Origin of the sequence: Paenibacillus sp. YIM B09110 (genome assembly GCF_037167145.1) — a bacterium.
GTDB lineage: Bacteria > Bacillota > Bacilli > Paenibacillales > Paenibacillaceae > Pristimantibacillus.
The window spans coordinates 1-44,802 of record NZ_JBANSP010000040.1; the positions used below are offsets into that span (position 1 = coordinate 1).

A 44,802-nucleotide genomic window follows, 5' to 3' on the forward strand; every position below is an offset into this window, starting at 1 on the left:
AGGCGTTCATTCGGAGCTTTAGTCCCCACGGGACAGCTCCGAATGAACGCCTTCTTTATTAGATTAACCTTTGACAGCGCCGGCAACGACGCCTTTGACGATGTACTTCTGCAAGAAGATGAACACAATGATCGAAGGCAGCACAGCCATGACCATAGCCGTCATCGCATATTGCCAGTCGGACGTGTATTGGCCGACGAACGTGTACGCGGCAAGCGTCAGCGTCTTCGTATCCGGCGAGCCGTTCACCATAAGGAGCGGCAGCAGGAAGTCGTTCCAGATCCACATCACGTCGATGATGATGATCGTCGTCGTTACCGACTTCAGCAGCGGGAAGATGACGCTGAAGAAGAGGCGGAAGCCCGAAGCGCCGTCGATCGTCGCGCTCTCGTCGATTTCTTTTGGAATACCCTTCACGAAGCCGTGGTAGATGAATACGGCCAGCGGTGCGCCGAAGCCCCAGTAGAGAACGCCGAGTCCCCATGTGCTTTCGGATAAGTTAAGGTCCTTGGCAAGCTGCAATACCGTCAACATGATCGATTGGAACGGGATCAACATCGGCATAATGACCAGCAAGTAGAGCAGTGCGCTTGTGCGCGATTTCGTACGAGCAAGCTTATAAGCAGCGATCGAGGAGACGAGTACGATACCGGCCAGTCCGACGCCTGTAATGATGAAGTTGTTCAGGAACAGCTTCGGATAGTCGATGAACGACCACACGTACGAGTAGTTCTCGAAGACAAGCTTCTTCGGCAGCGCAACGACGTCGGTCATAACCTCGCCGAAGCTTTTCAAGGAGTTGTTGATGGCTAAGAATAGCGGGTACAGGAAGACGAGCGATAGAAGGACCATGACGATCTCGAGTACGATCCGTCCCGCTTTTCCTTGGCGGCTGCGTTTCATTAGGCTTCAACCTCCCTGCGTTTGAAGATCGTTAATTGAATGATAGTGACAAGCAGGACGGCAACGAACAGGATAAGCGCTTTGGCCGTGCCGTAGCCGTATAGATTGTTCTGGAACGTGTCGCGATAGATATCATAAGCGATACTGTAAGTCGTACCGCCAGGTCCGCCGCCGGTCAGCGACAGAATAACGTCGAACACTTTGATGGAATTCGTTAATGCCATGAACACCGAGATCGTGATCGAAGGTGCAAGCAATGGCAGCGTAATGCTGAAAAATTGTCTTACCGGTCCAGCTCCGTCAACCGTTGCCGCTTCCTTCAGATCATCCGGTACGGATTGAAGTCCCGCGATATAGATAACGAGATAGAAGCCGATCGACTGCCATACCGAGACGAGCAGGATGGAAACGAACGCAAGACCGGGCTCGCCGAGCCAGCTTAGGTTGAAGACGCCCCAGCCTGTACTGTTGTAAAGCGATTCGAAGCCTTGCATGAAAATGAACTTCCAGATGAAGCCGACGATAACGAGGCTAAGAATGTACGGAATGAAGAAGGCCGCTCTCAGCCAGGTGGATGACTTCAGCTTCATGTCGAGTATAACGGCCAGCAGAATCGCCAGCACGTTGACGATGATAATATACAGCACCGCATACTTGATCGTGAACCAAGCGGAGCTGGTGAAGTTCGCGTCGCCCGTAAAAATTTGCTTGAAGTTATCCAGTCCGACGAACGTCGGGTGTTTGGATATGCCGTTCCATTTCGTTAGCGAGTAACGAATGGTCATAGCGAATGGAATATAAAATGCGATAGCGATACAGATCAATACGGGCAATGTGAAAATGCCGAACTCAAGCTTCTCGCTCCATTTTCTGCCTAGAGATTTGAACATGAGTACACCTCTTTCGTCGCCGTTTATGTAGGCCTGAAATAGTCAAAGCCTATACAAAACAATCTTTTATTGTATGATTAGGAGCAGATATTGGGCGGATGCGCCATTTGCGCTTGGCTAAGTACGATTATAAAGCAGCGCTTTGGGCGTCAAAATGGATTTATGAAAACAGTTAGGGGTAAAAAGGTGAACAGGTAAGCGAAAGCGGACATTGATGTCGAAAAGGAGGGATGAGCCTTGTTCAATCGGGCATCCAAGACATTTTCCAATCTGATCGAGCTTGTGACTCGAAGGCTTGTGAACAAGCTTATTGTGCTATTTACGACCATTATTATACTCGTCGTCGGCTCGCTCACTTTCATCTCGTATCAGATGCTTCAGAAGGAGTCGGTTGCGAACAGCATTGCGAGTACGTCGAACAACTTGCTGCTCGTGAATCAGAATCTAGAGGATTATTTGAACGGGATTAAGCAATTGTCGCTGCCGCAAATCAACTATGACGAGCTGTCTTATGCCATTATGCACGAGTCCGAGGAGTACGCATCCCGCATGTTTGTGGAGGAGTACCTGCGGAATTTGTATTTTTCGCGCAAAGATCTCGAGGCGATCTACCTGTATGTAGTGGAACAGGACAAGTATTATGCCGTTACGAAGGAAAATTACAATGTCACGGTGCGGACGGCAACCGATCCGAATATTGCGCAGCTCCCGTGGTTTCGGGAAACGATGGACAATCCGAACAATCACGCCTATCAATCATTTGAGCTGGCAGGCGCGAAGCCCGGGTATCCGGTGGATACGTCAAACAGCTTCATGGCGTATCATCGGGTTCTTCGTTCGATTGCGTCGAGGGAACCGCTCGCGGTGCTGTCGTTCTATGTCAATCCATCGATGAAGGATGACATTATAGAAGATATTCCGTTCAGCGAGGGGCAGCATCTTATGTTCCTTAGCCCGGATGATCATGTTCCGTTCGCTATGGACGATCCGTCCTTCTACGGCCTTATGAAGCAGGACGGAGCATTCGAGCGGCTGGCAGATGGGAAGTCGGGGCGGTTCACATGGTCAGAGGGAGATCAAAAATATTTGGTCGTCTACAATACGAGCGAGCAGGATGGATGGCAGCTGGTAAAGCCGATCCCTTATCGCCAAATCTATGCGACAGCAACAACGACGCGTAACTTAAACTTCCTGATCGGCTTCCTGTTCCTGCTGCTCGCGGTCATCCTAGTGACGTTTTTCTCGAGTGCGATTACGCGGCCGCTGAAGAAACTGTCTTATCAGATGAGCCGGTTCAGTCATGGTGACTTTGAGGCGGAGACAGAGGTTGTCGGCAAGGACGAGCTCGCTTATTTATCCCGTCATTTCAACCAAATGGTACGGCGAACGAACGAGCTTATTAACGAGCGGTACAAGATGAAGTTGGTGGAGAAAAACGCGATTTTGAAGGCGCTGGAGGCGGAAATCAATCCGCATTTTCTATATAACGCGCTGCAGGCCATCTCGACCAAGGCGCTTAAAAGCGAGAGGTTCGACATCGCGGATATGATTGATGCGCTGGCGCTTACGCTGAGGTATGCAATCAGCGGCAAGGATATCGTGCGTGCGCGCGAAGAGCTTCAGCATATCGAGCGGTACATGGCACTGCAGAAGGCGCGGTTTGGGAGCAGGCTGCAGGTCGTTTACGACTGGGACGACTCCCTTATGGAACTGGAGATTCCGAAGCTGTCGATCCAGACGTTAGTCGAAAATGCGATCAAGCATGCGCTCGAGAAGGTGTCCAGCACCGTTACGATCAGCATCGGGGCGAGGGCAGACGCCGAGAACTTGGTCATATCGGTCCATGACGACGGACCGGGCTTCACGCCCGAGCGGCTGGAGCAGGTGCGGGAGTCATTCCGCAAGGAATGGGAAGAGAGGCAGGGCGATAATGCGGGCGACAGCATTGGCCTCGTTAATCTGCATACGAGGCTGAAGCTGCTCTATGGCGAAGAAGCCGAGCTGCGAATCGTGACGGAGGATAACGCAGGTACGGAAATGCAAATGTTATTACCGCGGGGAGGCGGCAGCTATGTATAGAGTGTTGATTGTTGACGATGAGGAGCCGCTGCGCGAGGCGATTCGGATTTTGGGCGATTGGAAGGGGCTTGAGGTGAGCGAGGTGCTCGAGGCGTCCGACGGGCTTAAGGCGCTGGAGCTGCTTGAGGCTGGCAGAATCGATCTCGTTATGGTCGATATGAAGATGCCGGAGATGAACGGGATGGAGTTTCTGCAAGTCGTGGAACGCGACTACCCGAACCTGCTAACGATTGTCATTAGCGGTTATAACGACTTTGAATACACGAGACAAGCCATCCATTCCAAGGTTGTAGACTATTTGCTCAAACCGATTAACAGGCAAGACTTGAACCAAGCCTTGCGCAAGTCGGTCGATCTTCTGGAAGCGAAGCGCAAGCGAGAGAGTGAATTCATCAACCGCAACATTACTCTAAATATGTCGTTGCCGAAGCTCAAGGAGAAAGTGTATCTCTCGATCATCGAGCGCAGCTTCAAGAGCCAGTCGAATGAAGCGTTTCTGCCGCTTATCGGCGCGGATGATATCAACAACCGATTCGCGGCTATTGTGATGCGCGTGTTGGATATGGAGCGGGTACGGAGCAGAAGGTTCCATAACGATACCGATCTGCTTCACTTCGCCGTCTCTAACGTGCTTAACGAAATTGCGGGCGACCGCTTCCAGTCATTCAGCTTCGCCAATCCGAAGCAGGAGCGTGAGCTCCTTGCCGTTCTAACGATGAACGGCGGATATCGCGAGGATATTGCCTACCATTCCCTCCATCAGATGAAGAAGGTAGCTTCTGCCTTGCAGGAGCTGTTCGGCATTACCGTAGTCATCGGGGTAGGAGAGTCTTGCTCCAACGCGCTTGATATTGCTTCCTCCTATGAGGGGGCGAAGGCCGCGATTAACGGCATGGATCTGCTGCGTCTGAAAGGTGCAATGGTCATGCCGGCTGCCGCTTCGCCGAAAGACGGTGGAATGCGCGAGCGTGACAAAGAGCGTGAGCGGGACAGCTCATCAGTGTCGATTACGAGCCGGATGGCCGTTATTCGAGCGGCTCTGGAGGCTGGAAACCAGCAGCATGCGAGATCGATCTTAGGCGAGCTTACGAAGCGGTGGAAGTCGGCGGAGCGGTTCACGATCGGCGATTCGGATCGCGTTATGGCCGAATATGTCATTTTGCTCAACGATATGGCCTTGGAGCTTGGAGTAAAGGAGGAGCAGCTTCCGATTGGCGAGGAGCATCCGCTGAGATCGATGGGGCTATCGTCCGATTATGATTCGTTCGAATCGTACGAGAGGCTGCTGCTCGGCATTCTCGATTATTACAGCGAGCTGATACGCAAGGCGGAGAGTGCCAATGGGCCGTTCGATGTCGCCGACATAAAGGCTTATATCGACGATCATTACTTCGAGGATATAAAAATTTCGATGTTCGCGGAGAAATATTTTTTAAGTCGGGAATACTTAATGAAGCTGTTCAAAGGGCAGTTCAGCTACGGCATTCACGAGTATGTTCAGAAGGTGCGAATGGACAAGGCAAAGGAGCTGCTAGGCGACTCGGCATTAAAGATTCAGGATATTTCCGAGATGCTGGGCTACAAGGACAAAAACTATTTCAGCAAGGCATTCCGGAACTATTACAGTCAATCGCCTTCGGAATTTCGTTCGGCGCAGCAGGACGATTAAGCGAAGCAGGCGCAGGTGGCAAAAAGTGAACCGCGGGCAAACTACACTTTTTTACCCTTAACTATTCACTTATGTACATTCTTATCCTATTGCGATTTCTTTACAATAGGCTACGAAGACCACAACAAATGAGGGAAATGGGGGCAACACCATGTTGAAAAGATTTCTCGCGCTGTCGGTCAGTCTCGTACTGGTCGTCGGAATATTAGCCGCTTGCGGCGGCAAAAACAATGAAACAAACAACGGCACGAACGCCGGAAACGGCGAAGAGGGCGGTTCAGACAAAGCAGTAACGATTAATATGTTCACGGCATCGCCGGAATACACGGATGCATTCAACGCTTACATTGCAGAATACAAAAAAGTGAAGCCGAATGTAACGATCAACCTTGAAATTATGCAAGCTGACTATAACACGGTATTGAAGTCTAAGATTGCGGCTGGCAGCACGCCTGACGTATTCCAGACAACAGCCGGCGGCGACATCGATACGTTCGCCGAATACAGCGCCGACCTGACGAACGAGCCGCTTGCGGCTGCCATGACGGACGCTGTGAAGATCAACATGAGCTCCTCCGATGGTAAAGTGCTCGGATTGCCGGTTAAAGGCAACCTCATGATGATGATCTACAACAAGAAGCTGCTTGCTGATGCAGGTATCACAGAAGTGCCGAAAACAACGGCTCAAATGGATGACGCTATCGCGAAGCTTGAAGCAAAAGGCATTACGCCGTTCGCCAACGCTTACAAAGAGTGGTGGGTATGGAAGCATATTTTCCAAAACTTCGTGAACGCGGCTGCTGAAGACGCAGGCACGACTCCGAAGGAATTGGTTGCTAAATTCATCGCCGGCGAAACGACGTTCAAGGATCATCCTGTACTGTACGACAACTTCTTCAACTTCATTGATACGACTGTTGCGCATGGCACGAACAAGCCGCTTGAACGCGACAGCAACGCCGAAGTGAGCGACTTTGCAACGGGCAAAGCAGCATTCATGACGGGCAAAGGCGCATGGGACGAAGAAGCGATTAAGAAAATCAGCCCGGACATCGAGATCGGCATCGTAGGTTACCCGGTCAGCGACAAGGCTGAACAAAACCAACTGATTACAGGCGCTGACCAAGCGCTTCGCATCAACAAAGATTCCAAAGTAGCGAAAGAAACAATCGAATTCTTCAACTGGCTGTATACATCCGACTACGGCAAACAATGGTTCTCGAACGTAGCGAAAGTCATTCCGCCGATCAAGGACGCTCCATTGCCGGAGCTGGATATGCCGAAGCAAATGGAAGAAATTTTGAAAACGGAAAAATCCGGCGATCTGACGGTCAACTACTCGCTCGATACTTTCCACCAAAAATTCGGCGAGCTTATGCAAGCTTACATCGGCGGCAGCAAAAAGAAAGACGCTGCAATCGACGAAATTCAGAAGGCGTGGGTACAATTCGGTTCCGCTCAATAAGAGCTGACCGCGCTAAGCAGCAGCGTATGAGGATAGAGCCCAGCACTTTCGCAGTGCTGGGTTTTCTTTATCTGAGTGCGCGGTAAGTTTGGCGGAGTCGGGTCGGCGGAGGGTGCGGCGGAGGCTATGTTGGATATCTGCAGTAACTTTTCTCGGTTTTGGGCGGTTTAGGAACCTATATTGGATTTTTGCAGGATAGAGGGCTTATTATCTGGTAAAAGTGCGGTTTCGAGCCGAAGTTACTGCGAATATCCAACATAGCTTGATAAACTGGACAAATAGTCGTTTCTAGATTGCAATAATCCAACATAGCTGCAGGGCGGGATTACGCAAGAGGATCTGTTGAGTCAACGAGTGAATAAGGAGGACAGGACAATGGCGGATAGACATACGATTGTGGAAAATGGGTTGTATCTTGTGTTCGATGTGACGGAGAGCGGTGATGTGAGGCTGATGCATTTCGGATCAGCACCGTTGAAAGCGGAGTTGATTACGGAGCTGCAAATGCCGGGCTTCCGCATGCTGGAGCTGCAGCTAACCGGTGAGGATCGGGCCGAATATCATGGCCGCTCGCATCGCGCTTCCTACCCAGGGCTGCGAATGGTGTACAGCGGGCATGAGGATAGCCGCAACGAGAATGGGCGGTTAATCGCGGTTACGCTCATCGATGAGGTGACGGGCTTGCGGGCGGTGCAGCACTACCAGTTCTATGACGGCATTCAGACCGTTCGTTGTTGGGTAGAGCTGGATAATGCAGGTTCGGAGCAAGTGGCAGTAGAGTATATCTCCTCCTTCGCGTTGACGGGCGTAGACAAGGAAGGCATGTTGGATCGGAACGAGAAGATGAATCTGACGATCGCGCACAGCGGCTGGCAGAGCGAGCTGCAATGGCGGACGTACAAGCTGCCTGAGATCGGCTTGTCGCATCTTGCCGATCGCGGCTCGAAGCGTCTTGCCTTCAGCAATACGGGCTCATGGTCGGCGGCCGAGAACTTGCCGATGGGCGTGCTGGAGAATACGGAGGCTGGCAGCAGCCTGTTCTGGCAGATTGAGCATAACGGCTCGTGGCATGCGGAGATGTCCGATCAGAACGATCATATGTATCTATACTTGAGCGGTCCGACGGAGCATGACAATCATTGGTGGCTGCAGCTTGCACCCGGTGAGTCGTTCAAGTCCGTGCCTGTGGCCGTTGGTGCAGTTCAAGGCGGCTTCGAGAAGGCGATTGCGGAGTTGACGCAATATCGACGCGCCATTCGCCGTGTGAATGACGATAATAAGCTGCTGCGAGTCATCTTCAACGACTACATGAACTGTCTATGGGGCTCGCCGACGACGGAGAAGCTGCTTCCGCTTATTGATGCGGCAGTTGATGTCGGCTGTGAATATTTCTGTATCGACGCAGGCTGGTACGCGCCGGGCGAATGGTGGGATGGCGTCGGAGAATGGATGCCTTCCGAGGAGCGTTTCCCCGAAGGCATCAAGTATGTGCTCGACTATATCCGCGGCAAAGGGCTTATTCCCGGCTTATGGCTGGAGCTTGAGGTTATGGGCATTAACTCGCCGAAGCTGGCGGAGACCGATGACAGCTGGTTCTTTATGCGGCATGGCAAGCGGGTAAAGGATCGCAGCCGCTATCAGCTCGATTACCGTAATCCTGCGGTCATCGCCCATGCCGATGAAGTCATTCGCCGTCTGGTTGAGGACTATGGAGTCGGCTACATTAAGATGGATTACAACATTAATGCGGGGATCGGGACGGAGACGGATGCGGACAGCATGGGCGACGGATTGCTGCGGCATAACCGGGCTTACTTGCAATGGCTGGATTCGATATTTGCTCGTTATCCTGAGCTGGTCATCGAGAACTGTTCGAGCGGAGGCATGCGGATGGATTACGCGATGCTGAGCCGCCACAGCATTCAGTCGACGAGCGATCAGGAAGACTACGTCAACTATGCGGCGATTGCCGCAGGATCGCCGGCTGCGCTTACGCCGGAACAATCGGCGATCTGGTCGTATCCGCTGCGCGAGGGCGATGATGAAGAGGTCATCTTCAACATGGTCAATGCGCTGCTGCTGCGCGTCCATCAGAGCGGACATCTCGCGGAGCTTAGCCCGCGCCGCCGCGAGCTGGTGAAGGAGGCGCTCGATTATTATAAGACGATTCGCGGCGACATTCGCGAGGCGCTGCCGTTCTGGCCGCTCGGGCTGCCGAGCGGCGGCGACGATTGGGTCAGTCTCGGGCTGCGCCGAGACGACCGCATTTACGTAGCCGTCTGGCGCGTTGCCGGCGAGACGGCGCAAGTGACGCTGCCGCTGCCCGTGCCTCCGCACGGGAGCTCCGCCGAACCGACGGTTCGCTGCGCATACCCGGCAGCGCCCGCCGTGGGCACGGACTGGACGTGGAGCGCGGCAGACAGCTCGCTTACCGTCACATTGCCAGCCGCTCGAACGGCTAGGCTGTTCGAGATCCGGCTGTAAGCGGCGCCTCCCGCCCGCTCTCGCCGTCCATCCGCGCCAATAGATATAGTTTCTATATCTATCGGCGCTCAACATATCGATCTTGCCGGCCCGCAAGGCCTTTATAGCCGCCATCCTTTTACAATATCTTAACTATCTATCGCGCTCCCTATTTGTTAGGATAATTCCCAAATGAAAAATAAAGGATAGGGTAGCATGCGAGCGACTTCATTGGAAACGGAAGCTTACAATCAAATCAAGGAGCGGATCGTACGCGCTGAAGTCATGCCGGGCGTGCTGTTGTCCGAGAATGAGCTGGCAAGCGAGTTAGGCATGAGCCGGACGCCGATCCGGGCCGCGATCGCGATGCTGGAGAAGGAAGGGCATGTCGAGAGCTTCAAAGGACGAGGCGTGCTCGTGAAAGAAATTTCGTTCCGCCAGTTTAGCCAAATGCTCGAAGTGCTCGTATCGATGCAGATGTTCGTCTTGGATATGGCGAAGCAAAGGGAGCTGCATTTCGACGTGGAAGCACTTGGCCTTTACTTGAAACGTCAGGACGTCTCCCGCGAGGAGGGCGACTTTCTAGGCTACTACAACAATTCATTGATGTGCATCGAGACGATATTAAGCGCCATGGGCAATGACTATATGATTCAAGTGCTTGAATCTTATCGAGGTAAGTTCATCTGCCGGATGGTCACGTTCCGCAAGCAGTTTCCGCAATTAAAGCCGCAATGGGCCAATGTCATGAACGCCAAAATCTATCAAGCGCTGCAGCGCAAAGACTATGACGGAGCGAAAGCGGCGATTGAGGAAAATTATATGAATACGACGCAGCAGCTTATGCTGAGCGGCGTTATTTAAGAGTGAAGGGTGCCTGCGCAGGCATCCTTTTTTGTTTAAATATAAGCGTTTATAAGTTTATCGTGTTATAACCCAGCTTATATTTCACCGCGAAACGTTAGCTTACGCCTCCAAAGGACGGCGAAAGCCGTTTTACGCTTGTGTAAAGCGAACATGGTTTTTTACATATCATTTAGACTGCGATAACAATCCACTTACATACAACCTGCATACTGATCTCGGATAGTGATTCTTTCATTGCAAGATCCGAGAGGAGAGAGATTAGTGACAATCGTTCAAGCAATCCGCAATGCAGGTGAAATTTGGTATGACGATGCACGATTCAATACGGACAAGCGTCCGTGGTTCGGCAAGCTGCCGGAGCTGGCAACAGGAGATTTCTCTTTCGCGGTATTGGGAGACCGTTGCGGCATGGCGACAGCGGGCGTATTCGAGAAAGCGCTCGAGGTTGTAGCAGACTTAAAGCCGGATTTCGTCGTTTCGGTCGGCGATCTGATCGAGGGCTACTGGCGCGACGCTGCGGATGCAGAGGCCGAATGGGAATATATCGATGAAAAAATCAAAGCAACGGAAGTACCTTTCTTCCACGTTGTCGGCAATCATGATTACGGCAATGGGGTCATGCTAGATGTATGGCGCGATCGCAAGGGCTTCGAATATTACGCATTCCGGGCAGGTGACGCGTTGTTCCTCGTACTCAACACAGAGGATCCGCCGACCGAGCTGTCCGATGAATTTATCGATATTATCAAAAAAGCAACCTACAACGTTCAGAATGATCCGGAACATATGGAAGCGCATATGCAAGCCTTTTACGATGACATCGTAAGCCGAATGTCGCCTGAGCAGCTCAAGGAAATGGGACGCATCGACCTTGCGTTCAGCGATGAGCAGCTCGCGTTCGCAGAGCGTGTGCTCGCAGAGAACCGCGACGTGAAATGGACCTTCATCAGTATGCACAAGCCGGGCTGGAAGTCGGAAGACAAGCGTTACGCCAAGCTGATGGAGCTGCTGGACGGACGTCCGCATACGGTATTCGCTGGACATCTGCACGCCATGGAATATTCCGTAGTCGGCAATGGCGAACGTATTCAGCTCGGAAGAACAGGCGGCCATGCGCATGGCAACGGACCGGAGAGCGACAACTTGTTCTTATGGGTCAATGTACGTGACGGCAAACCTTCGTACCGCGTCATTCATCTCGACGGCGTACAAGAAATCAACCATTACAAACCGCAAGAACATTCGCATTCTTAAGGAGGCTTAATTATTATGCAACCTATATTCTTCGCACATCTGACCGACACCCATATCAACGTTCCAGGCAAAAACCCTTTGTTCGAAATGGATGCCACGAAAAAGCTGCGCGAAACGTTCGCGGAGCTCGGCAAGCTGAGCCAAAAGCCGGCGTTTGTCGTTATTAGCGGCGATCTTACGCAGGATGGCGACGTAGAGGATTACCGTCATCTTCGCACAGTGCTGGACGAGGAGAAAGCAAAGCTTGGCGTACCGGTATATGTTGCCTTAGGCAACCACGATTCCCGTCCGTTCTTCCGCGAAGGATATTTGCAGGAGCTGCCGTCGGAAGAGTCCTACTATTATAGCGTGATGGAAGACGGACTTCGGATCGTCGTGCTGAACACGCAAGTTCCGGGCATCCATGGCGGCCGCTTGGATGAAGAACAGTTGAATTGGCTCCGCGACTTGCTTGTAACACCGGCACCGAACGGCACAATCATCGTTCATCACCATCCGGTCGTTCCGACAATGACGCCGATGATGGACAGCCATCTGCTCGACAACCCGGGGGACCTCGCAGCAGCAATCGAGGGCAGCGACGTGATCGGTTTGTTGTCGGGTCACATTCACTGCAACAATATCGGCATATTCCAAGGCGTGCCAAGCGCTGCGGCGACCGGCGTCGCGTTCGGAATCGAGCCGACTAGCAATGACAGCATGAAATTCATCGACAACAGCGGCTACAACCTCGTGCTGGTGAAGAACGGGCAAATGGTCGTTCATCCGATGCCGATGGCAGGCGACCAACGAATCGTTTTTGAGTGGAAGATAGATGCTGCACATGCACATGCGTAAACAGAACGGAATGTCTACGAACTAATCGTAAATATATAAGCCCCAGGGGGCCAATAAGGAGATGGAGTTAATCATGGCTTACAAAAAAGTAGCTGCTGCCACGCTAGTATCGTTATCTTTGCTGGCAACGGCTTGTGGCGGCAATGCGAGTAATACAAACGGTACGAACACGAGCACGAGCTCGAATGCAAATGCGAATTCGGCTAATGCGGCAAAAACGGACAATACGGCATCGAACGAGCAAGTGACGCTGAAGTTCTATAGCTACAACCTTGCGATTGCCAGCCAGGTTCCGGGGACGGAGAAGCTGATCAAAGAATTCGAAGATGCGCATCCAAATATTAAAATCGATGCCATTCCCGTAGCTTCGACGGATATTAACGCCAAGGTGCAGGCCGATATCGTAGCGGGCACGGCGCCCGATATCGCGCAATTGACGTTCGACGGCCTCGACTTCGCCGTCAACAACTTCAATGCCAAGCCGCTTGAAGATATCGTGCCGGCCGATGAACTGCAAAGCAACTTCGAGGGCTTCTCGCCGAACGGCATGAAGCTGGGTCAGTTGAACGGCAAAACATACGGCCTGCCGTTCACGTTCAGTACGCCGGTTCTTTTCTACAATGCGAAGCTGTTCCAAGATGCGGGTCTTGATCCGGAAGCTCCTCCGACGACTTGGGAGCAAGTGAAGGAATACGGTTTGCAGATCGGTGAGAAAACAGGCGTTACCGGCACGCATGTAGGCGGCGCGGCAGGCGGCGACTGGATCATTCAAGCATTGATCGGAAGCAATGGCGGACAAGCGTTGTCCGACGACCGCAAGACGATTAAGTTCGGTGAGCCTGAAGCGATTGGCGCAATCGAGATGTGGCAGGACCTGATCAAGAGCGGCGCCAACAGCAAGCTGAACGACGGGGAAGCGATGGAAGCGTTCAGCCAAGGAAAGCTCGGCATGCTGTTGTTCACAAGCGCGATTCAAAGCTCGTTCGTTGCAGCATCGCAAGCAGGAGGCTGGGAATTGAAGACGGCGAAAATGCCGGCCTTTGGCGACAAACCGACGACGCCGGTCAACTCGGGCAGCGCCTTGTTCATTCTGACGGATGACAAAGCGAAGCAGCAAGCGGCATGGGAGTTCTTGAAGTTCGCGACAAGCGAGCGCGGCTATACGATCATTACTTCGGAGATCGGCTACTTGCCGCTTCGTCCGGCTATCGTGGAAGACCCGAACTACTTGAAGGGCTGGGTAGAAGCGAATCCGCTCGTGAAGCCGAACCTGGAGCAGCTTGACTCGCTGAAGCCTTGGGTATCGTATCCGGGCGCGAACTGGAAACAAATCGAGACGATTCTGAATGACTCCGTATCGAAGGCGATCGTGAGCGATGGCGATGTGGCCTCCATTATGCAGGATGCGCAGAAACGCGCCCAATCGCTGATTCAATGAGCTATGATGCAGTAAGCATGACCCGTCATGCAGCAGAAGCGAAGCCGCAAAGCAAGGAACGCAAGTCGTTCCTGCTGCGGCTTGGCCGAATCAAGCCGTACATCTATTTATTGCCGGCTCTTGTTTCGATCGGCTTTTGGATTTATAAGCCGCTGCTGCAGACGTTCCAGCTAAGCGTCTACCAATGGAATTTGCTTCCTACATCGCCGAAGCAATACGTTGGATTGAAGAACTTCACCAATCTGTTCAACCTGCCCGAGATGGGCATCGCGCTTTGGAATACGCTGATCTACACGGTAGGCATCATTCCATTCTCGCTTATCATTCCGCTTATTATCGCAATCGCAACGGACAATATCGGAAGAAAGGCGAGCAATGTCTATCGCGCTCTCATTTTCTTGCCGATGATCATGGCGCCGGTTGCCGTATCGTCCGTATGGCGCTGGATCATGCATCCGACGAATGGCATATTGAACAAGGCGTTAGTTGACTGGTTTCATCTCTCTGAACCGATCCGTTTCTTCACCGATGAGCATTGGGCGATATGGTCGATTACGTTCATCACGGGCTGGAAGCTGATCGGCTTCAGTACGCTTATATTTTCGGCGGCAATGACGGGTATCAACAAGGAATACATTGAAGCGGCCAAGATTGACCGAGCGAATGGGTTCCAAATCATTTGGCATGTTCTCTTGCCGCTGCTCTCGCCGACGATTCTGTTCATGGCCATGATGAGCACGCTTTTCGCATCGGAAATGAGCTTCTCTTATATTAACGTGCTTACGCAAGGCGGACCTTTCAACACGACGACAAACATATATTACCTGCTGTGGACGTACGGCTTCCAATCGTTCAACATCGGCTCGAGCTCGGCTGCCGCTGTCGTCTTCTTCCTCGGATTCGGCGTGCTTGCTTGGCTGTTCATGAAATTAACGAAAAAGCTGTCGTTCTTCGACAACTAGAGAGGAGGGAACGAAGATGGAGAAGGCTGGACGCAAGGCGGGTTTTTATACGGCTGCTACGGTGAAGCATGCTGCATTGATCGCGCTCGCGCTGCTGGCGGTTTTTCCGCTCTATTGGATGGTCGTAACCTCCTTGAAACCGGAGACCGAAGTGTTCACCTCAAGCTTAATTCCGCTTCATATTACTTTCGATAATTACGTCAAAGCATGGAATGCCATTCCGATGGGTCGCATGCTGGGAAATTCCATGGTCGTGGCTATTATTCAGACAGTTATGCAGCTTTTTACAAGCATATTGGCGGCCTATGCGTTCACTCGCTGGGAATTCCGCGGCAGCAGCTTGATCTACGGATTAATCGCACTTACATGGCTCGTGCCTTTCCAAGTCATTATGATTCCGAACTATGTCGCGATCAGCGGCTTTGGCTGGCGCGATCATTTGATGGGTCTTATCGTACCTAATATTGCTTCGGCGTTCGCCGTGCTTCAATTGTACAACGCGTTCAAATCGTATCCGAAAACGCTGATCGAAGCCGCAAGGCTGGACGGAGCTTCCGATTGGGGTCTGCTGTGGCGCACGATCATGCCGAATCTGAAGGCTTCGGTCGCTTCGATCGGCATTCTGCTGTTCATCACCTCTTGGAACGATTATTTCTGGCCGCTCCTCGTGACGACGAAGCTGGAAAATACGACGATCCAAAAGGGTCTGCAAATGTTCATCTCCTCCGACGGCAATATGTGGGGAGCGCTTATGGCGGCGACGACGATCGCAAGCTTGCCCGTACTCATCATCTATCTTATGCTGCAACGACAAATTATCGATTCTTTCGTAAAAGGCGGACTGAAATAATGACAATGACAATAGACAGCAACAGCAACAAACGGCTTCTCCAGCTGGAAGGTGCTTATAATGTAAGAGATATCGGCGGTTATGGAGCTGCTGAAGGGCTTACGGTACAAAAAGGTCGTTTCCTGCGCGCGGACGGACTGCATCGATTAACGGATGGGGACCAAGACGCGATTGTGGGAATGGGCGTACGCACTGTCATCGATTTGCGTCATGCCCAAGAGCTGGCGCAGAAGCGCAACGTGTTCAACGGGTCGGAGCGCGCTAACTATTACAACATTAGTTTAATTAATCCGGCGACATCGACCAATATGAATATTCGCAGCTTGGGCGATATGTACGTCAATATGCTGGATGAGTGTGGACACCTGCTCCGCGAAGTGTTCGAGCGAATGGCCGAAGCCGAAGGCGACTGCGTGTTGTTCCATTGCGCGGCGGGCAAAGACCGTACTGGCGTCGTCGCAGCCCTGCTGCTTGATCTGGCAGGCGTCGAGCGCTCGGTCATCGTAGCCGATTACGCCGAGACGGAGGTCAACCTCGCGCCGATCATGGATGAGCTGCGCAAGGACCGTCCAGAGCAAATTCCGGCAGAGATGTACGAGCTGTTCCTGGGCAGCGCGCCAAGCAACATGGAGATGATGCTCGACCATCTGCACGGCAACTTTGGCGGGGCGGAGAGCTACTTCGCAAGAATCGGGCTAAGCGATGAACAAATCGCAGTTTTGAAACGGATGCTTCTGCAGCCGTAAACTCCATCCCAGTATCCCAGCTCGACTCTGGCCATAATTGCATTGCTTGGTTGGATTTCATCCAATCAAACAACGAATAATCGGCGATCGACCTCGTTTGACTGGATTTCGTACAGTCAAAAGTGGTCAAATGGACCGAATGAGCTCGATCGCACGCATTTGCCTGTATGTTTTCCAATCAAAAGTAACTTTCTTCCTAAATCGGCCGTTTTGATTGGATGATTTCCACCCTGGCACAATTCCTATGGAAGCAGAGCTGCAAGAAATGCTATAATTTGGTCAACACATAAGCGAACGAAGAACGTTCTTGATGCCAATGGCACAGGAACGTTCTTTTTTGCGTTCACAAATTAGAGGAGGGAATAAGAATGAGTTTTGAGAAGGCGCACCAGGCATTCGTAGACGGTCATTTAGCTAGCAGGGGCGGAGAACGCAAGGGGGGGCTGGAGCGGGGACACGGTTACGCCGAAAAGCTGTTTTTGCAAAACGTATGGTGGCCGTTATTCGGCAGCTTCGAACATTTGCATCCGGAGTATGAGGTGTACGATTGGAATCGGAAATCGCAATTTCTTGATTTCGCTTTTTTGCCGGGGCTAGGCCGGTTCGGCTTGGAATGCGACGGTTTTCAATCCCATGTGAAGGACATGGATAGGCAGAGCTTCAGCTACTCGTTGAACCGAGATTCCTTTCTGACGGGTATGGGGTGGAGGATGCTTCACTTTTCGTTTGATGACATTAAGGAACGGCCGGAGGTCTGCCGCATGCTGTTGCAGTTGGCGGTTAGCAAGTCGGTTATGTTGGGAGATTACACTAAGCCGGCGGTTATTGCGGAGAAAGAGGTTTTGCGGCTTGCCTGGCACTTAGGGCGCTCCATTAGACCGATTGATGTTACCAAGGAGATGGATGTGGATTTCCGTACGGCGAGAAAGTGGCTTCAGGCGTTGGTGGCGAAAGGGTGGTTGCGGCCGATCAGCAGCGGGCGAGGCGTGCTGTATTACGAGCTGAAGGAAGGCACGCTTGATCTTCTCCTTTCCTGAATAAGCATTTGAGCGATTTTTGGTGGAATGGCGGGGAATGGGCGGATTAGGTTTCACCAGTAGATTAGAGAATCGCTTCTTTCCTTAATACCTGATACTGTAGAGATTAGTGGCATACGGCCTGTGCCAATAAATCGGCAGGAGGAATGGATAAATGGATTCTTTTCGTGCACTGGTGCTGGAGAAGCAGGACGAGGAAGTAACGGCGAAGGTGGGGACGTTGCGGATCGATGATCTGCCGGAGGGCGATCTGCTCATCAAGGTCGCATACTCCAGCGTCAATTATAAGGATGCGTTAGCGTGCAAGACAGGGAGCAATATTGTTCGCAGCTATCCGTTCGTTCCGGGCATCGATCTCGCGGGCGTTGTCGTATCATGTGAAAACGGACGATATCGCGCAGGCGAGGAAGTGCTTATTACAGGGTATGGACTCGGAGTCTCGCATTACGGCGGTTATAGCGAGTATGCGCGAGTGCCTTCGGAATGGGCGGTCAAGCTTCCTGAAGGCTTGACGATGACGGAAGCAATGGCGCTTGGAACGGCAGGCTTCACTGCGGCGTTATCGTTGTACGAGCTGGAACGGGACGGACTCCGACCGGATAAAGGGCCGTTGCTCGTCACGGGAGCTTCCGGCGGTGTCGGCAGCATAGCAGTAGCTATTGCTTCCCGGTTAGGTTATGAAGTGACGGCAAGCTCGGGGAAGGCGGACATGGGCGAGTATTTGCTGGGGCTTGGCGCTAAACGCGTCGTATCGAGGGAAGAGGTCGTTTCCAAGTCATCCGCACCGCTAGGCAAGCAGTTATGGGCGGGAGCGGTCGATTGCGTCGGAGGCAAGACACTGGCGTCGATTATCGCGAGCTTGAATTATGGCGGGGCCGTAGCGGCGAGCGGCATGACGGGCGGAATCGATCTCCCGACCTCCGTTTATCCTTTCATTCTGCGGGGCGTGCGCTTGATCGGCATCGATTCGGTCATGGCGGAGATGGAGAAGCGGCTCCGCGTATGGGAGCTGCTGGCCGGACGCTACAAGCTGGATAATCTGGATGCCATGAGCGAGGTTATCGAGCTGGAACAGGTTGCGGCGTATACGAAGCGCATGCTAGAGGGAGATTCGCGCAAGCGGATGGTCGTTAAAATATAAAAAAGCGCTATCCGCCATAGTGAGCGGGTAGCGCTTATTGTCTTATCCGCGTTGCAATCTGCGTGCGCGGAATTGCTTGTATTGGAAGTACACCGTGCAGCCGATGCAGTAGCCGAGCAGCGCGGCGAACGCCGCAGCGCCCATCATCGCCGCAAAGACGTTGCCTGCCGCTGTCCAGCCGAATAACAAGCTGATCAACGACAAAGTGAGGAAGCCTACGGCAAGCGAGTTATTGAATCGTTGCAGCTCGGCTGCTTCCGTCTGGGACTTCGCTACGAGCTGCGTAAGAAACGGACGAGCGATCCGAATGAACAGATTCGCCTTCGCTCCGAATATAAGGCCAATCACCTGAATGACGAACAATGCCGCGATAATCCATGTTGCCTGCGTAAGGAAAAACGCTATTAAGAAGATCACAATACCTGCCTGATTGCTTCGCACGTACGGAATAGGTATCTCTTTCATGTGTATACCAACTTTCCTTATCGGAATTAAACTAATTAATTTGATTATAGTTCGAAGCGGCGTTTTTAGCAATAGATCAGATGCTCCAGTCGAACAATATCTCAAAAAAAGGTTGAGTTATCCGTCCGCATTGAAATACCCGTCTTTTTATAGCATAGTTAGGAGAAATAACCTGCCAATGGGCAGGGCAACGAATGGAAAGCGAGTGTGCGGCAATTATGAGAGTTCATATCTTGATTGCGGATGACGATAAGCATATACGCGAACTGCTTCGGTTTTTTTTGCGCAAGGAAGGGTATGAAGTGTTCGAGGCGGAGGATGGCGAGCGCGCATCGGCGCTGATGGAGCAGGTGCAAATTCATCTGGCGGTCGTCGATGTGATGATGCCGGCGAAGGACGGGTTGGCGCTATGCCGCGAAATTCGGTCGTACTACGACATTCCCGTTCTTATGCTGACGGCGAAGGCGGAGATGGCGGATAAAGAGCAAGGGTTCTTGGCGGGGACGGACGATTACATGGTGAAGCCGTTCGATCCGAAGGAACTGCTGTTCCGCATCAAGGCACTGCTTCGCCGCTATCAGATGGTGTCGTCAGAAGTCATTCGGCTGAATGAAGTTACCATCGATCGCGGTAGTTACGAAGTATGGATCGGCGATGAGCGGATATCTTTGCCGTTAAAGGAGTTCCAGCTGCTGGCGCAGTTAGCGGGCCACCCGGGTCGGATTTTCACGCGGGAGCAATTACTGCAGCTTATATGGGGTTCGGACTTCATGGGCGATAGCCGCACGATCGACGTACACATAAAGAGGCTGCGCGAGAGGTTCGAAGGCCGGGAGCAAGACCTCATCCTAACAACGATAAGAGGGCTTGGCTATAAGCTGGAAGTGCCTAGCAGATGAAAATAAAGACGAAGTCGCTTTACGTCCGAATCGTGCTCACCTTCGCCTTCATCGGTTTAATAAGCAGCATAGCGGGGTTGTTATGCTCCAGTATGTATTATCAGTCCAAGCTGCTCACGGGCAATGAACGGAAAGCCGTTCAGATCGGCAATGAAATCAAGACGCTGCTGGAGAAGACGCCGTCGCTTGCTATGGATAGTTATTTGGCTCATATCGCTAATTTGGGCTACCAGATTTATGTCGTTAACGATCGGAAGGAAGGGGCGTTTTACGGCTCGTCATTCCGCAGAGGGGGGCTTGATCCGGCTGACGAGGAACGCGTGCTGAACGGAGAGCTGTATTACGGCACAGCCTCGGATTGGGGCTGGTTGTCGGTGTCCAGTCTGTTCGAAGATAGCTTGCGCAATACGGTAGGCGTTCCGATGACGGTGAACGGTGAGCGTTACGCGTTGTTCATCCGCCCCGATCTGCAGCAGCAGCTTGGCGATATTCGGATTATTATGGCGGTGCTGCTGGGCAGTACGTTCGTATTCAGCCTCTGTTTGATCGTTATCTTCACGACGTATATCGTTAAGCCTATCAAAAAGCTCACCGAAGCGACGAGACGGCTGGTCGGCGGCCGCTTCGACGTCGAGGTGCCGCTCGATGTGGCGCGGCAAGACGAGCTCGGAAATTTGGCGCGGCATTTTACGGAAATGGCCGTATCGCTAAGGCAGCTCGACGAGATGAGGCAGCAATTCGTGGCCAACGTGTCGCATGAAATTCAAACGCCGCTCACGTCGATTCAAGGATTCGTGCAAGCCGTTCTGGATGAGGGTTCGACGCTGGAGGAGAAGGAACGCTACTTGCACATTATCGATGAGGAGAGCAGACGCTTATCGGCATTAAGCAAGCAGTTGCTGACGCTCGCGGCGCTCGACAATCAGTCGCGCGCGCCCGATGTGACGACGTACAGGCTGGATGAGCAGCTTCGCCAAATCATCATTTTGCTGGAGTGGGAATGGACGAGCAAGGGGCTCGAGCTGACGCTCGACCTGCCGGAGACGACGATTACTGCGGATGAGGGGCTGCTCTATCAGGTGTGGCTGAATCTGATCGTTAACAGCATGAAGTTCACGAGCAAAGAAGACTCAATCCGTATTGCGATTCAGGTCGAGCAACCGGAGATAATTGTCGTTACGGTGAGCGATACGGGGATCGGCATCATGGCCGACCAGGTGCAGCATCTGTTCGAGCGGTTCTACAAAGCCGACAAATCGCGGAATCGAAGCCGCTCCGGGAGCGGGCTGGGCCTGTCCATAGCGAAGGATATCGTAACGCTGCACGGAGGAACAATTACCGCGGAGAGCGAGTTAGGCGCCGGAACGATCATTACTGTCAAGATTCCAAAACACCAACTGCAGAACGTTTTGTAACATTCCGTTCATCGTGCGTTCATATTCCCTTCCGATAATGAGGGGGAATTGAACGGACTGGAGGATGATCGCAATGTTTGGATTATTATTGTTTCTGCATTTGGCTGGTCTCGCACTGTGGATAGGTTCACTGGTGACGATATTGGTTGTGCTGCCGCTCGTAAGGAAGAATGTGAGCACGGTTGAAGCAAATATTTTAATTGGCAAAATAACGCGTGCATTCAGCTTGATCTCGCACCCGAGCGCGCTGTTTGTTCTCGTATCAGGAGTACTCATGCTCATTCAGATGGAGCTGGGTTCGGACAAGCCACTTTGGCTGGACGTAATGGAGAAAGGCGGCGGAACCGTCGCGCTGTTATCGCTTATATTAACAGGGATATTCGGGGGTAAGCTGAGGAAGAGGATCAACCTGGCGGGCACTGCTTCCGGCGCAACGCAAGCGTCGGCTACGCAAGCGGTGAACCTGTCGAGCTACTTGACGGTGTCGGGGATTATGGCGGCAGCGGTAATCGGGGTGCTGCTGGTCGTAAGTCTCAAGCTTTAGAGCATCGTGCGAGCGTAGGAACTGAATAAAGATAGAGTTCCCTTGCGTTGTTTTGGCAGGGGGGGCTCTATCTTTTTTTTCGCTGCTCATTGCAGAAAGTGCAATGGATGAGCATGAAGGAAGCTGATGCGGCAGCTGCCGTTGCAGAAAATGCAACGAATTGGGCTATTAAAGGCCGCAAAAGCGCTGGTGAGTGGGAATCCGTTGCACAATATGCAACGAGCAAAGCGCGAAAGGCACAAACCGTCGCAATCCGTTGCAGAAAGTGCAACGGGAAGCTGCTGGATAAGAGGGTAACCGTGGCTGATTAAACATTTTGTTGGCGAAGCTTGCCCGAATTTCTGTATAATGTCTCCATAACTGACGACTGGAACATAGAAAGGGCGGATGAAGTCATGTCACCAAGGAATCCAGAGAAGGATCGCATCGCCAGAGAACGGCGCATCGAGCAAATATTGGACAGCGCGCTTAAAGTGATGGCGATTAAAGGCTTCCAGCCGACGAGCATGCAGGACATTGCGAAGGAGGCCGATGTTAGTATCGGCAACGTGTATCACTACTTCGAATCGAAGGACGAAATATTCAGCGAGGTGCTTCGCAGAGGGCAGACGAATTACGGGATTCATGTGACGGACATTTCGAAGACGACGTTCCCGCCTCTTACGAAGCTGACTACGATCTGCTCCTCGTGGCTGTCCATTCAGACGAGCTGGGCATTTACCATTCTGATGCAAAGCGCGCGCTTATCCGATGCAACGCCGAATGAGATCAGACGGGCGGTAACGGATCGTTTCACGACAAATTTGCAGCCGGTTGCGAACATTATGCGCGACGGAATCGAAGACGGAACAATCATCGAGGGTGATCCGCTTCAGCTAGCGTTTTATTTCGTCAGCCTCATCCAAGGGTTAACGCTCCAGCGTATGCCGGGCTACGAGGTGCCGATAGAAATGGATGTCGCTGCGATAATCCGATTGTTCGAGGCCAAGTCTTCCGCAAGCCGCTAAAAAAATGTTGTTGACAACGATTGAGAAGTCATGTAAAAATAATCAACATACAAACCGAATCAACGTTCAATTTGTGAAAACGACAATTACATCACTCGAGTCTACCAGACAACTGGAGATTTGACGTTTGTGAATTATGAACCAGGGAGGCAGCTTTAGCCTGGCGAAACGTTAAGTCTTTTTATTTTAGACGTAATACCAAGTATTCGGGTATGAATAATATTTAAACCGTCTGAGGAGGGAACACATATGGCTACCGACATTCTCGTTGTCCAGCAATTGAATAAGACGTTCAAAGCGCCGGCAGGCGATGTTATTGCACTGAATCAAATCGAGCTGAAGGTGAAGCAAGGCGAATTCATAACCATCATCGGTCCGAGCGGCTGCGGCAAAAGCACATTGCTCAAGATCGTCGCAGGGCTGGACACTCACTATGACGGCACGGTACTGCTGAACGGGAAACGGATTGACGGGCCGAGCATTGAGAAAGGGGTTATTTTTCAAGAGCCGCGATTGTTCCCTTGGCTCACGGTTGAGAAAAACATCGCCGCCAACCTATCGCTGAAGAAGCCGGAAGTGAGGAAGCGGGTTGACGAGCTGATCGAGCTGGTGAGGCTCAAAGGGTTCGAGAAATCGTATCCGCGAGAGCTGTCCGGCGGGATGGCGCAGCGGGTAGCGATCGCAAGAGCGCTGCTTCGCAATCCGGATGTGCTGCTGCTGGATGAGCCGTTCGGCGCGCTCGACGCTTTCACAAGGTCGCATATGCAAGAAGTTCTGCTCGATATATGGCAGAAGAACCGGACGACCATGTTGTTCGTAACGCATGATCTGGACGAAGCGGTATTCCTCGGGGAGAGGGTCGTCATTATGAATCCGCGGCCGGGCCATATTCGCAGCATACTGCCGATTGATCTGCCGTTCCCGCGGAAGCGGACAGGAATCTCCTTTCAAGAGCTTCGGACAAAGGTGCTCAGTGAGTTCGAAAAGGTCGAAGGGCCGGAGATTGATGTAGGCGCAGGCATTTAATTTAATGCGATGAAGGTTCAAACCAATAAACCAATACACAGAAAGTTAAGGGAGAGAGATCAATTATGAAAAGATTGCAATGGTTAACGGCAGTAATAATCGTGGTAGCGGTGTTCCTTAGCGGCTGCGCCGCGAACAATGGCGGGAAATCCGAAAACGGCGGCAACAAATACGAGGGCTTGACCGTTCAGATCGGATATCAAGGCAGCGGCGGACTATTCGGCAAGATCATAGAAGAGAAATGGTTCGAGCAAGAATTCGATAAGCTGGGCGTTAAGGTTGAATATGCGGAGTTCCAAAGCGGTCCTCCGATGACGGAAGCGATGGCTTCGAACCGACTTGATTTTGCAGGCCTCGGCAATATGCCGATTATCGCGGCGCAAGCGGCGAACATCAAGTTCAAAGTTATTTCGCAGGCGCTGGAAGGCAAGAACAACGTGGCAATCATCGTGCCGAAGGATAGCGATATTCAAACGATTGAAGATTTGAAAGGCAAAAAAGTAACGGTAGCAAAGGGAAGCAACGCCTACAACTTCCTTTATCGCGGCTTGGAAGAAGCGGGACTTAAAGCTTCCGATCTGGAAATTATCCAATTGCAGCCGGATGAAGCGCAACCGGCGTTCGAGACTGGCAAGGTTGACGCTTGGGCAACTTGGGATCCGAACATTACGCTCAATACGCTAACGGACAAAGCGCGCGTGCTGACTGACGGCGAGCAGCTTGGCGTCTTGTCTCCTTCTTTCAATATCGTAAGAGAGCAGTTCGCGAAGGACTATCCGGAGCTTGTTACGCTTTATCTGCAAGTGCTGAACAAAGCATTGGCTTGGGAAAATGACAACTGGGACGAAGCGTTGAAACGTTATGCGGATGAACGCAAAGTGCCGGAGGCGCTTATCGAGGGCATCTTCAAGCGCTCCAAGACGATCAGCATTCCGGTAACCGACGACATTATTGCCGAGCAGCAGAAAACGGCGGACTTCCAATATTCGATCAAGTCGATTCGCAACGAGATTAAAGTAGCTGATGTATTCGACAACAGCTTCATTGAAGAAGCATTGAAATCGCCGCTGAAGTAAGCGGGCAAGCATACAGGGAAAGGAGGCGTAAGTCATGGCTCAAGCAAGTACGGAGAAGTTGGCGGCGCCATCCATTGCAGCAAACAAGAGCAAATCGAAGAGACGGCCTAGCAGCCGTCTCCAGATTCAAACGTTTAATCTGTTCCTAGGCATTCTGGTACCGGTCATCATTCTCGTCATTTGGCAGAGTGCCGGGATGATGGGCAAGCTCAATCCGACGCTGCTTCCGACGCCGGGCCAGATTATAGAGGAGTTCGTTAACCTGACGGCATCAGGCGAGCTGTTCATTCATCTGCGCATTTCGTTCTGGCGAGCCTTGCTTGGTTTCTTGCTTGGCGGAGCGATCGGCTTGGCAGCAGGCTTATGGGTGGGCTTCTCGTATCGGACGGAACGGCTTATCGATCCATCGTTGCAAATGCTGCGCACGCTGCCTCATTTGGCGCTCGCACCGCTGTTCATTCTATGGTTCGGCTTCGGCGAAGCTTCGAAAATATTGCTTATCGCCAAAGGCGCCTTCTTCCCGCTGTACGTCAATACATTTCTTGGTATCCGCTCGGTTGACGGCAAGCTGTTCGACGTTGCCCGCGTGCTGCAATTCAGCCGCTGGCAGTTGATTACGAAGCTGGTGCTGCCGGCGTCGCTGCCGAATATTTTCCTAGGCATAAGGCTGTCGATCGGGGTAGCTTGGCTGGGACTCGTCGTTGCGGAAATGATGGGCTCGAGCTCAGGTATCGGCTTCCTCATTAACGATGCTAGATATTTCTCGATTACAACGGTTGTATTCGTGGGCATAATCGTCTTCGCGGCTGTGGGCAAAATAACGGACTCGCTGGTGAAGCTGCTGGAGAAACGGCTGCTGCGCTGGCAGGACAGCTACAAAGGGGGCGGCAATCATGGCTGAGCAGGTTGTGGCTAACAAGGCAAAGCCTGCGAATCAGGCAGAGGAACGCCGCGATTGGTTGGACTTTTTTCCGAAATGGACGCATGCATGGTTAGTGCCCATTGTCATCGTAGCGGTGTGGCAATTAGTGAGCGGATTGGAGCTGCTGCCTAGAACGATGCTGCCATCGCCTGTTCTTATCGGGAAAAGCTTCATCGATCTATGCGTCAGCGGAGAGCTGTTCGAGCATCTCGGCATAAGCGCTTATCGCGCTGGATTAGGCTTCCTGCTGGGCGGCGGGCTTGGGCTGCTGCTCGGACTGTCGGCTGGGCTTGGCAAAGTCGTCGAGAAGACGCTGGATCCTTCGCTGCAAATGTTGCGGACCGTACCGCTATTGTCAGTCATTCCGTTGTTCATCCTATGGTTCGGAATCGGCGAGTTCTCGAAGGTGCTGCTCATTGGACTTGGGGCGTTTTTCCCGGTGTATGTAAACACATTTCTAGGCATTCGCAGCACGGAAACGAAGCTGTACGAGGTGACGCGGATTCTTCAATACACGAAGCTGCAGCAAATAACGAAGCTTATTATCCCTACAGCGCTGCCGAATATTTTGCTAGGCGTGCGATTATCGCTGGGGGTGTCTTGGCTGCTGCTCGTCGTTGCCGAAATGATGGGAACGAGCGCTGGCATTGGCTATATGATTCAGGACGCAAGAGCGTATTCGCAAACGGAGATTGTGTTCGTAGGCATTATTATATTCGCGGTTTTCGGCAAGCTGTCGGATTCGGCCATACGGCTATTGGAGAAAAAGTGGCTGCGCTGGCGCGATACGTATAAAGGTTAAGCTGGATATTAGGTCCAGTAAAGCAGAAGAGACGAGAAGGGCAGGGAACAACTATGGGAACGAGAAAAGAGCAGCTTCATCTCGGAGCATTCATCTACTATACCGGGCATCACCATGCGGGCTGGCGTCATCCGGACTCCGGCGTGGAAGGCATGTTCGACATTAACTTTTATCGCAAGCTGGCGCAGACGGCTGAACGCGGCAAGTTCGATATGATGTTTTTTGCGGATCTGCTGTTTGTCGCGGGCGTTGATGAAGCGGTGGCGGGCATGCTGGAGCCGATCACGCTGCTGTCTGCGCTGTCGGCGGCAACGGAGAAAATCGGCCTGACGGCAACGGTATCCACGACATACAACGTGCCGTACAACGTGGCGCGCAAGATCTCAACGCTTGATCATATTAGCGGCGGGCGCGCGGGCTGGAATATTGTCACGTCGCAGCAGGATATCGAGGCGCTCAACTACGGCATAGATAAGCACCCCGAGCATGGCCTTCGATACGAGATGGCACGCGAATTCGTTGATGCAGTCACTCGCTTATGGGATAGCTGGGAGGACGATGCGTTAGTGCTCGACCGCGAGTCGGGACAGTTCGCGGACGGATCGAAGGTGCGGACGGTGGACTTCGTGGGCAAATGGTACAAAACGCGCGGGCCGCTTAATGTACCTCGGTCACCGCAAGGTTATCCGGTTCTAATCCAGGCCGGCTCGTCCGGACCGGGACAGGATTTCGCGGCAAGCACAGGCGAGGTCATCTTCACGGCGCAACAATCGCTGGAAGCGGCCAAAACGTTCTACGAGAGCGTGAACAGCAAGCTGGCGGATTATGGCAGGGAACGCGGCAGCATGAAAATCATGCCGGGCCTGTCGCCGATTCTCGGCGCGACCGTGGAAGAAGCGCAAGCTCGTTACCGCCAGCTGCAGGAGCTGATTCCTCGCTCGGCGATTACCGGCTTCCTGTCGGCATTCCTTGGCATCGATCTAAGCGGTTACTCGCTTGACGATCAATTGCCGGACATTCCGGATCCGGTAGAGAAGTCGAACGGCATGAAGAGCCGCGTCCAGCTTATTATGGATATGGCGCGCAGCGAGCAGCTGTCGATGCTGGAGCTTGGCAGACGGATACTTGGCGCGAGGGGACATATGCAATTCGTCGGAACGCCCGAGCAGTTAGCCGATCTCATGGAGCATTGGTTCGATGAGTACGGTTGCGACGGATTCAACATTATGCCTCCGGTGCTGCCGGGCGGACTCGACGACTTCGTTGATCAAGTGGTCCCGATCCTGCAGCAGCGCGGCCTGTTCCGCGAAGAATACACCGGCAGCACGCTGCGCGAGCATCTAGGGCTGGAGCGTCCCGGCATCGGACATTTCCGCAACAAGTGGGCATCGGTGCAAGGAGCAGCAACCGATGCGAGCGCGAATGGCAGTCTAGTCGGCAGCAGCAACGATGCAGCGATAGCAGGCCAGTGATCCAGTCTCACTATTTAATGAGGCTAAACTCACTGAATTAGGCCGGATAAGAGCCCTTAATAGAAATAATGAAGAAAACCTCACTCGCCATGAATCTAGATTCATGAGGAGTGAGGTTTTCTTCATTCATGTTAGGCTAGTATCTTCCTACCGGCTCCTCCCACCAGCCGAACGACACAACGGCAGGGGCGGAGCGGTGCATCGGTCCGGTCAGCGTGAACAGCAGCGATTGGCCTGGGCCGAAGATCCAGCGGCCGTCCTTCTCGCTCGTAATACTCGAGTAGCCCGGTATGACCCGGGTGGAGACGGGGACGGCGCCGAGTGCCTTAGGATCGAGCTCGCTGCCGAATTGCACCTGACCGCAAGGCGCCGGTCTCGGATGTATCGTTAGATTCGTTGCCGATACTTCATGCGACATCATGCCGCGAGTAGGCAGGCCATTGCAGAAGCAGATTTGCGAGACGAGAGGCTCATGGGACAAATTGCTAATGACGTATGCGTCAAAAAATAGATTAACGCCGGAATGAGGCGGGTTGACGAGCGCAGCCCAGACGCGGTTGGAATCCGTCGGCTGAAGCTGATCCGTCTCCCCCATGAAATACTTTCCGTGCAATGACTTGATGAACGGATTGGTGATATCGACCACGTTCGGCGGGCCAAAGGAATACATTGCTGCACCGTCCTTCCAGATTCGCTTCTATTCCACCATATGATTGGAATCTTGGAACATGCCTATAACGAAGCGTCTGAGGAACGATGAAGAATAATTAACGGTATGAAATTATATTCGTTATTCTACTTTTTTCGGAGCATCGAACGTCATGCCCTTCGTATCCACCGTAACCTTTTTCATGGAAAGAGGATCCAGCGGCTTGTCGCTGCCATCGCGCTCTTGGGCAACGATCTCATCGACGACATCAAGGCCTTCGATGACTTTGCCGAAGGATGCATACTGTTCATCAAGCGAAGTAGCATCCTCATGCATGATGAAGAACTGCGAGCCCGCCGAGTTTGGATCGCCTGTCCGGGCCATGGAAATAACGCCGCGCGTATGCTTCAGCTTGTTCTCGAAGCCGTTGGACGTGAATTCGCCGGCAATGCTGTAGCCTGGACCGCCAGTGCCTGCGCCGTCGGGATCTCCGCCTTGAATCATGAAGCCTGGAATGACACGGTGGAAAATAACGCCGTCATAGAATCCGCTTTGCGCAAGCGAGATGAAGTTGTTGACTGTATTCGGAGCGACCTCTGGATAGAGCTCCACTTTGATGACCTTGTCATTGCTCATCTCTATTGTAACGACTGGATGCTTGTCCGATCCAAGCAGCTCTGGACCTTCTTCCTGCGGCGGTTCGGTGGCCGCAGCGTTCTCGTTGTTGCCCGAGCCTTGGGTGTTGCCTCCGTTATTTTCCTTGCTTGCTCCGCAGCCTGTCGTTACGACTAGCATAACGGCGAGTATGACGAGCAGCCCTGCAAATAATCTTTTATTCAACAGCATGTATACGCATCCCCTTTGTATATGATCCACTTTGTATAATAGCATATCGATTGATTTGAATGCGAGTGGGTGGGAGAGAAGGGTCAAAAAGGTGAATTGGATTCGGCAGGATATCATTTGCAAAATGGGGGTCTCGATGGTATGATTTACTTAAATACGTAATTACGTATTTAAGTAAAAAGGAGGCGCGATATCAACAATGACTAGACGATATGACGAGGAAATAGACGCACTGAAGGTTCAAATGAATGAATTGGAACGGCTTGTCAAGCAAGCGCTATACGCACAACCGAATGCCGGCTTGCGTGGAGAGCAGGGTGCAGCTAGCAAGCTTCAAGCTTCCGCATTCACCGAAGAGGAGCAATTAGGAAGCATCCATTATTCCGGTCAAGTCAGCGCCGGCAACGGCAGCTTCAGATGGGAGCCGCAGGAGAGGCGTGTCGGCAGGCTGCTCGAGGTGGATAGCGACAGAGCTGCTAAAGTATTGTCTGCACTGGGGCATAAGCAGCGGCTTGATATTCTGAAGACCGTCCTGCAGCAACCGCTCACGGGAGCGGAGCTAGTCGAACGATTGAACATGGGAACGACGGGGCAGCTCTATCATCATATTAAGGCGCTGCTTGGAGCAGATTTGCTCGTGCAGGAAGAGCGAGGAGGCAAATATTCGTTATCCGGCCATCGGGCGTTGCCGCTGCTATTGCTGCTTGCTTCGGCATCGGATTTAATCGATACGACGAACTATATGGAACTAGAGGAAGCGCGCAACCATGCTGGCGACTATTTTGGAGGGCCGTCGGAACAATATGATCCGCATATGCTGCTGGAAGCCGTTGTCGAAAATACGATTATGGAGCATCGGGCAGGGTACTGCAGTGAAGTGCACTTGTTTCTCCATCGCGATGGAAGCCTGACCGTTGCTGACAACGGCAGAGGTATCCCTGTTCAAGCGTTGCCGCATTCGAATAACCCCGGTGTGCAAGCTGTGTTAACCGAAATCAATCGATATATCGAAAGGGCGGAGATTAAGGTACCGGGTGCGGAGAAGGGGATTAGCATACCGATCGTTAACGCGCTTTCACAGAAGCTCTCGGTAGAGATTCGGCGAGACGGCAGCATCTATCGGCAGGATTACAAGCATGGCATTCCGCAATCCGGTCTGTTAACGGTGGGAGCAACGAAGGAGACGGGAACGAGTGTAACATTTTTGCCGGACCGCGATATTTTTCGCAGGAGCATAGAGCTTGGGACGATCGAGCAATATGCGCGGCAAGTAGAGGAAGCTTATCCGAGCTTAGCGGTACATGTGCAACACGAAGTCGGCAACAAGCAGTGAATGATGCGCCTGCCTGCCGCTTAAGACGGAGGGTTGACCTTCTCGTAAGGGAAAGCTTTACGATGGATTCGTAGTGCTAATCGAATACGGAAGGATGATTACTGTTATGCCGGATCATGAATCGATCTATAGGAAGGAAGCGGCGCGTTACGACGCGTTGATTACGAAGCAGCCTGCTTTGCAGGCATGCATCCACGAGATTAAGCCTTATGCCGGACTGGATATTGTTGATGTTGGAGCGGGTACGGGCAGACTCGCTGCGGTGCTGGCGGGAGAGGCTCGGTCTATCGTGGCAACGGACGCCTCCGAAGCGATGCTCTCTATTGCGGCGGATAAGCTTGCGGCAGCAGGGCATGCGAATTGGCGGACGGTAGCCGCTGATATGAGGAAGCTGCCGCTTGCGGAAGGGAGCGCCGATCTCATCGTGGCGGGCTGGAGCATTTGCTACTTAGGATCTAGCAATAATCCGAGCTGGGAGCACGATGTGGATGCGGTCATGAAGGAGCTTAGGCGGGTGCTGCGGCCGGGAGGGGCGATTGTTATTTTCGAGACGATGGGAACGGGATTTGAACAGCCGAACCCGCCGGATTTTCTGCTGAGTTATTATTCTGCATTGACGAAGAAGTACGGGTTTTCGCATAAGTGGATTCGTTTGGATTACGAGTTCGAAAGCGCGGAGCAGGCAGAGGAGCTGACTGATTTCTTTTTCGGAGAAGATAGGGAGAGGGCAGATGGGTTTGGCAGCGAAGCGGCTCATGTGCCGGAATGCGCGGGGGTTTGGTGGCTATATACGTAGTAGAGAGGAAGGATGGAGAGCGCGCTTAGATGAGGCGCTGCTCCTGCGTGCAGGTTAGCGAATAACGAACTTCGACACTTCGCTAATCTCGTGCATTTCGTCAATCGTCAGCTTGAAGCGCAGCGTCTTGACGTTCTGCTCGGCGTGCAACGCTTTGGATGCGCCGGGAATTGCGAACACGGTATCGCCATTGGAATGAATTAGCCAATTGAGCGCGATTTGCGCGACGGTGGCATCATAGTGGGAAGCGATCTGACGCATCGTATCGATAAGCGGCTTCGAGCGCTGCAGTCCGTAAGGACGGAAGGATGCGCCGAATCTGCGAGGGCCATGAATTGATCTGACCAGCTGTGGATTGTCATGGAATTTGCCGGTTAGAATGCCTTGCTTGAGCGGCGAAAAAGCGATAATAGCGGCGTTCAGCTCCTTCGCCGTATCCAGAATGCCGTTATTCTCAATGTCACGGTCAAGCAAGCTGAATCTCACTTGATTGGAAGCAAGCCGCATGCCATGACCGCGCAGAACACGGTCGGCTTCAACCATCTGCTTAGCGCTGAAGTTGCTGACGCCAATATGCTCGATCATGCCGGCTTCCGCAAGCTTTATCATCTCGCCCATCTCGCTGCTTACGCTGGAGAAGGAGAGCGGCTTATGAATCTGATATAAGTGGATCTTCCGACCCTCGAGAGCGTTCATACGAACGTTGATTGTCCGTCCGATATTGGTTGCGGTACGAAGGACCGGCCACCATTTCGTTGCGATATGGCTATGAGCGCCTGCAGGCAGCGCCTCGCGCAAAGCCCGGGCAAGCTGTTGCTCCGACTGCCCGTTGCCATAGATTTCGGCGGTGTCGAACCAGTTGATACCGCCTTCATAGCTGATTCTGACGATGTCGTTGATTGTGATCGGATCAAGAGCGGGCCAGAACTTGCCGAACAAGCCATTCCCATTGCTGAGCTGCCAGCAGCCGAGCCCGATAGGAGATAACTTCATAGAAGTATTGCCAAATCGTCGATAGGTGGATTGAGGCATGGCAGCAGTCTCCTTTTGTGACAAATTGCAATCGTTCTATAGAACAGGTTAGGATTTACCGGTGATTTGTTGAATTTTGCCCAGAAGCTCATTCATCTGTTGCAGGAGCGAGTGCGCCTCTTCCGGCGAGCTGTCTAGCTGGCAGTAAAGCTGAGGAGGGACTTCATAAGCTTTGTTCTTCAAAGCTTGCCCTGCTTCCGTAAGCGTGACGAGGACGCTGCGTTCATCTTCGCGATCGCGGGTGCGCGTCAGTAGGCCGGCTGCTTCGAGCTTCTTCAGCAACGGCGTAAGTGTGCCCGAATCCAGGTATAATCGATGGCCGAGCGCGCTTACCGATACATGATCTTGCTCCCACAGGGCAAGCATGGTGACGTATTGTGTATAAGTTAATCCGAGCTCATCGAGAATAGGGCGGTACAGCTTCGTTATTTCCCGTGAACAGGCATAGATGGAGAAGCAGATTTGGTTATCAAGCTTTATCGTATCGTCGATATTCATAAGTACCTCCAAAGATATAGGCATGTTGGTAAATAAAATGCCCCTTCACATTGATGATTATCCAATTAAATTGTATTAAATAAAATATAGTTCACACAGCTGTAGGCTGTCAACATTGGCATTAGGCGGGGGAACGCCGCTTTAGCGCATTATTAACGGTAGTTTTTCCAGCTAATACCCGGATGTTCGTAATTTCTGTTGAATGAGCTGGACAAATTCCCGTTATTCCGGATAGGGGGTTAGTTGTTCGCAAACCATTGCCATCTTCTCGGTCTCGTCGTACTAAGTGAAACTTCATTGTGATCGTTAGCTGTTTATGCTATAGTTACAGCGTTTATTTGAAGTTGAATGGAGGAGTAGAGAAATGGCGCATACCGCAGATGATGTGGCGGAATGGATGTTGAATGAAGTGAAATCGGCAGGTATCTTGCATCAAGAAGCCGCAGTCCAATATATTAAAAGCCATTTTGGCGAATCATTCATTTATGTGAACGACAACGGCAACGAGTCGATCGACAAAGAGGTGAAGAAGGCGTTCCGCAAGCTCCACCGCGGCAAAGCGGCATGGGAACGGGACGGCTTCTTCTGGGGCTGGAGCTAGAGTGTAAACCATAAAAAAGGCCTCCGATTTCACGATATGATTATCGTGTGATCCGAGGGCCTTTTTTTAGTTACCTATTAAATGACTAACGTGCCCCCACCTACCGCCGCGTGATGGAATAGGTATAGAAAGTATACCTATTCCGCGAAGTCCAGCTAGTTTGAGAGAAATAGAGATAGAAAGTATATCTATTTCATTTAAAAGTTACCTTACTGTGCCCCCACCTACCGCCGCGTGATGGAATAGGTATAGAAAGTATACCTATTCCGCGAAGTCCAGCTAGTTTGGGAGAAATAGAGATAGAAAGTATATCTATTAATATGAAGAATTAGGAATGAAGCAGCGTCCCGGCTAAAGCTACTCCAGCTTTACGCCGAATCCAAGCGCTTCCGCCCGTCGCACCATATAGGCGGCAACGGTCATATCGAAAGAAGCCATACCCATTGGGCAGAACAAGACCGGTTCGTCATCGTCCCAAGCGGCTAATGCCTCACGGCATACAACGTCGGCGAGCGAATGCGTCTGTTCCTTCACAAGACCGCACTCCTTATGCAGCAGCTCGATGTCGGTATTCTCGCGGCATACCTCGCTCCAGTCGTCGACAATGACTGCCTTCACCTTGCCGATGGCGTCCGTCTTGAAGTCGCGCAGCGACACGTCCAGCAGCAGTGTTCCCGGAGCAGGAGGCACATCAATGTAGCGATTGCTGCTTACGGTACAGGTGATGACGACGTCGGATTCGGCGTATAGCTGCTGCCAAGTGGCTGCAGCAAGCGTCTTGCCGCAAAGGGCGGGGTGGATGTCATCGAGCTTCGGTTCTCTAATGTCGTAGACGAGCGCGGAGTCGATGAGATCGCCGTACAGATCGGCGCACATATCGAAATGCAACTGGCCGATCGGACCCCATCCGATAATGCCTACCTTCATGCGCCGACCCGGATGAGCCTTCAGATAATGGCGAATGACGAGACCGCTTACTGCGGCCGTTCGCGCGGCGCTCGCCAGCGGTGCGTTAAGGATGGCATACGGCACCCCGCTGGCCGCATTGTTCAGGACGGTCACGCTATGCGCGCGAGGCAGTCCGAGGTGAATGTTGCCGGGAAAGCTGGCGATCCACTTTAGGCCGGCCGCTTGCACGTCGCCGCCGATATAAGCAGGCATTGCGATAATGCGGTTGGCCGGATCGTTGTAGCGCAAATAAGGCTTCAAGGGTTGGGCAAAATCGCCTTGGTCCATAACGGTGACGGCATGTTCTACGCTATTCACAAGCTCATTCCATTGCAGGCCAACCATACGTAGATGACTATCATTCAAATATAACACGAGCATTATCCTTTCAACGGTGAATTAGCAGTGCCGAATTGCCGTTCGATCCAGGCATCGGAGTAGACGGTATCCAAGTAGCGCTCGCCGCGATCATGAAGGATAACGGCGCAGACGGAGCCGCTTGGAATCTGATCGTAGAGACGCGTCATAGCCGCAATGACGGCACCGGAGGACGGACCGGCAAGAATGGACTCTTTCTGTACGAGCGTTCTGCAGCTGGCTGCCATTTCACGTTCTGGTATATTCATAGAAATGTCCATAAAGGAGGACTGGCCGAAGGGAGGGACGATGCCTGCACCGAGACCGGGGAAGACGCGCGGACCTTTGGCGCCTCCGAATATGACGCTGCCTTCGGCATCCACGGCTACGAGCTTCGTGCCAGGCGAGTGCTTGCGCGCATACATGGAGCATCCAAGCATTGTGCCGCAGGTGCTGACGCCTCCGACAACATAGTCGACTGTACCAAGCTCATTTACGATCTCGCGCATCGTGCCTTCATAATGAGCGCCGTAGTTGTTCTCGTTCGCATATTGGTTCGGCCAATAGCTCCCCGGTATACGGGTAAGCAACTCTTGCACCCGCTGCAACCTTGCCGGCAAATATTCGCCAGTCGCTTCATCGGGCTTCGCCACGAATTCAATCTCCGCACCGTATGCTTTCATAATCTTGATGTTCTGTTCGGATGTTTTTGGGTCGATAACGCATATGAATTTCATTCCGAAATAGGAGCAAATGGACGCGAGACTGATTGCCATATTGCCTGAGCTGGATTCAATGACGACCGATCCCGGGCCGATTCGTCCGTCCTTGATCGCTTGATTGATAATTCGTGCCGCTGGCCGATCCTTGGAGCTGCCGTTCGGATTCATCAGCTCTAGCTTGGCGTATACTCGTATGCCGCGCCGCTCTTCGAATAGTTTGGACAGCCGCACGAGCGGCGTTTCTCCAATAACGGCCAATATATTGTCATTCACCACAATGGTCCACCTCTCACGAATAAATCTTTTTCGCCTTTACCGCCCCGCGTTCCAACTGCTCGTTATCCGTTGCTTTCGTTACGACGATCCCGCTTAATATTCGGTTCTGAATCATCTCGCCAATCTCGGGAATTTTCACCTCAATAGCCTGCTGAATGGTTTCTATCATTGCCTCATCCAGCGATCTGCTCTTAATATGAACGGCAAGCTTATTGCCGCTAATGCGCACCCGCAGCTCCGCGTCATGCACGTAGCGGTTAACGACCTCTTCAATGTCGTAAAGGCTAATCTTCTCGCCATGCTTCAGCTCCGAACCGATTCGCTTGGAGATGCACCTGAAGGTTTGCCTCGGTACCCCGTTTACTATATGAGTCTCGAAATCTCTCACGACGTCATAAGTGACGAATCGAATAGCAGGAAACATAGAACGAACGAATGAAGTCAGCACAAGTACGCCTTCATTCTCCTGGAGCGGAGCGAAGCTCGAATCAATCTGTTCAGCCGGCAGCGCTTCGGCGAATAACCCTTCTGATAAAACGTATTTGCCAAGCTCATGCGAGTAGGCGGCGATAGCTCCGATCTCGATGGAGCCGTAAGTGTCGAGAATATCGCTCCGCTGAATGCCGAAGCGTTCCGCCATATTGGCTTGCCATTCCAAGGTTGCGATCTCGCCTACAACGATTATTTTTTTGATGCCAAATGCGGACGGTGAGGGAGCGGCTGCGGCGATGCCATCCAGAATAGAAGGCATAGTATAGAGAAGGTCGGGCTTGAAGGTGTCCAGACGGGCAATGTGCTCTTCGATGGGAGAAGAGAAGGACAAGGAATCAGCTACGAAACCCATCTTCTCGAAAATAGTGACGGCCGTGCTGGCCGCATGCCCAGTACCCATATCGGCAAGCGCTTTGCGTACACCCGTTAGATCGCTGCCCAGCCATTCTTGGAAAGAAGTCATCTTGGCCTCGATATAGCGCTCATCATCCGACTCCGAATAATAGATGGACTTCCGCTTGCCTGATGATGTTCCGGACGTCCGATAAACGGATAAGCCGGGTTCCGTTCTGCTGGGTGTTGCATAATACCCCTGTTCAAGCACTTCGGATGTAACAAGAGGCAGTTCTGCAACATTCTGCACAGAAGGTTGGAGTCCCAACTGCGCGAGCCATTCGGCGTACCAGGGATGAAGCTTGCCTATCAGCTCAACTTGCTGCTGAATCGGCATTGCTAGAGTCATAGGTATGAACCTCCTATCGCATAAATTCAAAGCTGAATTACTAAAGCATATGTTCGCGAAGACAGCTCGGTTCTGTTTATGACGATAGCGGCCTAGGGCTATTTTTTGACTAGTTTAATATTGTAACAAGAGACTGAAAATAACGGAGGGATTGCGTGGACGTGTATGTGAACAAGGCGGCAACGGTTCGAAAAGCTGGCAGTATGGAGGATGGACCAAAGGCCGAGGTTTCTATTAACAGCTACTCTAAGTACCGGAGATTGCATTCGGGGCCAAAGAAGAAATTAAAAGCAGCGAAGAGGAAACGGGGATTATCGACAGGAAGGCTCAAGTCTTCTCATAAGTCATCCAAGTACGCCCAACCGGCTCGCAGCAGATATGCGGCGCCTCCGAAGCGGAAGGTGTTAAAACCAGCCGTAAAGGTGAGATCGTCTAAGGATAAATGGGTAAAGACGAAGGTGCTGCTCCGCAATGGAGAGCTAAGAAATCATATCCCGGCGACAAAGCTGTTCGGCAAGCAATCCTTGTATGGAATGCTGCGAAAATTCGGTATGGTATACGTGAAGCCGACGGGCGGTCAAATGGGCATCGGCGTTATGCGCGTGGAAGCGTATCGAGGCAAGTTTACGTATCAGCACGGGTTTCGGAAGGCATCGTTCGGCAGTTATGAGGCGCTCTATCACGCTCTTGTCAGGGAGACGAGGGGGAAGACTTATATCGTGCAAAAAGGGATTAACCTGCTTAAGCATAAAGGCAGGCCGTTCGATATTCGCTTAATGGTGCAGAAGTCGCCGTTTGGCGGCTGGGAAGCAACAGGTACGCTCGGAAGGGTGGCGCATCCGCGCAAAATCGTAACAAACGGCAGCCAGGGAGGTTCGATCTACCCGACTGCGCGTCTGTTGAAGAAATATTCCGATGCGGGCTACCGCAACCGATTGATTCGGCATATGGACTATATTGGGCTGGTTACAGCGAAGCAAATGCGTGCTGCCTATCCGGGGCTGCGCGTGATCGGGCTTGACCTCGCTCTTGATAAGCATATGAAGCCATGGATACTGGAAGTGAATACAGCGCCGGATCCTTGTCCGTTCACGCTGCTGCCGGATAAGGCGATGCTGCGCAGAATTATCCGCTACGCGAGGGCGTACGGCCGCACCTATGCGTTGAATTGCGGCAAGGCTAGGCGCGGCGTATAAGTGTAAATAACAGTAGTGCGCGCCCCTTAATCGGAATGGACGATAGATTCCATTGAGAAGGCAGTGCGGAATCGAAGGCTCTCGACCGGGTCGCGCAAGTCCCGGCCGGTGAGCCTTTCGCATTTTTCGAGGCGATAGGTGACGGTGTTGCGGTGAACGAATAGCTGCTTGGCAGTCTCGGCCAGCTGGCAATGCGTCTCGTAGAACGTGCTTAGTGTCTTCAGAAGATCGCTTCGTTCCTTGCCTTCAATATGGAGCAAATCCTTGAACGTATCCTCGTAATATTCTTTCAGCTCTTCCTTCGGGATCATTCGAAGCAGGTTATTGAAGTTTTTGGCGCGGTAATGCTGGACGAACTGTCGCTTGCGTGCATCATAGCCGGTCTGCAGCGCTTCCACTGCCTCCTTGTAGGACAACGGAATGTCTGCGAGCTGAGAGACGGGGTTGCCTACGCCCATTGATATCGGAATGCCGTGCAACAGGTGCAGGCTATCGATGACTTGCCGCATTTGCTCGAGAAACTTGCTTACCTTGCCTGCCTTCACGTCGATACTTCGCTGCAGGGCGATCAATACGCAGAAATAATCGTTTTTGGTGAACAGTACGAATCGTTGATCGAGCTTGGAAAACTCGTTCTTAAGCACATTGTAATGGCGGTCGCGTTCGGAGATGAATCTGCCGTCTGATTCGAGCGTGCTCGAAGCGCCTGCAGTATCGTAGGACGTATCCCTTTTGACAACGATACTGACGTAGTAGGGATGATTCATCAGTCTATAATACTTGATGCGATGGGTAAGCTCTTGCTCCGAGGAAATGAGGCCATCCACGAAGTCGGAGAAAAACTCATTCTTGTAACGACGCGACCGCTCCTTCACTGCTTGCCGTTTCATGAGCTCAAGTCCAATCACGTTAGCTGCTTGCTCCATCGCATGCTTGGACAAGTTGTAGTGCGCATGGCTTTGGTCCATGCTTGCAACGACGTAGCCTTCGAGCTGGTAGGTCATAATCGGATGAAACACGGACGCCGCGATTGTAAAAGGCGTTTGCGGGAGCTGCGCTCCAGGTTCGATAGAGGAGCCGATTCGCTCTTGCAGGCTTGGAAGCAAGTTGCGGTATTGCTGCTCAGAAATGCCGCTGGAGCTGCATAATAGCTTAGCTTCCGAATCAATCAGCATAACGGGGGAGCTGATGAGTAGGGAGAGCTCCTCAATGATGTCATGCGTCGACTTGCCCTGCATGATCATTTGAGAAAATTGCTTATGCGTTGTCAGTGCGTAGTTCAGCTCGTCCGTTCGTTTCTCTAGAATATGACTGAGCGAGTGGCTCGAAATATCGCCAAGCGATTGCTCGAGCGACAGTTCGATGACTGGAAATTGCAGCTCGTTAGCTCTCTTAATGACTTCCGGCGGCACCTCGCGGAAAAATCGTTTGGTCTTAATAGCAAGACCGGCGCAACCGACATTAGCCATATTCGTAACGAGCGAGAGGAGAGCATCGGGATGATCCTTCATCGCGTAGCCAGTCGTCAGAAGCAACTCCTGAGGCTTCAAATAATGAATAATGTCGGGCGCGTCCATGATGGTGATCGATTGAACGGTGTTGCTTATTCCTTCGCGGCCTGCTACGACCACGGCATTCGCATAAACGGGAAGCGATATTAAATCTTTGAGCAGCATGGTTAAACCACCCTCTATGAAATATATGTTAGATAATATGACACGAATATATCATTTATACGACGCTATGTAAATGCGGGATTGTTCATTCTATTCAATGATTGGCGTTGATTTTTGGTCAGTGTACACAATGACATTTTTTTTTGCAGCGTTTATGATGAGTTTATCTATCTTAAAATGATGTCATGTAAGTTGACGGGAGAACTATTTTGGCTCGAATAATGAGTTGCCGCGAGTCGGCATAGAAATACATGGAGAGGGCGGGGTGGATGCATTGGCAGACAGAGGGAAGCTGGATTTGTTAATCAAAAATAGTTCCGTCGTGCTGAAGGATGAGGTTCGCATTCTTGATATTGGCGTGAAGGATGGACTTATCGTTCAGCTTGGCCATGACATTGACGCGCCGGCACTTGAAACAATCGATGCATCGGGCCTTACGGTGATGGCGGGCATGATCGATGCTCATGTGCATCTGAATGAGCCGGGGCTGGGCGCATGGGAAGGCTTTGAGAGCGGCTCGGCTGCGCTTGCAGCCGGCGGCGTCACTACCTATATCGATATGCCGCTGAACGGGGTGCCTCCTACGGTGACGGTCGCCGCTATGAAGATGAAGCTGGATGCGGCGTATGAACGATCCTATGTGGATTATGCGTTATGGGGAGGCCTTGTTCCAGGCAAGCTGCATGAGTTGAAGCCGTTAAGCGACGCTGGTGTAGTTGGTTATAAAGCGTTCATGTCGGCGCCTGGGGGAGAAGGGGAAGATATCTTCCGCGAGGTTGACGACTATACGTTGCTTGAAGGAATGAAAATCATAAAGAGCTTGAACAAAGTGCTTGCGCTGCATGCCGAGAGTGAGCCGATCGTCTCGAGGCTCGCTGACGCAGCGCGGTCGGAAGGCCGACTTGGTGCTGCTGATTACGTCGCCACGCGTCCGATTGTGGCCGAGCTTGAGGCAATCAATCGAGCTTTATTCTATGCCGAGCAGACGGGTTGCGCCTTGCACTTTGTGCATATAAGCAGTGAGGCGGGGGTTCGAACCATTCGTGAAGCGCGCGAACGCGGCATGGACGTAACGGTGGAAACTTGTCCGCATTACTTAGCGTTTACCTCAGCGGCAATGGTGGAGAAAGGCGCGGTCGCCAAGTGTGCGCCTCCAATGCGGGACAACGAGGAGCGGGAGCGTCTGTGGCAAGCGGTAAGGGAAGGTCGAATCGATCTGATTGCATCCGACCATTCGCCATGCCCGACTTCGATGAAGGAAGCGGACAATTTCTTCGATGCTTGGGGAGGGATTGCCGGAGCGCAAAGCTCGGTCGCTTTCTTCGTAGGCGAGGGTCATGTGAAACGCGGTATTCCGCTTACTGAAATTAGCCGAATAATATCCGGCGAGCCTGCGAAGCGATTTGGCCTGTATCCTGCTAAGGGAGAGATCAGATTAGGCTCGGATGCCGATCTTATTTTAATAGACTTGAACACAACCTATGTACTGCAGAAAGAGCAGCTTTATCATCGTCATAAGCATAGCCCTTATATTGGCGAGACCTTTCATTGCGGGATTGCGTCCGTGTATAGCAGAGGGCGTAAGGTTTATGATTCGGAGACGGGACTTGGCAGCGAGAAGCGGGGAACTTTTATTCGATAGTCCATGATGGTTCTAATTGCAGCGGTGCTTTGAAAGGGGGAGCGGCCATGGGACAAGGAATTGCAGCACGCCCGCAAGAGAAGGAAGAACTGCTCGCAATGTTCGAAGAGCAAATTGTAGAAGTGCTGGAGTGGTTGGCCGCATTCAGTCCAGACGAGGCGGGCGGCGTTACCCGTCTGCTGTATAGCGATACGTGGCTGAGTACGCAGCATGCGCTGGCTGAGCGGATGAAGAGCTACGGTTTCGTGACGGAGTTCGACGAGGTTGGCAATCTATTCGGCAAGCTGCCGGGTGAACATACGGAGGCCTCGTCCATATTGACGGGCTCACATATTGATACGGTCGTGCAAGGCGGCAAGTATGACGGCGCATACGGCATTGCGGCAAGCTTGCTGGCGCTGCGCTACTTGCATGACCGGTACGGCAAGCCGAAGCGGACGATGGAGGTCGTTGCGTTATGCGAGGAGGAAGGCAGCCGTTTTCCGATGGCTTACTGGGGGTCTGGCAGTATAGCAGGCAAAAGGGACTTTGAGCAGGTTGCCCATTTACAGGATATAGATGAGGTTTCGTTCGTGGATGCGATGGAGAAGTGCGGCTTCGGGAGAGGCTCTGGCCGGAGCAGTCGTCGTCACGATATCGGAGCGTTCATTGAGGTTCATATTGAGCAAGGAGCGGTGCTTGAGACGGAGAAAGTAGCTGTTGGCGTTGTTGACGCGATAGCGGGTCAGAGACGAATGAAATTCGAGGTGACCGGCGAATCGAATCATGCCGGCACGACCCCGATGCATATGCGAAGAGATGCGCTGGAAGGTGTCAGCGCGATGATTCTGGAGCTGCGTCGCGAAGCGACCCGGCAAGGTGCGCCGCTGGTGGCGACGGTAGGGCGGCTGAATGTATTGCCGAACGTGCCAAATGTCGTTCCCGGCAAAGTGATGTTCACGGTGGATGCCAGGCATGCGGACGAGGCGGCGTTGGGCCTATTTTGCAAGTGGGTCATGGAGACGTTCAAGCGACTCGCCGATGAAAGACAGCTTGAGATTAGCGGGATGGAATGGTTTTGCGAGAAGCCTGTCCCAATGGATGCAGGTATTATACGTCATTTGGACGAAATAAGCCGAGAGCTTAGCATTTCTTCGAAGCGGATGGTAAGCGGAGCGGGGCATGACGCCCAAATGTTCGAGCATATCTGCCCTACTGGAATGCTGTTCGTTCCAAGCCGCGGCGGCATCTCGCATTCGCCGCTTGAATATACAGCGCCAAGCGAGCTGGCCGTTGGCGTGCTGGTACTGACGGAGTTGTTGTACAGATTGGGGTATGGGGAGGAAGCGTTATGAAGGTATACAAAGATTTGTCGCCATCGCCGCGTACGATAATGACGCCGGGGCCGGTAGAGGTTGATCCGCGCGTGCTGCGGGCGATGTCGTATCCGATATTAGGGCAATTCGATCCTGAGTTCACTTCGATAATGAATGAAACGATGGAAATGCTGCGGAAGCTGTTCGTTACTGAAAACGAATGGGCATTTCCGGTGGATGGCACGTCGCGTTCCGGTATTGAAGCGGTTCTCGTTAGCTTAATCGAGCCGGGAGATAAGGTGCTTGTGCCAATCTATGGCCGGTTCGGACATCTGTTGACGGAGATTGCCGAGCGTTGCGGCGCCGAAGTTGTGACTATCGAGAAGGAGTGGGGCTTCGTCTTCGATACGGAGGAGCTTGTCGAGGCAATACGGACGCATCGGCCTAGGCTTGTTGCGATCGTTCACGGCGAGACGTCAACTGGGCGGATGCAGTCGCTTGAAGGCATTGGACAAGTGTGCCGCGAGCTCGATGCTTTGCTTGTCGTCGACGCGGTAGCCACGATAGGCGGCGTGGCGCTGGAGACGGACCGATTGTTGCTTGACGCGGTTATCGGCGGCACGCAGAAATGTTTATCCGTGCCGGCTGGCATGGCGCCGATCACGTACAACAGCCGCGCGGCGGCGAAGATCGCCAGGCGCAAGAAGATCGAGCGCGGCCTGCTGACGGGCAGCGAGGAGGAGTCACTGCTGCGCCCGGTACAGAGCAATTACTTCGACCTCAGTATGCTCCAGGATTATTGGAGCTCGGCTCGGTTGAACCATCATACGGAAGCGACATCGATGCTGTATGCGCTGCGAGAAGGACTGCGGCTTGTGCTGGAGGAAGGCTTGGAGCCGCGTTATGCGCGGCATAAGGCGCATGAAGCGGCGCTTGTCGCCGGAATTGAGGCGATGGGACTCTCGCTGTATGGCGACCCTGGCTGCAAAATGCCGGTCGTCACCTGCGTCGAAATTCCGGAAGGAATCGATGGCGAAGCGGTCAGAAGTACGCTGCTGCAGGATTTCGGCATCGAGATTGCAAGCTCCTTCGGCGTGCTGAAGGGTAAAATATGGCGCATTGGCACGATGGGCTACAGCTGCAGCAAACGCAATGTGCTGCTCACGCTCGGCGCGCTCGAAGCAGCGCTGTTGCGCCAAGGTCACAAGCTGGAAGCTGGCCGCGCCGTGCAAGCGGCATTGAATGCATATGCTTGACGTAGACTGACTGCAGCTCGATTGTTGAGCTAGGTGGTCGCGCATGAAACATGCCGGTGGATGGCTATGTTGGATTATTGCGGTAACTATAGGCGGTTTTGTGTGCTGATGGGGGCTATGATGGATATTCTCCAAGGCCCCCTAATTAAACTGGAGTCTCCCTATCCAAATAAATTAAAATAAGGACAAGGGAGATGATTCGGTATGGGTGGTAAG

General features: G+C 52.5%; 41 protein-coding genes. 30 read left to right on the top strand and 11 right to left on the bottom strand.

The window, feature by feature from the left end; translation table 11 throughout:
* Positions 1–63: 63 nt before the first annotated feature.
* Together V8F51_RS29785 and V8F51_RS29790 are read right to left on the bottom strand one after the other, a co-directional pair.
* Entirely contained in the window at positions 64–903 is an 840-nt protein-coding gene (locus tag V8F51_RS29785; RefSeq protein WP_337104139.1) for a carbohydrate ABC transporter permease, read from the bottom strand.
* Positions 903–1,793, bottom strand: a complete 891-nt coding sequence (locus tag V8F51_RS29790) for a carbohydrate ABC transporter permease (protein WP_337104140.1) — start codon at positions 1,791–1,793, stop codon at positions 903–905. The genes V8F51_RS29785 and V8F51_RS29790 overlap by 1 nt, the downstream gene beginning before the upstream one ends.
* A 237-nt stretch (positions 1,794–2,030) precedes the next feature.
* Between V8F51_RS29790 and V8F51_RS29795 the strand changes: the two genes are divergently transcribed.
* The 13 genes from V8F51_RS29795 to V8F51_RS29855 all read left to right on the top strand — a co-directional run bounded on the left by V8F51_RS29795 (position 2,031) and on the right by V8F51_RS29855 (position 18,601).
* Positions 2,031–3,872 (top strand): cache domain-containing sensor histidine kinase, encoded by a 1,842-nt coding sequence (locus V8F51_RS29795; protein ID WP_337104141.1) that lies wholly within the window; start codon positions 2,031–2,033, stop codon positions 3,870–3,872.
* Positions 3,865–5,541 (top strand): response regulator, encoded by a 1,677-nt coding sequence (locus tag V8F51_RS29800; RefSeq protein WP_337104142.1) that lies wholly within the window; start codon positions 3,865–3,867, stop codon positions 5,539–5,541. The genes V8F51_RS29795 and V8F51_RS29800 overlap by 8 nt, the downstream gene beginning before the upstream one ends.
* A gap of 151 nt (positions 5,542–5,692) precedes the next feature.
* Complete coding sequence (locus V8F51_RS29805) at positions 5,693–7,006, top strand: ABC transporter substrate-binding protein (RefSeq protein WP_337104143.1); 1,314 nt, start codon at positions 5,693–5,695, stop codon at positions 7,004–7,006.
* 375 nt (positions 7,007–7,381) lie between these two features.
* Complete coding sequence (locus V8F51_RS29810) at positions 7,382–9,490, top strand: alpha-galactosidase (protein WP_337104144.1); 2,109 nt, start codon at positions 7,382–7,384, stop codon at positions 9,488–9,490.
* A 195-nt stretch (positions 9,491–9,685) separates the two neighbouring features.
* Positions 9,686–10,333, top strand: coding sequence for a GntR family transcriptional regulator (locus tag V8F51_RS29815; protein ID WP_337104145.1), 648 nt, complete (start codon positions 9,686–9,688; stop codon positions 10,331–10,333).
* 264 nt (positions 10,334–10,597) lie between these two features.
* Positions 10,598–11,590 (top strand): metallophosphoesterase family protein, encoded by a 993-nt coding sequence (locus V8F51_RS29820; RefSeq protein ID WP_337104146.1) that lies wholly within the window; start codon positions 10,598–10,600, stop codon positions 11,588–11,590.
* Between the two features lie 15 nt (positions 11,591–11,605).
* Complete coding sequence (locus V8F51_RS29825; protein ID WP_337104147.1) at positions 11,606–12,427, top strand: metallophosphoesterase family protein; 822 nt, start codon at positions 11,606–11,608, stop codon at positions 12,425–12,427.
* A gap of 61 nt (positions 12,428–12,488) precedes the next feature.
* Positions 12,489–13,865 (top strand): ABC transporter substrate-binding protein, encoded by a 1,377-nt coding sequence (locus V8F51_RS29830; protein ID WP_337104148.1) that lies wholly within the window; start codon positions 12,489–12,491, stop codon positions 13,863–13,865.
* The gene (locus V8F51_RS29835) at positions 13,862–14,827 is read left to right on the top strand and encodes a carbohydrate ABC transporter permease (protein WP_337104149.1); all 966 of its coding nucleotides are present in this window, start codon (positions 13,862–13,864) and stop codon (positions 14,825–14,827) included. Before V8F51_RS29830 ends, V8F51_RS29835 begins: the two co-directional genes overlap by 4 nt.
* Positions 14,828–14,843: 16 nt before the next feature.
* A complete protein-coding gene (locus V8F51_RS29840; RefSeq protein ID WP_337104150.1) occupies positions 14,844–15,677 on the top strand; it encodes a carbohydrate ABC transporter permease in 834 nt (277 codons plus the stop codon).
* Complete coding sequence (locus V8F51_RS29845; protein WP_337104151.1) at positions 15,677–16,423, top strand: tyrosine-protein phosphatase; 747 nt, start codon at positions 15,677–15,679, stop codon at positions 16,421–16,423. The genes V8F51_RS29840 and V8F51_RS29845 overlap by 1 nt, the downstream gene beginning before the upstream one ends.
* 368 nt (positions 16,424–16,791) lie before the next feature.
* Entirely contained in the window at positions 16,792–17,460 is a 669-nt protein-coding gene (locus V8F51_RS29850) for a hypothetical protein (RefSeq protein ID WP_337104152.1), read from the top strand.
* Positions 17,461–17,614: 154 nt separating this feature from the next.
* Complete coding sequence (locus tag V8F51_RS29855) at positions 17,615–18,601, top strand: oxidoreductase (protein ID WP_337104153.1); 987 nt, start codon at positions 17,615–17,617, stop codon at positions 18,599–18,601.
* A 42-nt stretch (positions 18,602–18,643) separates the two neighbouring features.
* Here V8F51_RS29855 and V8F51_RS29860 read toward each other — a convergent pair whose 3' ends face one another.
* Positions 18,644–19,066 (bottom strand): DUF4395 domain-containing protein, encoded by a 423-nt coding sequence (locus tag V8F51_RS29860; protein ID WP_337104154.1) that lies wholly within the window; start codon positions 19,064–19,066, stop codon positions 18,644–18,646.
* 218 nt (positions 19,067–19,284) lie between these two features.
* On the opposite strand from V8F51_RS29860, the gene V8F51_RS29865 reads away from it, so the two are divergent.
* From V8F51_RS29865 to V8F51_RS29910, 10 genes are all read left to right on the top strand, one after another.
* Positions 19,285–19,965, top strand: a complete 681-nt coding sequence (locus tag V8F51_RS29865) for a response regulator transcription factor (protein WP_337104155.1) — start codon at positions 19,285–19,287, stop codon at positions 19,963–19,965.
* On the top strand, positions 19,962–21,380 hold the full coding sequence (locus tag V8F51_RS29870) for a sensor histidine kinase (protein WP_337104156.1): 1,419 nt from the start codon (positions 19,962–19,964) through the stop codon (positions 21,378–21,380). Before V8F51_RS29865 ends, V8F51_RS29870 begins: the two co-directional genes overlap by 4 nt.
* A gap of 73 nt (positions 21,381–21,453) precedes the next feature.
* Entirely contained in the window at positions 21,454–21,924 is a 471-nt protein-coding gene (locus V8F51_RS29875) for a hypothetical protein (protein ID WP_337104157.1), read from the top strand.
* Between the two features lie 113 nt (positions 21,925–22,037).
* Positions 22,038–22,235 (top strand): hypothetical protein, encoded by a 198-nt coding sequence (locus V8F51_RS29880; protein ID WP_337104158.1) that lies wholly within the window; start codon positions 22,038–22,040, stop codon positions 22,233–22,235.
* 84 nt (positions 22,236–22,319) lie between these two features.
* A complete protein-coding gene (locus V8F51_RS29885) occupies positions 22,320–22,931 on the top strand; it encodes a TetR/AcrR family transcriptional regulator (protein ID WP_337104159.1) in 612 nt (203 codons plus the stop codon).
* Between the two features lie 249 nt (positions 22,932–23,180).
* Positions 23,181–23,957, top strand: a complete 777-nt coding sequence (locus V8F51_RS29890) for an ABC transporter ATP-binding protein (protein ID WP_337104160.1) — start codon at positions 23,181–23,183, stop codon at positions 23,955–23,957.
* Between the two features lie 65 nt (positions 23,958–24,022).
* The gene (locus V8F51_RS29895) at positions 24,023–25,033 is read left to right on the top strand and encodes an aliphatic sulfonate ABC transporter substrate-binding protein (RefSeq protein ID WP_337104161.1); all 1,011 of its coding nucleotides are present in this window, start codon (positions 24,023–24,025) and stop codon (positions 25,031–25,033) included.
* 34 nt (positions 25,034–25,067) lie between these two features.
* Positions 25,068–25,934 (top strand): ABC transporter permease, encoded by an 867-nt coding sequence (locus tag V8F51_RS29900; protein ID WP_337104162.1) that lies wholly within the window; start codon positions 25,068–25,070, stop codon positions 25,932–25,934.
* Entirely contained in the window at positions 25,927–26,757 is an 831-nt protein-coding gene (locus V8F51_RS29905) for an ABC transporter permease (protein WP_337104163.1), read from the top strand. The genes V8F51_RS29900 and V8F51_RS29905 overlap by 8 nt, the downstream gene beginning before the upstream one ends.
* Positions 26,758–26,810: 53 nt before the next feature.
* On the top strand, positions 26,811–28,229 hold the full coding sequence (locus V8F51_RS29910) for an LLM class flavin-dependent oxidoreductase (RefSeq protein ID WP_337104164.1): 1,419 nt from the start codon (positions 26,811–26,813) through the stop codon (positions 28,227–28,229).
* A gap of 136 nt (positions 28,230–28,365) precedes the next feature.
* Here V8F51_RS29910 and V8F51_RS29915 read toward each other — a convergent pair whose 3' ends face one another.
* Positions 28,366–28,899 (bottom strand): DUF6143 family protein, encoded by a 534-nt coding sequence (locus V8F51_RS29915; RefSeq protein WP_337104165.1) that lies wholly within the window; start codon positions 28,897–28,899, stop codon positions 28,366–28,368.
* A gap of 120 nt (positions 28,900–29,019) precedes the next feature.
* Positions 29,020–29,724 carry a peptidylprolyl isomerase gene (locus tag V8F51_RS29920; RefSeq protein ID WP_337104166.1) on the bottom strand — a complete coding sequence of 235 codons (705 nt, stop codon included), beginning with the start codon at positions 29,722–29,724 and terminating at the stop codon, positions 29,020–29,022.
* Positions 29,725–29,923: 199 nt separating this feature from the next.
* Between V8F51_RS29920 and V8F51_RS29925 the strand changes: the two genes are divergently transcribed.
* On the top strand, positions 29,924–31,057 hold the full coding sequence (locus V8F51_RS29925; protein ID WP_337104167.1) for an ATP-binding protein: 1,134 nt from the start codon (positions 29,924–29,926) through the stop codon (positions 31,055–31,057).
* A gap of 94 nt (positions 31,058–31,151) precedes the next feature.
* Positions 31,152–31,853 (top strand): class I SAM-dependent methyltransferase, encoded by a 702-nt coding sequence (locus V8F51_RS29930; protein ID WP_442956513.1) that lies wholly within the window; start codon positions 31,152–31,154, stop codon positions 31,851–31,853.
* A gap of 54 nt (positions 31,854–31,907) precedes the next feature.
* Here the strand turns inward: V8F51_RS29930 and V8F51_RS29935 are convergent, their stop codons facing one another.
* Together V8F51_RS29935 and V8F51_RS29940 are read right to left on the bottom strand one after the other, a co-directional pair.
* Positions 31,908–32,885: an aldo/keto reductase gene (locus V8F51_RS29935; RefSeq protein WP_337104168.1), complete on the bottom strand. Its 978-nt coding sequence runs from the start codon at positions 32,883–32,885 to the stop codon at positions 31,908–31,910.
* Between the two features lie 48 nt (positions 32,886–32,933).
* Positions 32,934–33,383 (bottom strand): MarR family winged helix-turn-helix transcriptional regulator, encoded by a 450-nt coding sequence (locus V8F51_RS29940; protein ID WP_337104169.1) that lies wholly within the window; start codon positions 33,381–33,383, stop codon positions 32,934–32,936.
* Between the two features lie 364 nt (positions 33,384–33,747).
* Here V8F51_RS29940 and V8F51_RS29945 point away from each other — a divergent pair, with 364 nt between their 5' ends.
* Positions 33,748–33,984, top strand: coding sequence for a DUF6953 family protein (locus V8F51_RS29945; protein WP_337104170.1), 237 nt, complete (start codon positions 33,748–33,750; stop codon positions 33,982–33,984).
* A gap of 357 nt (positions 33,985–34,341) precedes the next feature.
* On the opposite strand, the gene V8F51_RS29950 is transcribed toward V8F51_RS29945, so the two are convergent.
* From V8F51_RS29950 to V8F51_RS29960, 3 genes are read right to left on the bottom strand one after another with little or no spacing between them, the layout of a single operon-like run.
* Positions 34,342–35,307, bottom strand: coding sequence for a 2,3-diaminopropionate biosynthesis protein SbnB (locus V8F51_RS29950; protein WP_337104179.1), 966 nt, complete (start codon positions 35,305–35,307; stop codon positions 34,342–34,344).
* 5 nt (positions 35,308–35,312) lie between these two features.
* Positions 35,313–36,284 carry a 2,3-diaminopropionate biosynthesis protein SbnA gene (gene sbnA / locus V8F51_RS29955; RefSeq protein WP_337104171.1) on the bottom strand — a complete coding sequence of 324 codons (972 nt, stop codon included), beginning with the start codon at positions 36,282–36,284 and terminating at the stop codon, positions 35,313–35,315.
* A gap of 16 nt (positions 36,285–36,300) precedes the next feature.
* Positions 36,301–37,521: a hypothetical protein gene (locus V8F51_RS29960; RefSeq protein WP_337104172.1), complete on the bottom strand. Its 1,221-nt coding sequence runs from the start codon at positions 37,519–37,521 to the stop codon at positions 36,301–36,303.
* Positions 37,522–37,676: 155 nt separating this feature from the next.
* On the opposite strand from V8F51_RS29960, the gene V8F51_RS29965 reads away from it, so the two are divergent.
* Entirely contained in the window at positions 37,677–38,717 is a 1,041-nt protein-coding gene (locus tag V8F51_RS29965; RefSeq protein WP_337104173.1) for a YheC/YheD family protein, read from the top strand.
* Between the two features lie 26 nt (positions 38,718–38,743).
* On the opposite strand, the gene V8F51_RS29970 is transcribed toward V8F51_RS29965, so the two are convergent.
* Complete coding sequence (locus V8F51_RS29970) at positions 38,744–40,393, bottom strand: PucR family transcriptional regulator (protein ID WP_337104174.1); 1,650 nt, start codon at positions 40,391–40,393, stop codon at positions 38,744–38,746.
* Positions 40,394–40,658: 265 nt separating this feature from the next.
* On the opposite strand from V8F51_RS29970, the gene V8F51_RS29975 reads away from it, so the two are divergent.
* Genes V8F51_RS29975 through V8F51_RS29985 form a run of 3 tightly spaced genes read left to right on the top strand, consistent with a single transcriptional unit; the run spans position 40,659 to position 44,586 of the window.
* A complete protein-coding gene (locus tag V8F51_RS29975) occupies positions 40,659–42,035 on the top strand; it encodes an allantoinase (protein WP_337104175.1) in 1,377 nt (458 codons plus the stop codon).
* Positions 42,036–42,082: 47 nt separating this feature from the next.
* Positions 42,083–43,369, top strand: coding sequence for an allantoate deiminase (gene allC, locus V8F51_RS29980; RefSeq protein WP_337104176.1), 1,287 nt, complete (start codon positions 42,083–42,085; stop codon positions 43,367–43,369).
* Positions 43,366–44,586: a pyridoxal-phosphate-dependent aminotransferase family protein gene (locus V8F51_RS29985; RefSeq protein ID WP_337104177.1), complete on the top strand. Its 1,221-nt coding sequence runs from the start codon at positions 43,366–43,368 to the stop codon at positions 44,584–44,586. The genes allC and V8F51_RS29985 overlap by 4 nt, the downstream gene beginning before the upstream one ends.
* Positions 44,587–44,802: the final 216 nt, after the last annotated feature.

Bases quoted from the DNA above. Each gene is read 5' to 3' on its own strand.
- V8F51_RS29785 (WP_337104139.1), bottom strand. From the start codon at position 903: ATGAAACGCAGCCGCCAAGGAAAAGCGGGACGGATCGTACTCGAGATC.
- V8F51_RS29790 (WP_337104140.1), bottom strand. From the start codon at position 1,793: ATGTTCAAATCTCTAGGCAGAAAATGGAGCGAGAAGCTTGAGTTCGGC.
- V8F51_RS29800 (WP_337104142.1), top strand. From the start codon at position 3,865: ATGTATAGAGTGTTGATTGTTGACGATGAGGAGCCGCTGCGCGAGGCG.
- V8F51_RS29805 (WP_337104143.1), top strand. From the start codon at position 5,693: ATGTTGAAAAGATTTCTCGCGCTGTCGGTCAGTCTCGTACTGGTCGTC.
- V8F51_RS29810 (WP_337104144.1), top strand. From the start codon at position 7,382: ATGGCGGATAGACATACGATTGTGGAAAATGGGTTGTATCTTGTGTTC.
- V8F51_RS29815 (WP_337104145.1), top strand. From the start codon at position 9,686: ATGCGAGCGACTTCATTGGAAACGGAAGCTTACAATCAAATCAAGGAG.
- V8F51_RS29825 (WP_337104147.1), top strand. From the start codon at position 11,606: ATGCAACCTATATTCTTCGCACATCTGACCGACACCCATATCAACGTT.
- V8F51_RS29830 (WP_337104148.1), top strand. From the start codon at position 12,489: ATGGAGTTAATCATGGCTTACAAAAAAGTAGCTGCTGCCACGCTAGTA.
- V8F51_RS29835 (WP_337104149.1), top strand. From the start codon at position 13,862: ATGAGCTATGATGCAGTAAGCATGACCCGTCATGCAGCAGAAGCGAAG.
- V8F51_RS29840 (WP_337104150.1), top strand. From the start codon at position 14,844: ATGGAGAAGGCTGGACGCAAGGCGGGTTTTTATACGGCTGCTACGGTG.
- V8F51_RS29845 (WP_337104151.1), top strand. From the start codon at position 15,677: ATGACAATGACAATAGACAGCAACAGCAACAAACGGCTTCTCCAGCTG.
- V8F51_RS29850 (WP_337104152.1), top strand. From the start codon at position 16,792: ATGAGTTTTGAGAAGGCGCACCAGGCATTCGTAGACGGTCATTTAGCT.
- V8F51_RS29855 (WP_337104153.1), top strand. From the start codon at position 17,615: ATGGATTCTTTTCGTGCACTGGTGCTGGAGAAGCAGGACGAGGAAGTA.
- V8F51_RS29860 (WP_337104154.1), bottom strand. From the start codon at position 19,066: ATGAAAGAGATACCTATTCCGTACGTGCGAAGCAATCAGGCAGGTATT.
- V8F51_RS29865 (WP_337104155.1), top strand. From the start codon at position 19,285: ATGAGAGTTCATATCTTGATTGCGGATGACGATAAGCATATACGCGAA.
- V8F51_RS29870 (WP_337104156.1), top strand. From the start codon at position 19,962: ATGAAAATAAAGACGAAGTCGCTTTACGTCCGAATCGTGCTCACCTTC.
- V8F51_RS29875 (WP_337104157.1), top strand. From the start codon at position 21,454: ATGTTTGGATTATTATTGTTTCTGCATTTGGCTGGTCTCGCACTGTGG.
- V8F51_RS29880 (WP_337104158.1), top strand. From the start codon at position 22,038: ATGAAGGAAGCTGATGCGGCAGCTGCCGTTGCAGAAAATGCAACGAAT.
- V8F51_RS29885 (WP_337104159.1), top strand. From the start codon at position 22,320: ATGTCACCAAGGAATCCAGAGAAGGATCGCATCGCCAGAGAACGGCGC.
- V8F51_RS29890 (WP_337104160.1), top strand. From the start codon at position 23,181: ATGGCTACCGACATTCTCGTTGTCCAGCAATTGAATAAGACGTTCAAA.
- V8F51_RS29895 (WP_337104161.1), top strand. From the start codon at position 24,023: ATGAAAAGATTGCAATGGTTAACGGCAGTAATAATCGTGGTAGCGGTG.
- V8F51_RS29900 (WP_337104162.1), top strand. From the start codon at position 25,068: ATGGCTCAAGCAAGTACGGAGAAGTTGGCGGCGCCATCCATTGCAGCA.
- V8F51_RS29905 (WP_337104163.1), top strand. From the start codon at position 25,927: ATGGCTGAGCAGGTTGTGGCTAACAAGGCAAAGCCTGCGAATCAGGCA.
- V8F51_RS29910 (WP_337104164.1), top strand. From the start codon at position 26,811: ATGGGAACGAGAAAAGAGCAGCTTCATCTCGGAGCATTCATCTACTAT.
- V8F51_RS29915 (WP_337104165.1), bottom strand. From the start codon at position 28,899: ATGTATTCCTTTGGCCCGCCGAACGTGGTCGATATCACCAATCCGTTC.
- V8F51_RS29920 (WP_337104166.1), bottom strand. From the start codon at position 29,724: ATGCTGTTGAATAAAAGATTATTTGCAGGGCTGCTCGTCATACTCGCC.
- V8F51_RS29925 (WP_337104167.1), top strand. From the start codon at position 29,924: ATGACTAGACGATATGACGAGGAAATAGACGCACTGAAGGTTCAAATG.
- V8F51_RS29930 (WP_442956513.1), top strand. From the start codon at position 31,152: ATGATTACTGTTATGCCGGATCATGAATCGATCTATAGGAAGGAAGCG.
- V8F51_RS29935 (WP_337104168.1), bottom strand. From the start codon at position 32,885: ATGCCTCAATCCACCTATCGACGATTTGGCAATACTTCTATGAAGTTA.
- V8F51_RS29940 (WP_337104169.1), bottom strand. From the start codon at position 33,383: ATGAATATCGACGATACGATAAAGCTTGATAACCAAATCTGCTTCTCC.
- V8F51_RS29945 (WP_337104170.1), top strand. From the start codon at position 33,748: ATGGCGCATACCGCAGATGATGTGGCGGAATGGATGTTGAATGAAGTG.
- V8F51_RS29960 (WP_337104172.1), bottom strand. From the start codon at position 37,521: ATGACTCTAGCAATGCCGATTCAGCAGCAAGTTGAGCTGATAGGCAAG.
- V8F51_RS29970 (WP_337104174.1), bottom strand. From the start codon at position 40,393: ATGCTGCTCAAAGATTTAATATCGCTTCCCGTTTATGCGAATGCCGTG.
- allC (WP_337104176.1), top strand. From the start codon at position 42,083: ATGGGACAAGGAATTGCAGCACGCCCGCAAGAGAAGGAAGAACTGCTC.
- V8F51_RS29985 (WP_337104177.1), top strand. From the start codon at position 43,366: ATGAAGGTATACAAAGATTTGTCGCCATCGCCGCGTACGATAATGACG.